The sequence below is a fragment of the Streptomyces sp. NPDC001315 genome (assembly GCF_042896175.1).
Lineage (GTDB): Bacteria > Actinomycetota > Actinomycetes > Streptomycetales > Streptomycetaceae > Streptomyces.
On the sequence record NZ_JBIAWZ010000016.1, the window covers coordinates 115,344 to 157,690 of the forward strand.

The 42,347-nt window shown below is 69.7% G+C and carries 18 protein-coding genes and 2 pseudogenes (1 of these 20 only partly in view); 9 read left to right on the forward strand and 11 right to left on the reverse strand.

Features of this window, described 5'->3' with window-relative positions; genetic code table 11:
* Window positions 1-568, forward strand: the 3' portion of a protein-coding gene (locus ACFY16_RS32340; RefSeq protein WP_390650761.1) for a DUF308 domain-containing protein. The gene continues 23 nt to the left of window position 1, outside the view; only the last 568 of its 591 coding nucleotides appear in the window; its start codon lies off the left edge, out of view; the stop codon is at window positions 566-568.
* 73 nt (window positions 569-641) lie between these two features.
* Here ACFY16_RS32340 and ACFY16_RS32345 read toward each other — a convergent pair.
* The 4 genes and pseudogenes from ACFY16_RS32345 to ACFY16_RS32360 all read right to left on the reverse strand — a co-directional run.
* A pseudogene (locus tag ACFY16_RS32345) lies at window positions 642-1,247 on the reverse strand (cytochrome P450); the annotation flags it as partial.
* Window positions 1,248-1,397: 150 nt separating this feature from the next.
* Window positions 1,398-2,252 (reverse strand): Bax inhibitor-1/YccA family protein, encoded by an 855-nt coding sequence (locus tag ACFY16_RS32350; RefSeq protein WP_390650762.1) that lies wholly within the window; start codon window positions 2,250-2,252, stop codon window positions 1,398-1,400.
* A 181-nt stretch (window positions 2,253-2,433) separates the two neighbouring features.
* Window positions 2,434-2,901, reverse strand: a complete 468-nt coding sequence (locus ACFY16_RS32355; protein ID WP_390650763.1) for an SsgA family sporulation/cell division regulator — start codon at window positions 2,899-2,901, stop codon at window positions 2,434-2,436.
* Window positions 2,902-3,320: 419 nt separating this feature from the next.
* Window positions 3,321-4,040, reverse strand: a complete 720-nt coding sequence (locus ACFY16_RS32360) for a pyrimidine reductase family protein (RefSeq protein WP_390650764.1) — start codon at window positions 4,038-4,040, stop codon at window positions 3,321-3,323.
* Between the two features lie 642 nt (window positions 4,041-4,682).
* On the opposite strand from ACFY16_RS32360, the gene ACFY16_RS32365 reads away from it, so the two are divergent.
* A complete protein-coding gene (locus tag ACFY16_RS32365; protein WP_390650765.1) occupies window positions 4,683-6,086 on the forward strand; it encodes a hypothetical protein in 1,404 nt (467 codons plus the stop codon).
* Window positions 6,083-10,723, forward strand: coding sequence for an FtsK/SpoIIIE domain-containing protein (locus tag ACFY16_RS32370; RefSeq protein WP_390650766.1), 4,641 nt, complete (start codon window positions 6,083-6,085; stop codon window positions 10,721-10,723). Before ACFY16_RS32365 ends, ACFY16_RS32370 begins: the two co-directional genes overlap by 4 nt.
* Window positions 10,724-10,803: 80 nt before the next feature.
* On the opposite strand, the gene ACFY16_RS32375 is transcribed toward ACFY16_RS32370, so the two are convergent.
* Both ACFY16_RS32375 and ACFY16_RS32380 read right to left on the reverse strand, forming a co-directional pair.
* A complete protein-coding gene (locus ACFY16_RS32375; protein ID WP_390650767.1) occupies window positions 10,804-11,118 on the reverse strand; it encodes a hypothetical protein in 315 nt (104 codons plus the stop codon).
* A gap of 80 nt (window positions 11,119-11,198) precedes the next feature.
* On the reverse strand, window positions 11,199-12,113 hold the full coding sequence (locus ACFY16_RS32380; RefSeq protein WP_390650768.1) for a hypothetical protein: 915 nt from the start codon (window positions 12,111-12,113) through the stop codon (window positions 11,199-11,201).
* A gap of 182 nt (window positions 12,114-12,295) precedes the next feature.
* On the opposite strand from ACFY16_RS32380, the gene ACFY16_RS32385 reads away from it, so the two are divergent.
* The 3 genes from ACFY16_RS32385 to ACFY16_RS32395 are packed head-to-tail and all read left to right on the forward strand — an operon-like array spanning window position 12,296 to window position 37,362.
* Window positions 12,296-33,523, forward strand: a complete 21,228-nt coding sequence (locus tag ACFY16_RS32385) for a hypothetical protein (RefSeq protein WP_390650769.1) — start codon at window positions 12,296-12,298, stop codon at window positions 33,521-33,523.
* Window positions 33,520-36,207 (forward strand): right-handed parallel beta-helix repeat-containing protein, encoded by a 2,688-nt coding sequence (locus ACFY16_RS32390; RefSeq protein ID WP_390650770.1) that lies wholly within the window; start codon window positions 33,520-33,522, stop codon window positions 36,205-36,207. Before ACFY16_RS32385 ends, ACFY16_RS32390 begins: the two co-directional genes overlap by 4 nt.
* 54 nt (window positions 36,208-36,261) lie before the next feature.
* Window positions 36,262-37,362 (forward strand): RICIN domain-containing protein, encoded by a 1,101-nt coding sequence (locus tag ACFY16_RS32395; protein WP_390650771.1) that lies wholly within the window; start codon window positions 36,262-36,264, stop codon window positions 37,360-37,362.
* A 115-nt stretch (window positions 37,363-37,477) separates the two neighbouring features.
* Here ACFY16_RS32395 and ACFY16_RS32400 read toward each other — a convergent pair whose 3' ends face one another.
* Window positions 37,478-37,729: a hypothetical protein gene (locus tag ACFY16_RS32400; RefSeq protein WP_390650772.1), complete on the reverse strand. Its 252-nt coding sequence runs from the start codon at window positions 37,727-37,729 to the stop codon at window positions 37,478-37,480.
* 127 nt (window positions 37,730-37,856) lie between these two features.
* Here ACFY16_RS32400 and ACFY16_RS32405 point away from each other — a divergent pair, with 127 nt between their 5' ends.
* The 3 genes from ACFY16_RS32405 (at window position 37,857) to ACFY16_RS32415 (ending at window position 40,659) form a co-directional block, all read left to right on the forward strand.
* Window positions 37,857-38,612 carry a dienelactone hydrolase family protein gene (locus ACFY16_RS32405; protein WP_390650773.1) on the forward strand — a complete coding sequence of 252 codons (756 nt, stop codon included), beginning with the start codon at window positions 37,857-37,859 and terminating at the stop codon, window positions 38,610-38,612.
* Between the two features lie 172 nt (window positions 38,613-38,784).
* Window positions 38,785-39,558, forward strand: coding sequence for a ferritin-like domain-containing protein (locus tag ACFY16_RS32410; RefSeq protein WP_390650774.1), 774 nt, complete (start codon window positions 38,785-38,787; stop codon window positions 39,556-39,558).
* A 360-nt stretch (window positions 39,559-39,918) separates the two neighbouring features.
* Entirely contained in the window at window positions 39,919-40,659 is a 741-nt protein-coding gene (locus ACFY16_RS32415; protein ID WP_390650775.1) for an alpha/beta hydrolase, read from the forward strand.
* Window positions 40,660-40,669: 10 nt separating this feature from the next.
* Here the strand turns inward: ACFY16_RS32415 and ACFY16_RS32420 are convergent, their stop codons facing one another.
* From ACFY16_RS32420 to ACFY16_RS32435, 4 genes and pseudogenes are all read right to left on the reverse strand, one after another.
* Window positions 40,670-40,822 (reverse strand): hypothetical protein, encoded by a 153-nt coding sequence (locus tag ACFY16_RS32420; RefSeq protein ID WP_390650776.1) that lies wholly within the window; start codon window positions 40,820-40,822, stop codon window positions 40,670-40,672.
* 99 nt (window positions 40,823-40,921) lie between these two features.
* Complete coding sequence (locus ACFY16_RS32425; RefSeq protein WP_390650777.1) at window positions 40,922-41,506, reverse strand: TetR/AcrR family transcriptional regulator; 585 nt, start codon at window positions 41,504-41,506, stop codon at window positions 40,922-40,924.
* 128 nt (window positions 41,507-41,634) lie between these two features.
* Window positions 41,635-42,048, reverse strand: a complete 414-nt coding sequence (locus ACFY16_RS32430; protein ID WP_390650778.1) for a DUF2255 family protein — start codon at window positions 42,046-42,048, stop codon at window positions 41,635-41,637.
* Window positions 42,045-42,347 (reverse strand): annotated as a pseudogene (locus ACFY16_RS32435) (transcriptional regulator); the annotation flags it as partial. The gene ACFY16_RS32430 and the pseudogene ACFY16_RS32435, both read right to left, overlap by 4 nt.

Sequence of the window (42,347 nt, forward strand, 5' to 3'; positions counted from 1 at the left end):
GACCGGCCGGGCGGCCACGGGCGAACGTTCCTCCCTGCTGAAGCTGTACCTGAGCCGCGGCATCCTCGCCGTGGTGTGGGCCCTGGTGTTCGCCGGAGCCCACGAGGACGTCGACGCGGTGGCGATCACGCTGCTGGTCGTCTACCCGCTGATCGACGCGGTGTCCTCGCTGCTCGACTACCGCGCCACCCCCGAGGGTTCCGAGCGCCGGGTCATCGCGTTCAACGGGGTGCTCAGCACGCTGGCCGCCATCGCGATCGGCATCGCCGGCGCCGGCGGCGAGGCACCGGTGCTCCATGTGTTCGGCGCCTGGGCCATCGTCTCCGGTGCTGCCCAGGTGGTCGTCGGGCTGCGGCGGCGCGGGCCCGAGCTGGGCAAGCAGTGGCCGACCCTGATCTCGGGCGGACTGTCCTTCCTCGTCGGCATCACCTACAACATCCAGGCCGCGGGCGACAACCCCTCGCTCGACGTGCTGTCGGTGTACGCCACGGGCGGCGGGGTGTGGTTCATCCTCCAGGCCCTGCTGCTGGGCTGGAAGACCCGTCAGCTGCGGACCCGGACCGTCTGACGGCCGTACCCCTTCCGAAACGTCCCGGCCCGCGCCTCCACGGCGCGGGCCGGGACGTTCGTCGTGCGGGGCGTCAGCCGACGCGGTAGCGCACCGGAAGGGACAGCCCGCCGCCGACGACGCCGGAGCCGATCCACTCCAACGAGTCGGCGGGGACGGCGAGTTCAAGCTCGGGGAGGCGGGCGAGCAGGGTGCGCGGGGCGCTGGTGCTCTCCACACGGACCGGCGGGGCGCCCAGGCAGTAGTGGATGCCGTGTCCGAAGGCAAGATGACGGGCGCCCGGCCGGGTCACGTCGAGTACGGCGGGGCCGTCGTCCTCGGCCTGCGGGGCGTCGCGGCCCGCCGCGCCGAGCGTGGCGACGATCACGCTGCCCCGGAGGATCGGCATCCCGTCCAGTTCGATGCCCTCGGCCGCGTGGCGACTGGTGGAGCGCTCGACGGAGGTGTCGTGGCGCAGGAACTCCTTCACTGCCCCGGGCATCAGCTCGGGCCGTCCGCGCAACAGCCGTAGCTGGTCAGGGTGTTGTAGGAGGGACAGCACGGCGTTTCCCAGCAGGTTGACCGTGCTTTTGTGACCGGCGACGACCAGCATCATGGCCGTGGCCACGACTTCCTCCTCGAAGAGCCGACCGTCCTCCTCGTCCTGTACGGCGACCAGGGCGGACAGCAGGTCGTTCCGGGCGCGTCTCTTCCATTTCCTGCCATCAGCTCGTCGTCATGAGAACGAGCCGGATGTCGTGGAAGATCAGGAGATGGGGCCGCGCACGGACACGCCGGAGGGGCACGCGCGGTACGCGTGCCCCTCCGGCATCGGAGAACTCGGGGGAACTCAGTTGTCGCTGTTGAAGATGGTCAGTACGCGCAGCACCTCCAGGTAGATCCACACCAGCGTCGTGGTGAGACCGAAGGCGGCGAGCCACGCCTCCTCGCGCGGGGCGCCGTAGGCGACGGCGTCCTCGACCTGCTTGAAGTCCAGGGCGAGGAAGGCCGCGCCGAGCAGGATGCCGATGACACCGAAGACGATGCCGAGGCCGCCGCTGTGGAAGCCGAGGCCGTTGCCCGCGCCGAAGAGGGAGAAGAGGGCGTCGGCGACCAGCAGCAGGAGGAAGCCGGTCGCGGCGGCCGCGACGAACCCGGTGAACCTCTGGTCGACCCGGATCCAGCGCATCCGGTAGGCGATGAGCACACCCGCGGCGACGGCGAAGGTGCCGAGCACCGCCTGTACGACCACGCCGGGGGAGAGGTACGTCGAGACCGTGCTGGAGAGCACGCCGAGGAACACACCCTCGAACGCCGCGTAGCCGAGGATCAGCGCCGGGGACGGGGTCCGCTTGAAGGCCTGGATCATCGACAGGACGAAGGCGACGAGGGCCGCGCCCACGGCGAGGCCGTAGGACTTGCCGAGGTTCGCCTCGTCGACCGGCAGCAGCAGCCAGGACAGCACGGCCGTCAGGGCCACGGTGCCGAGCGTCATGCCGGTGCGGACGAGGACGTCGTCCATCGTGACGGCGTTCCGGCCGGTCTGCGCGGACGTGTCGGCACCGGGGGCGTAGGGGTTGGCCAGGTAGTCGTCCGTCGGCCGGCCTCCTACCGAGGAGCCCACCGGCCGGCGCGCGTAGGTGTCGGCCCGGTCCGTGTCACGGGCGGCGCCCCAGCGGGAAAAGATCGGGTTGCTGGTCCTCACGTCATTCCTCCTCGTCCGCCGCACACGCGCGGCCTGCGGCAAAGCGTTGTCATCGGGCGCCCGGGGCGGCATACGTGTGGCGTTGACCACGCACCGGGCCGACGACGGCAACCCTGTTCGTCACCACTCTGACAGGTGACGAATCGAGAAGCAAGTCATCCGAGGGCGGACCCGGTGACGGTCACTCGGAGTGCGTTCCCGGGCCGTCGAGCAGCTCCATCAGGAAGTCGTCCCAGTCCAGACCGTCCATCTCCGCCTCGGACGAGGTGATTCGGTAGGTCGCGTCGAGCCACTCCGCGAGCTGCGCGGTGGGCACCTCGAACAGGGCCTCCACCTCCTGCGACTCGAGCAGCAGCCAGGACGAGGGCCGCTCGCCGGGCAGCGTCGGCCACATCCGGACGTCGCCGGATCCGCTCATCGCCGACAGGCCCAGATGGAGGAGCCCGCGGCCGATGCGCCAGTTGAGGCTCGGTCCCCGTTCGGCCAGGAACTCGACCGTGATCACGGCCGGCATGTCCGGGTCGAAGCTGAACTTCGCCCGCATCGGCAGCCGGGTGAACTCGTCGAGCATCTGGTCGAGATCAAGGAACAGCGAAGGCACAAGCTCGGGCGCCGAACGCGCCCGCAGGGGTGACTGATCACGGTGCATGACAGGAGTTCCCCTCCGTGGGACGAAGTCTGCGTCCACAACTCTTCGCCAGGCGGGGAGCCCGCACATCGGTCAGTTGACGGTCAAAGGCGGGGCCGGCTGCGGGCAGTTGACGGAACACCGGCGCCCATGCGTGACGCTATTGGCGCCCGCACCGGCGCCGAGGGGGTGCTGGGATGTCTCCCGCGGGCCACCGGCAGAGGTGACGTAAGTCAATTGTCTGCCGATGCCGGCACCGGGCACGGCGGGCGACAGGCGCCGGACGGCCGCGACCGATGTACATGTATCTTCAAGGGAAAACGTACTTCAATCGGCTGTGTGTCACACGTCACCGGGCAGGACAGGGGACTCCTCCCGCTCCCAGGTGGTGCCCTGACGCGGACCGCGTCCGGCGGGCACGGCGGCGCGGCCGGGCCGGCTCACCACGATCCGCCGTCACGAAGACGGTGGTACTTCACGAACAGGGACCCCTCGGCCTGCAGGACCGACTCCAGGGCCATGGGCCGTGACTTCGCGGCCAACGGGTGTGTGGCGATCCGTCCGTCGAGTCCGCCGACGACGACCGGCGCCACGGTGAGACACAGAGCGTCGATCAGGTCCTCGCTGATCAGCCCGCCGAACAAGGTCGGTCCCCCTTCGCAGTCGACCCTCCGTAGACCGCGTTCCGCGAGCGCGCCGAGCGCACCCCGCAGATCCACCGTGTCCTCTCCGACCGTCACCAGATCCACGCCCGCCGCGATCAGATCCCTCTTCGCCGCCCGCGGCGCGTTACGGCACGTGATCACGACAGGTGGTACGGGGCAGTCCGCGATCTGCGGCGAGTCGGGCCCGAGCGAGCATCGATTGGTGACCAGGGCGATGGGCGGCTGGGGACGCAGGCCACGCGCGGTGCGCCGGGCGGGGTCGACCCGGATCTTCTGGTACGCGCCGGAAACGGCGGTGGCGACACCCACCATGATGACGTCCGCGAGATCCCTGGCCAGCCCCAGGACGCTGCGATCGGCAGGCCCGGACAGGCACTCGGAGTCCCCGTCGACGGTGGCCGCCCCGTCCGCGCTGGCGACGAAGTTCGCCTGCACCCAAGCCCGGTCGAGATCAGCGGGGTAGTCGTACAACTTTTCCAGTTCGTGTCCGTTCACGGGCACCGCGGGCGCGGGAAACAGGCTTTGCACGTTCGATCGCTCACTTCCATGGACAACAGAGGGGCAAGAAGAGGGCGCACGTCCGGGGCCGATGTGAGCACCCTGCCGTGGTCGCATCTCACGACGCGGAGTGGGAGGGGAAGGTCTCTGCCCGGCGTGACATGTCTGCCCGTGGGCCTGGACGGCAACGACAGCATCCGTCGCACCGCACGGCACGGGAAGTGTCTGGCTGAAAGTTGCCGCTGAAGTGGCGTGGATTGCATGGAGTGTCTGGACGACCTCCGGAACAGGCGCTCGACGAGGTCCGCTCAGAGCTGTTCGTCTCCGGTCGGCACCTCGCGAGCCGGCGGCGTGGCACCCATGTGTGGGCAGTCGAACCAGGCCGGTGTGTTAGGAGGACACGTTTCCGTTTACACTCGGCTGCGACGGTGGCGGAAAGACGGCCGCGGTCACACCTGCGCGGCCGGGACGGTCACAGGTCCGAGGTGGACACCCACTTCGCACATGTGCCGAACTGTGTTCATCACGGCCTCGTCGGCCTGCCAGATGTGAGTCGGCGGCGAGAAACCCGGCCGTCCTCCGGTCGCGACATATCGAGGGTATCGAGGGGTTCTCGTGCAGATCCATCAGGTGGGTCCGGTGGAAAGCTGGATACCGGTGGCCCAAGCGGACAGTACGATCGCCCTCTCCTGGAACTCGGGTGCGAGCGCACTGATCCTGGCGCTGGCCGAACTCCTGCTGTTGGTGTGGCTGTTGCTGCGCTGGCTGGTGCGCAGGCAAGGAGGCCGGCGGCGGGCCTGGCGCCGGCTGACCCGCCAGGTGCGCCTGACCCGCCAGGCGTTCTCGGCGCCGGTGCGGGAGTTCCTGCGTTTCCGTGCGGCTGTACGGCAGCTGACCCGCTTGCTGGCCGCGGAGCACACCGCGGCCGTCGCCCACCACGCCCTCGACGGCGCCGACTCAGCTGTCCGCCCTGCCGCCGCCCAGGCCTTCGGCTTCGCGGTGACGGTCCGGCCCGCCACCCGGCGCGACGGCGGCGAGGTCGCCGTGCGCCTCGCGGGCCGGGACGTGCCGGCACCCGGGCATCCGTGGGAGACCGACGACGACCCGCTCGTCTGGTACGCCTCCGCCCTCGACGCCGAGGACCTCGCGGCGCCGGACGAGGACGGCGACGGGACGCCCAGGGTTCTGGTGCCGCTCGGCCTGAGCGACGAGGGCGTCGTCTTCCTCGACCTGCTGCGCGGACCCCGCATCCTGAGCACCTACGGCGAGCGCCGGGCGACCCGCGCGTTCGTCCAGGCGGTGGCGGCCTATCTCGACCTGCCGGGCGGGGCGGCGCAGGTGCTGGTGGCCCGCGGTGTGCACCCGCGCTTCGACGGTCCCGACCTGGACTCGCTGCTGGACACCCTGGCCGCTGCGGCGTCCGAGCGCAGCCGGCCGGTGGTCGTGGTGTGCGCGACCCCGGACGACGAACAGGCGGCGCGGCTGGCCGAGATGGCCGACGCCGGACTGCTGTGCGCCCTGGTCGTCGGCCCGATGTCAGTGCACCGCTGGGAGATCCGGGTCAACTCGCGCGGCCGTACCGAGACACCCGGCCTGGGCATCGAGACCGACGCCGCGCCGCTCGGTCCCGCCGTCGCCCGCACCGTCCGCAAGAGCCGCGCGCCCCGTTCTCAGCCGAAGGGCCGACCGGTGCGCCCGACCGGTCCGCGGCCGCCCGCCGGCCCGGACCCGCGCCACCTCGTGCCGGAGCCGTCCGCGTCCGGCCCCGGGCCGCGACCGTCCCCGGCTCCCACCCCCGTCGCCCACCAGGCCTCGAAAGCCGGACCACCGGCTCGCGGCACGGTCCTGGCGGGGCCGTTCGCGGCATCCGCCGCGCGAAGCACGGCCCCGGCCGGAGCATCGCCCGCACCGGCCCCGGAACCCCTGGCTCCAGCCGTTCGCGACCTGTTCGCCGAACCGGAGATCACCGGCGTCTCGGCCGCCGGACCCTTTGACGCCGAGTCCTACGAGAATCCCCGAGCCGAAAGGCGGAACGAGCCGTGAAGCTCCTCGTCACCACCGTCGACGAACAGCGGGAGCAGCGCGACGTACTCGTCAACGCGGCCGCCGCCACCCCCGTACGCAGGCTGACCCCGCAACTGCTGGCCGCGCACCGGGGCACCGCTCCCGAGGAACCGGACGCCGCCCAGGAGAGCGTGGACGTCCCGCTCTACCTCGGCGACCGGATGCTCGACCCCGACACCGTCCTGGCCTCCTCCGGGATCCGGGACGGCAGCACCCTTGGCCTCGGCCGGCCCGTGACCGGCACCGAATCGGTCTACGGTCCTGCCCGCGACGAGATGCCCACGCCCAAGGCACCGGGCTCCGCCCCCGTGGTCGAGATGCAGATGATCGGCGGCCCCAAGGCCGGTCAGGTGCATCACCTCGGCATCGGCACCCACCTGATCGGCCCCCGGGCAGGCAGCTCCGTACGCCTGGCGGGCAAGGGCGTTCCCGAGGAGGGAGTGCGCCTGACCGTGCGTCCGGACGGCACGGTCCTCACCGTGCTGCCCGAGGGCGACGGACAGGTCCGGCTGTCCCTCCCCGAGGCGCCGCCGCCACGCCCGCGCGTGGACGTGGCCGCACTGCCGCCGGAACCCGACCCGAACCCCGAGGAACACGAGCCCGACGGGCTTCCCCGCGGCTGGACACGGTGGGAACTGGACGGTGAACTCGTCATCGGCGAGCACCTGTTGCGCGTGGTCCGGCCCACCCGGGCCGACGCAGCGGTGGTCGCGTCGCCGAAGGCCAGTCTGGACTTCAACCGGCCGCCCCGGCTGCTGCCCCCGCTCCAGCCGGAGACCTTCCGGCTGCCCGGCCCGCCCGGACCCCCCAAGCGCCGGCCCCTCCCCTTCCTGGTGATCATCGCGCCGATGTTCATGGGCGTGGCCATGGTCTGGCTCTTCCACTCCATCATCTACCTGGCGTTCATGGTGCTCAGCCCGGTCCTGGGCATCGGCAACTGGATCAGCGGACGGCGCGGCGGTCGCAAGGAGTACCTGGAGGGCGTCGCCAACTACCGGCTGCGCCGCGCCTCCCTGGAGGCGGACGTACGGGCCAAGGTCGACCACGAGCGGCGCGTACGGATCGCCTCCGCCCCGGACCCGGCGGTCGTCGGACTGATGGCCGTCGGCCCCGGCGCCCGCCTGTGGGAACGCCGCCCGTCCGACCCCGACAACCTCGTCCTGCGCATCGGCACCACCCAGCAGCAGTCGCTGCTCCAGATCGACGACGGCGCCCGCGAGGACAACCACCGCACCGTCTGCTGGCAGATCCCCGACATGCCCATCGGCGTGGACCTCGCCGGCAGCAGGGTCGTCGGCGTCGCCGGCCCCGAGGAACCCGCCCGCGCGCTCGCCCGCTGGGCGGTGGCCCAGGCCGCCGTGCTGCACAGCCCGCGCGACCTGAAGATCTGTGTGCTCACCGACAACAAGACCGCCGACGCGTGGGAATGGGCCCGCTGGCTGCCGCACGCCCGGTCCGGGCTGTCCGCCTCCCAGGACAACGCACCCGTCATCCTGCTCGGCAACGACCCCGAGACCGTCGCCAACCGGGTCACCGAACTGATCAACGTCATCCGCAACCGCAACCAGGCGCAGCAGGCCACGCTGCGCGGCGCGCTGCTCAGCGAGCCCGACGTCCTGGTCGTCCTGGACGGAGCGCGCGAACTGCGCGACGTCCCCGGCATGGTCCAGGTCCTCAAGGAGGGTCCGCTGCGCGGCATCCACCTGCTGTGCCTGGACCGCGAGGAGCGGATGCTCCCCGAAGAGGCCAGCGCGGTCGTGTCCATCGCCAAGGACACCTTGACGCTGCGGCGCACCGGACTGCCCGACATCACCGGCATCCGCCCGGACTACGTCACCTCCGAGTGGGCCGAACGCCTGGCCCGCGGCATCGCCCCGGTACACGACGTCACCCCGGACGCCGGCGGCGGACTGCCCGACAACGTCTCCCTGCTGGACCTCCTGAACCTGGAACCCCCCACCGCCGAGGAGGTGGTCCAGCGCTGGAACCGCCGTCCGGCCTCCACGTCCGCGCTGGTCGGCCAGGGCTTCGACCGTCCGGTCGCCTTCGACCTGGTCAAGGACGGCCCGCACGCGCTGATCGCGGGCACCACCGGCTCCGGCAAGTCCGAGCTGCTGCAGACCTTCGTCGCCTCGCTGGCCGCGGTCAACCGCCCCGACGAACTGACCTTCGTGCTGGTCGACTACAAGGGCGGCAGCGCCTTCAAGGACTGTGTGCGGCTGCCGCACACCCTGGGCATGGTCACCGACCTCGACAGCCACCTCGTCCAGCGCGCGCTGACCTCGCTGACGGCTGAACTGATGCGCCGCGAGCACATGCTCGCCGCGGCGGGTGCGAAGGACCACCCCGAGTACCGGGCGCTGCGCCGCCGCGACCCGAGCCTGCCGCCGATGCCACGCCTGCTGCTGGTCATCGACGAGTTCGCCACCCTCGCCCGGGAGATCCCCGATTTCATCCCCGGCCTGGTCGGCATCGCCCAGCGCGGTCGCTCCCTCGGCCTGCACATGGTGCTGGCCACCCAGCGGCCCGCCGGTGTGGTCACCAGCGACATCCGGGCCAACACCAACCTGCGGATCTCGCTGCGCGTCACCGACGCCAACGAGAGCACCGACGTGCTGGACGTACCGGACGCGGCGAGCATCTCCGCGGCCACCCCGGGGCGTGCCCTCGTGCGGCTCGGGCACCGTTCGGCGATGAGCTTCCAGACCGCCTACGTGGGCGCCCCGCGCCCGCAGAGCGAGACCGCGCCCGCCGCCGGCTCGCCGGAAGGATCCGGTCAGGACCCGGCCGAGCAGACCGGGCCGCAGCCCGAATTCTCCGACGAGGACACGGGACTGTGGATGACCCCGCTGTCCTGGCAGGGCCTCGGCCGCCATGTGGAGGCACCCGAGGAAGCCGAGGACGAGTTCGCCTTCCTCGAGGACGAGGAGGGGCCGACCGACCTGATGGCCCTGGTCGACGCGCTCCTGGAGGCGGCGCAGGCGTCCGGTCACCAGCCGCAGCCCAGCCCCTGGCTGCCGCCGCTGGCCGACAGCCTCACCCTGTCCGACCTGCCGGAGCCGGCGGCCCCCACCGGCGACGGACGGCTCGTCCCGGCCGCCTGGGCCCGCGAGGACCTGCCGCAACTCCAGGCGCAGCCACCGGTGTTCCTCGACCTGGACACCTTCTCGCACCTGTTCGTCCTGGGCATGCCGCGCTCGGGCCGGTCGCAGACGCTGCGCACCATGGCCAGCGCGCTCGCCCGCGCCAACTCCTGTGCGGACTTGCACTTCTACGCGATCGACGCGGGCGGCGGCGCGCTGACGGCGCTCTCCGCGCTGCCGCACACCGGCGCCGTGGTGCCACGGGCCGACCTGGAACGCACGGGCCGGCTCCTCAACCGGCTCACCGCCGAACTCGTACGCCGGCAGGAGCTGATGACCGCGCACTCGGCCGGCAACATCACCGAGCTGCGTGCGGCGCTGCCCCCGAACCAGCGGCCGGCGCACCTCATGCTGTTCATCGACGGCTGGGACACGCTGAGCGCACTGGTCGGCGACATCGAGGAAGGCCGCATGATCAGCCAGGTCGGGATGCTGCTCCGGGAGGGCGCGGCGGTCGGCGTGCACGTCGTCGCCACCTCCGAACGGGCCCTGATGGCCGGACGGACCGCGGCGCTGAACGACAACAAGCTGCTGCTGCGGATGAACGACGTCAGCGACTACACCATGAGCGGCATCCCGCGCGAACAGGTCCCCTCCGTGATCCCGGCCGGCCGCGGCTTCCGCACCGACACCGGCAGCGAACTGCAGATCGCCGTACTGCCCGGCGGTCTCAGCGGCCCGGAACAGGCCGAGGCGCTGCAGCGGATCGGCAAGGAGGCGGCCGCCCGGGACCTGGGCGTGCCGGACTCGGCGCGGCCCTTCCGCATCGAGACACTGCCGATGACGATCAGCTTCAAGGAGGCGTACGAGCGCGTCGGCACGACGCCACGCGGCCCGCTGACCGCGATGCTGGGACTCGGCGGCGACGACGTGGCCCCTGTGTGGGTGGACTTCGCCGGTGTCGCCTCGACGTACACGATCGTCGGCCCGCCCGGATCCGGCCGCAGCACCGCGCTGTTGTCCCTGGCGGCGTCCCTGCTGCGCTCCGGGACCGGCGTGGTGGCCATCACCCCCCGGGAGTCGCCGCTGCGCGGGCTGGAGGGCCACCCCAAGGCGGTCGTGCTGTCCTCGCCCGCCCCGAGCGAGCAGGACCTGCAGGCGGCACTGGAGAAGGTCGGCGGCGTCGGTGTCGTCATGGTGGACGACGCCGACCTGCTGTCCATGTCACCCGTGGACACCATGCTGCGGGACATCGCCTCCTCCGGCCGCGACCGGTCCCTCGGCCTGGCCATCGCCGGTCCCGCCGAGGCGCTGGTGTCACCGCTCAGCACCTGGATCGGCCAGGTGCGGCGCTCGCGCAAGGGCCTGCTGCTGTCGCCGCAGACCATCGGCGAGGGAGACGTCCTGGGGCTGCGGCTGCCGCACAACGTGGTCCGGGTGAACAGGGTCCCGGGGCGTGCCTTCACGGTCGACGACGCGGGGTCCCTGATGACCGTTCTGGTGCCGGAGACCGAGGGCGCCGACGCGCGCTGAGGCGCGGTGAGAACGCACGAAAGGAAGGGGCGCCGCGTCGAGCGGCGCCCCTTCCGTGTGCCCCGGCGGGCGATACGGTGCTACTTGTTGCCGTCGCCCTTGATCTGCGCGGCCATCGTCCGGTCCATGTCGTCGATCTGGGTCTTGATCGACGTGAACTGCTTGGCGAAGTCCTCGATCTTGCTGACGATCGACGTCAGCTGGGCGGTGAACTGCTCGTAGGCGTGCTGCATGGCCGGGCTGGTCTGCTGCAGGAAGAGACCGTCGTTGAGGAGGACAATCACCGAGTTCTTCAACCCCATCAGCTGCGGGTTGATGGCCACCACGGCGTGGTTCAGCTCCGTGGCGACCTTGTCGATCTGGGCGTACTCGAGCTGCACGTTGTTGTTGGGCATGAGGGCTCCTTGGATGTTGTCGCCGGCCAGGGCGGCTGACGGGTGTGCTGTAGGTGTGATGTGAATGTGCTGCGGGTGTGTCAGAACGTGCTGCCGACGCCGGTGTTCGAGTTCTGGGTGCCACCGGAGTCGTCGTCCTCGCCGCCCCCGTCGTTGTCCTCGGCGTTCGGGTCGTTGTTCGTCCACTTGGCGCCGTCGTAGGAGTTGAGGCCGGAACCGGTGTAGCTGGACACGTCGACGGTCTTGCCGTCCTTGTCGGTGTTGGTCACGATCTTGCTGCCGTTGCCGTTCCCGTCGCCGTGCACCTCGATGACCGTCTTCGACCCGTCGGTGTGGGTGATCGTCGTCGTGTAGTTGTTGTCGTCCCAGTGGTCGGTGTGCTCGTGGTACGACAGGCCACCGCCCATGTCGTCGATCGTGGTGTCGCTCGACTTCACCTTGCCGTCGGAGTCAAAGGTCGCCTGCGTCGAGTTGTGGACCTTGTTGGTGCCGTCGCCGTCGTGGTAGTACTCATAGCCGCCGGGTTCGAGCCCCGGAGGCTTCGGGGCGTTCGGGTCATTGGGATCGGCCAGCATCTGCTGCTTTGTGTATTCGTGGCCGTTCTTGTCCCAGGCGTGGACGGTGATGCTGTGTTCCGTCAGCCACTTCCAGCTGTCGTAGGCCTTCTTGTTCATGTCCCACGCGCTGTGATACCAGGCCGCGGCCTGGACGTTGGCCTGGGTGGCGAAGCTCGCGTCCAGTTCGAACCACTTCTGGGACGCGACCTTGTAGGTGCCGCTCAGGCTCTCCAGCAGCTCCCTGGCATTCTCCCAGGGGCCCGACCAGTGCAAGAGGAAGAGGTTGACGTGGCCGAACGCCCCGCCGAGTTCGCGCTTGCTGTAGAAGGATTCATGGCCCATCAGCCGGGAATCCGCTAGCTGGTCCTTGAGCCGTTCCGTGTCAGCGGCGAGCTGCCTCAGCAACTCGTAGTCGATCGCTACGTCGAAGTCCGGCATGTCCTCTCCCTCCGGTCGCCTCACCGACACCTGGCCGTCGATTGACACGTGTGTTGACGGCGTAGGTTTCCTGTCCCCCGCGAAAGCGCGGCGGTCTCCACATTACGATGGAGTGATACGTGTGAACCAACCACCCCTGCGCACCCTGCGTCACGGGTAGTTCGACTGTACGGAGGGTACACATGCCACGGCCGGAGGACTGGAGTGCGCTGGGGATGCACGGCGACCCCACACCTGGCGATCCGGACGCCCTGGCGGGCCTCCAGTCAGCTCTGCACGACACCGAGGAGCTGGGCAACGAGCTCACCAGTGGTCTGAACCGCGTCCTCGACAAGACGGGCTCGGGCAACGGGTTCGTCGGCAAGGCCGCGGAGGCGCTGCGCGAGAAGATCGACGGGCACCTCAAGCAGTTCATCGACGCCATCGGCCAGTCCTTCGGTCACGCGGCGGACGCGACCTCGGTCTACAAGTCCGCGGTCGCGGAGGCCCAGGCGAAGACGGAACACGCGCTGAACGCCGCTCAGGGACTGTCGAAGGACGACCCGCAGCTGGCCGGCCTCAAGGACCAGGCACATGCCGCCCAGGACGACTACAACGACGCCGTCAGGACGTACCAGCACAGACTCACGGAAGCCGAGCACATGATCCGCCAGCCGATCAGCGGCTGGCAGCTGTTCCTCAAGGCCATAGGCATCCTGGAGATCATCCTGGCCATCGTGGGCGCGATCTTCGGTGGCTGGATCGGCCTGCTCGCCTTCGGCCTCGGCATGGTCGTGTTCATCGGCACGCTGGTCGAGTTCGCCGAGGGCAAGGCGGGCATCCTGGACGTGGTGCTCGCCTTCGTCGGCATCCTCTTTCCCTCCACCAAGGGCATCAACATCGGCGCGCTGGCCAAGGGCGTGTTCAACGCGCTGAAGAACCTGCCCAAGTCGCTCTCCGCAGGTGTGACCAAGCTGGGCGGCACCCTGGGCCACTTCCTCACCAGCGGCATCACCATCAAGAGCATCTACAGCGGGGTGACGGCGCTGCCCGGGCTGGTCCTGCGCGGACTGAGCGGCATCGCCAACCTGGCCATGAAGGGCGTCAAGATCACCGCCGCCGGTCTGAAGATGCTCGCCAACACCTTCCGTACCGACTTCCAGGTCGCCACCGCCGGCATCAGCACCACGCTCGGAAAGGTGGCCGTCTACCCCATCAGCTTCGGCGGACGCTTCCTGCTCGGCGCCGTGCTGCCGGTGGACTTCTTCGAACTCGGTGTCGGCTTCAAGGGCGCCTTCAAGATGGGCTTCGGCACCCGCCTGGTGACCCCGACCGCCCACCTCTCGCAGTCGGTCCTCAGCGGCGGCCTGCACGTCGGCGCGCTGACCGGCGGACACGGCGGCCTCACCGGGCTGCCGACCGGCGCCTCCTTCAACGGCCTCGGCAACGGCGGCCTGCAGGGCCTCAACCCCGGTGGGCTCCACGGCCTCAACACCGGGATCGATGCCCAGCTGGGCGGCCTGCACGGCCTCAACCTCGGGACCGACATCGGCGGCATGAACAGCGGCCTCACGTCCCTGCACTCGCTGAACGGGGGCACCCAACTCGACTCCGTGGGCACCGTGATGGCGAACGCCGGCGGTCTGGACGCCATCGACCACCTGGCCGCCTTCGACCACGCCACCGGCTTCCAGCGCACCGCCGCCGGACTGCTGGAGCCGCTGCCCACCCACCTGAGCGGGACGAACCTCGCCGGGGGCGGCCTCTCGGAGTTCGGCTCCAGCGGTCTGCACGCCCTGCGAGGCGACCTGACGCCCGCCGGCACCGGCCTGTCCGCGTCGTTCAGCGACGCCATGTCCTCGGTGCGTGTCGCCACCGGCCACGTCGAGGACTTCCACACGCTGGGCATCCCCGAGCTGCGCAGCATCGTGGACGGCGACATCTCCGCCATCAAGATGACGCATGACGGCATCAGCCTGCAGATCGGCGCCCAGGAGGGCACTCCGACCACGCTGCACATGGACTACCGCGGCTCGGGCCTCACCAACGGCGAGGGCAAGCAGGTCATCGTCGCCCCCGAGGTGCACGAGGCCCTCGGCACGGCCGACATCATGGCGGCCCACGGCGCCGGCAACGGCCTCCAGACGCCCCCTCCCGCGGCCACAGCCGGCCACGTCACGACGGACGTCAAGACGGGGGCGGCCGCAACGACCCCTGCCACGGCCGACGTCAAGGCGGGGTCGGTGGGCACGGCGTCCGTGACCGCGGACGTCAAGACCGGCGCGCTCGGGGCCCATTCCCCGGCGACGGACATCAAGGCGGCGGCGGTCGACGTCAAGACGGGTGCGGCCGGTACGGCTCCGGTCACCGTCGAGGCCAAGGCGGGTGCGGCGGTCGCGTCGCCCGCCGTCGAGGTCAAGACGGGTTCCGTCGGTACGTCTTCGGTCACCACTGACGTGAAGACGGGTTCCGTGGGTACGTCTTCGGTCACCACGGACGTGAAGACGGGTTCCGTCGGTACGTCTTCGGTCACCACTGACGTGAAGACAGGTTCCGCGGGCATGTCCTCGGTCACCGCCGACGTCAAGACCGGCTCGGCGGGCGCCGGGTCCACCGGTGGGGTCAAGACCGGCAGCACGACCGGGCAGTCCGTCGGCGGCGGCATCAAGAAGGCCGTGCGCGACCTCGACGACCTCTCCGGTGGTACCAGGAGTCTGAACTCCCCGGAGCGGCTGGCCGAAGGACCCGATACCTCCTCGGTCACCGCGCAGGGTGACCACCTCGGTGTGTCGGCCCGCGAGGACCTCGACCTCCTCGGCCGGCGCGAGGGCACCGGCGACACCGCCGGCGCCGCTGCCACGACGCACGTCAAGACGGGGCCCGACGCACACCTGACCGGTGTCGAACGCGCGCTGGACGACGGCTCGGGCGCGGTCATGCTCGGCGAGCACGTCGCCCTCCGCCCGACCCCGACCCCGGTCCCGAAGCCGCGCCCGAACGCGGCCGGTGGCAAGCCTGGGCCGCTGAGCAGGTTCGAGGCGGTCAGCGGTGGCGTCACCGGCAAGACCGGCAAGGAGCGACTGGCCGCCTGGGACGAATACGAGGTGGCGAGCGCCAAGCTCGCCGGCGCCAGGCGCGAACTCGACCTCACGGGCGGGCAGCTCGGCCGGCCGTCCGAGAACGTCGACCAGGCCGCCGCGAAGCTCGACGTACAGCAGGCCGAGGTCGCCCTGGACATCGCCGAGGGCAAGATGTCACGGCTCGGTATGGACGCCAAGACCATCGAGGGCCACCTCGACGCCCTGGGCATCCCCGGACCGCGGCCGAGCCGGGCCCTGGACGCGCCCAGCACGCACGGCTCCGGATCGGTCGCCAAGGCCGGCGACGACGTCCGGCCGGCGCATGTCGCCGAGACGTCGTCGCACAACCTGACGTCGCAGGGTGTGAAGGAACACTCCGTGACGCCCGACACCGCCGGGCACGGCACGGGCCCGAAGTCGCACGAGCCGCCGTCGGTGGGGCGTGCCGTCGAGGCGCTGGACGACGAGTTCGAGGTTCCGGCGTCGGTGGGTGTGGACCTGGGGTCGCACACGTCGTGGAAGGCGGCGCGGGACGGCGCTGTCGCGAGGCCGGTGTGGGGCCGGGACTGGCCGGATCCGGTGTCGCATCCCGGTCGTGCGGAGCCGTTCTCGGGTCCGATCCGCAGCAACGCGCACGCACCGCGGTATGTGGTCCGGGCCGGGTTCGACGTGCGGACGTTCCGTGTGGACGGGCATGCGGTGTCGGATCTCACGGTGCGGGTGAATCTGTCGGCTGCCGGCAGGCCCGCGGCCGAGGTGGACAAGCTGTGGGAGCGCGCCTTGTCGGGCGTGGGGGATGTGTTCAACCGTCCGGGTTATCTGCTTCCGGACGGGAGCGTGCTGCATGTGACCTTGGAGCGCGTCGATGGTGTGGCGGGCGCTCATCTGACGGTCAAGGCCGGTGAGATGGGGTCCGGGGCGAATCAGTACCTGTGGCCGCTGGACGCGTCGGAGACGGACCTGGCGCATGAGATCGGCCATCAGCTGGGACTGAAGGACGAGTACCGGGCTGCGGACGCCGGCCACCGCCCGGACAAGGTGGGCACCCTGATGGGTGACTACCTCGACGGTCTCACCGGTGGCGGTATGCGCGGGGTGTATCTCCACACCATCCAGGGGCATCTGAGCGACCTTGCCGCTGCCGAGCACGCGTTCACCACGCATGTCTCCCTGAAGCCCTTCGACGGGGTTGCGCCCCCTGGGCCTGGGGCCAAGAACAAGAAGGCCAAGGCCGGCAAGGTCCCGCAGCCGCTCACGGGCGCCGAGCTGACGACCAAGCTCACGGATCCCGACAGGTTCGGTGCCGGCGGCGATTTCAAGAACGTTCACGACCACTACGAGTTCAAGCCGGTGGCCCAGTACAACGGCGCGGGGAAGGGGGCGCTGAAGCCGGGTGAGGACATCCGGTTCGTCGCCACCGTTCCCGCGGGGCTCAGCGACAAGAAGAACTTCTTGCTCGATCTGGCCAAGAAGTACGGCGAGTCGCTCGGCGCCAAGTCGGGCTGGGACGAGCGTCTCGGTCTCGTCATCGGTCTGAACGGGCGGGCGGGGTCGGAGGGGAAGATCCTCGCCAAGATCGAGGAGTTCGCCGAGAAGTGGGAGACCGAGGGGACGTTCTCCGTCTCCGTCACGGGCTTCACCTGGCGCCAGCCCGATCCGAAGAAGATCACTCCTGGTTCCGGCGAGCAGAAGGAAGTGCCGTACGGGGCGATCCGTGAGGCGATCATCCGTGACGACCTCACCCGGGACATGATCAGCAAGCTCAAGCCGGTCGAGGGAACCGGCGGGCAGCTCTACCTGCACATCGGGGACGCCGACGTGCAGCAGTTGGTCGTGGACGGCAAGCCCCTCTTCGAGCGGGCCGCCGGCGTCATCGACGATCTGAAGTTCACGCACGACAACGCCGTTCACTATCCCGAGGCTGTCAGCGGCGGATACAAGTTGCCCGCCGGAAAGACAGACAAGAGCCTGGCCGGGATGAAGGCCGCTGATCTCGACCTCGCAGTGCGTGACGGCATGGGAAAGATCGACGCCAAAGCCGTCTATTTCCCCGAGCCCAACACGTTCGTCCGTCTCGAAACCAGTGAATTCAAAGGGCTCGAGGACGCCATTCACTTCGGCGCGATCGAAAAGAGCAAGGCGGGCGGAAAGAACCACAACGCCTTCAAGTTCGAGGCGCAGGAGGGCCAGCACCTCCTGGACAACCTCATCGGTCAGCGGAAGGTGGCGAAAGCGGATGTGTGGAGCGCCCATCCCACCAAGATCGTCCATTTCGATTCGAAGCTGGCCCTGGTCACTGACGGTGGCCGCATCGCGGACAAGGTGACGACCGATGTGAAGACCTTCACATCCGGGCTCACTCAGAGTCATGCGCACCCGAATACCTGGACCAAGCAGATCGAGCACTACCTGGCGGTACACCATTCCCATCTGGACGATCCCAGGGGAATGCTGGACATGTTGTCCAAGGTGGCGTTCCACGACATCACCATGGATGGTTCCCTGCTCAAGAAGATCGGCGGGAACCAACTGCTCAAGGCGCTCCTGTCCCCTGACGAGATCAAGGTGCTGCAGGGGAACAAGCAGTTGGCCGGGCTCGCGATCAACACGCGCAATGCGTTGGTCGACGAGATCAACAAGATCAATGGGCATGTTACGGGCGGTGTCGCTCCGGCGGCTCCCACCGGAGCGTTGCACGGAGCGGATGCGTCGGCTCATGTCCAGGGGGTGGCGCCCAACGCACCGGGTCGTGGGGCCCGCCGTGCGAATGCGGCGGTGCCGGCTCCGCAGCCGGTGGTGGTGCACGGCGAGCTGACGGAGTTGAAGGACGTCACGCGTTTCACGCCGGAGTTCCGTTCGTATGCGCAGCATTACGAGTTGAAGCCGGTGGCGCAGTACGACGGTGCGGTGAAGGGGTCGTTGAAGCCGGGTGAGGAGATCCGGTTCATCGCCACGGTCGCCGCGTCCGTCGACGAGGTCAAGAACGTCACGAAGACCTCTGTCGGCCGGGCAGCCGAGAACAAGTTGTTCGATCTGGCGAAGAAGTACGAGCAGGCGTTGGGTGCCGATTCCGGTCGGGGAGAGCGGCTGGGGCTCGTCATCGGTGTGAACGGTCGTCCGGGTACCGAGGGTGACATTCTCAAGGCGATCCGGGAGTTCCGCCAGAAGTGGGACCAGGAGGGCACGTTCTCGGTGTCCGTGACGGGGTTCACGTGGCATCAGCCTGATCCGGCGCTGCGTGCGGCGGGTACGCAGAAGGAGATTCCGTACGGGGCGATCCGTGAGGCGATCGTCCGTGACGATCTGACGCGCGACATGATCGGGAAGGTCGCCGGTTCCGACGGCGCGGTGTATGTGCACCTGGGTGACTTCGACGTCCAGAGGATGACGGTCGGCGACAAGCCGCTCTTCGACAATGCCACCAAGGTCATCCACGACATGGCGGTGACCAAGGTGTCGCGGACCGGGCAGGAGCGCGTGCTGCTTCCCGAGGTCGTCAGCGGTGGTTACAAGCTTGAGGACAGCGCCGCGGCGACGAAGGCAGCCGACCTCGACCTGGCCGTGCGCGACGCGATGAGCGGGGTGGACTCCCGCGCCGTGTACTTCCCTGAGCCCAACACGTTCGTCCGGATCGACGCCACGGACTGGGGGCGGCTCGAGGACCATGTCCACTTCGGCCTCAAGCAGGGGGACAAGTGGCAGTTCGAGGCCCAGGAGGGCAAGCACCTCCTCAAGAACGTCATCGACGCGCGCAAGGACGGGTGGGGCACGGACGTGTCCAAGATGGTCCGGTTCTCGTCCGATCTCGCGCTGGTCACGCACGGCGGACGTATCGCCAGGGACCTGAAGGGCGATCTCAAGTCGCTCATGGGAGGCCTGACCCAGAGTCACGCGGACAAGAAGGTCTGGACCGATCAGGTCACGGATTACCTGAACACGTATCACAAGGGCCTGCTCGCGACGAATCCGGATGCCGCACGGCAGTTGGCCGACCTCGCTTTTCACGACATCCACCCGACCGACCATTCGAAGCTCGTCTCCATGAAGGTGACGGAACTCGGCGAGAAGAACGCGAAGCAGTGGAAGGGGCTACGCAAGGGGATCCCCGACGACGACACATTCCGTGATCTGGTCAAGATGGCTTTCCATACCCGTGAATCTCTGGTCACCGAGATCAACAAGATCAACGGACATGTCGCGGTCGACGTCACCACGGACGCTTCCTCCGCGGTGTCGCACGGAGCGGGTTCGTCGGCCCACGGGATGCCGACGCGGGGCCATGCGGTGGCGCCCAACGCACCGAGTCGTGGGGCCGGCCATGCGAATGCGGCGGTGCCGGCTCCGCAGCCGGTGGTGGTGCACGGCGAGCTGACGGAGTTGAAGGACGTCACGCGTTTCACGCCGGAGTTCCGTTCGTATGCGGAGCACTACTCGTTCAAGCCGGTGGCGCAGTACGACGGTGCGGTGAAGGGGTCGTTGAAGCCGGGTGAGGAGATCCGGTTCATCGCCACGGTCCCTGCCACGCCCGGTGGCAAGGACAAGTTGTTCAACCTGGCGAAGAAGTACGAGCAGGCGTTCGGCGCCGATTCCGGTCGTTCGGAGCGGCTGGGGCTCGTCATCGGTGTGAACGGTCGTCCGGGTACCGAGGGTGACATCCTGAAGGCGATCCGGGAGTTCCGCCAGAAGTGGGACCAGGAGGGCACATTCTCGGTGTCCGTGACGGGGTTCACGTGGCATCAGCCTGATCCGGCGTTGCGTGCGGCGGGTACGCAGAAGGAGATTCCGTACGGGGCGATCCGTGAGGCGATCGTCCGTGACGATCTGACGCGCGAGATGGTCGAGAAGGTCGCGGGGTCGGACGGGCAGGTCTACCTGCACCTCGGTGACGACGACGTCAAGAACATGATGGTCGGTGGCAGGCCGCTTTTCGACAGTGCCACCACGGCCATCCATGAAATGAGGGTCACGTCGGACGCGGCTGGGGGGCAGACCCTGTTCCCCGAGGTCGTCAGTGGCGGTTACAAGCTTCAGGACAGTGTCGCGGCGACGAAGGCAGCCGACCTGGACCTCGCGGTGCGGGACGCAATGAGCAAGATCGACTCCCGTGCTGTCTATTTCCCCGAACCCAACACGTTCCTCCGCCTCGACACCGAGATCTACGAAGGACTTGAGGACCAGATCCACTTCGGCCTCAAGCAGGGGAACAAGTGGCAGTTCGAGGCCCAGGAGGGGAAGCATCTCCTCGGCAACGTCATGGACGCGCGTAAGGACGTGTGGGACACGGATGTGTCCAAGATGGTCCGGTTCAGGTCCGATCTCGCCCTGGTCACCGACGGTGGGCGCATTGCCAAGGACCTGAAGAGCGATCTCAAGTCGCTCATGGGGGGTCTGACCCAGAGTCACGCGGACAAGAAGGTCTGGAGGGACCAGGTCGAGCAGTACCTCCAACTGCACCATGGGGACATCCTCCGCAGGAACCCGCAGACCGCGCACCAGTTGGCGGACATCGCTTTCCACAAAATCCAGACCGACGGTGCAAAGCTCGAATCCATGTCGGTGAAGGACATCATCGGCAAGGACCTGGCCAAGTGGAATGAACTGCGTGACGGAGTGGGCTCCAAGGAGACATTCCGTGATCTGGTCAACATGGCCCTCGGTACCCGCGAGGTCTTGGTCACCGAGATCAACAAGATCAACAAGTTCGCCGAGGAGGCCCTCGCTCCGCCGGCTCCCACCGCCGTGTCGAAGGTGACGGTGGAAGAGCAGCAACTCGATGTTCTGGCCACGACGGGTGTGGATCTGGGCTCGCACGTGTCGTGGAAGGCGGCGCGGGACGGTGCCGTGCCGAAGACGCTGAAGGGCCGGGACTGGGTGGACCTGGTGTCGCACCCGGGCCAGGCGAACCCGTTTTCCGGTCCGATCCGCAGCCATGCGGACATCCCGCGTTATGTGGTCCAGGCGGGATTCGACGTGCGGACGTTCCGCGTCGACGGGCATGCGGTGTCGGATCTGACGGTGCGGGTGCATCTGTCTGCCGGCGGCAGGCCGACGGCAGAGGTGGACGCGCTGTGGGAACGGGCGTTGTCCGGTGTGGGGGATGTCTTCAACCGCCCGGGTTACGTGCTTCCGGACGGGAGCGTGCTCCATGTGACGTTGGAGCGCACGGGCGTTTCGCAGAGCGCGCATCTGAAGGTCACGGTCGGTGAGCTGGGGGCCGGAGCCAATCAGCGTCTGTGGCCGTTGGACGCGTCACAGACGGATCTGGCGCATGAGATCGGTCATCAGCTGGGATTGCGGGACGAGTATCGGGCCGCTGACGCGGGCCATCGTCCGGACAACACGGGCAGCCTGATGGGTGACTACACCGACGGTCTCACCGGCGGTGGTATGCGCGATCGGTATCTGCGTCTCTTCCAGCAGCACCTGGACAGCCTTGTCGACGTCGACCACGCGCTCGCCACGTATGTTCCTCTGAAGGCATTCGACGGGGTGGCGCCCCCTGGGCCGCCCAAGAACAAGAACAAGAACAAGGCTCCGGTACCGCAACCGGATCCCTGGACCACGCATGGCGATCCCGGGCGTTTCGGCACCAACTCCGATTTCAAGCAGGCCTACGAGTATTACGACTTCAAGCCGGTGGCTCAGTACGACGGCACCGCGAAGGGGGCTCTGAAGCCGGGTGAGGACATCCGGTTCGTCGCCACCGTTCCCGCGGGGCTCAGCGACAAGAAGAACTTCTTGCTCGATCTGGCCAAGAAGTACGGCGAGTCATTCGGGGCCAAGTCGGGCTGGGACGAGCGTCTGGGTCTCGTCATCGGTCTGAACGGGCGGGCGGGGACGGAGAGCAAGATCCTCGCCAAGATCCAGGAGTTCGCCGAGAAGTGGGAGACAGAGGGGACGTTCTCCGTCTCGGTGACCGGCTTCACCTGGCACCAGCCCGATCCCAAGAAGGTCACCGTGGGACAGGGCGAGCAGAAGGAGGTGCCGTACGGGGCGATCCGTGAGGCGATCATCCGTGACGACCTCACCCGGGACATGATCGGCAAGCTCAAGCCGGTCGAGGAAGCGCACGGGCAGCTGTATCTGCACATCGGGGACGCGGATGTCCAGGACTTCGTCGTGCACGGCAAGCCGCTCTTCGATCGGGCGGTCACGTCCATCGAGGGGGCGAAGTTCGAGCTCAAGAGCGATGGTTCGGTCCATTACCCGGAAGCGGTCAGCGGTGGCTACAAGCTGCCCGCCGGAAAGACAGAGAAGAGCCTGGCCGGGATGAAGGCCGCGGATCTCGATCTGTCGGTGCGCAAGGCCATGGCCACAGTCGATTCCCGGGCCATCTATTTCCCCGAGCCGAACACGTTCATCCGCGTCGACACAGCTGCATTCGACACCCTTGACGACGGAATCCACTTCGGCGCGGTCGACAAGATCAAGGTCGGCGGCAAGAACCACAACGCCTTCTCCTTCGAGGCACAGGAGGGCCAGCACCTCCTGGACAATCTCATCAAGTCCCGGCAGACGTCGAGCAAGGCGTGGACCGAGAATCCGTCCAAGATGGTCAGGTTCGACCCCGGACTGGCGCTGGTCACCGACGGCGGGCGGATCGCCGACAAGATGTCCGCCGATCCGAAGACGCTGATGTCCGGCCTCACGCAGAGCCATGCGCACCCGGGCACCTGGAAGAAGCAGATGGAGCACTACCTGACAGTGCACCACCCGGGCGTGGCGGACCAGAACGGAATGCTGGACATCCTGTCGAAGATGGCGTTCCACCAGATCGTCTCCGACGGCACCCAGCTGACCAGGATGAACGCTGCCGAGCTGGTGAACAAGGCGCTGTCCTCGGCCGAGGTCAAACTGCTGAAGCCCCATCCGGAACTGGGCCGGTTCGCGGTCCGCACCCGCACCGCCCTGGTCGACCACCTCAACGCACTGAACGGCTTCGGCCACGGGGTCGCCCCGTCCGCTCCCACCGCCGCCCCGAAGGCCGGCGCGCACCTGTCGGACTCCGCCCCGGCGGCCGGGCACGAGCCCAGGCCGCATGCCGGCGACGAGTCCGCCGGGTCACTGCCCGATGACGCCGCCCACGGTCCGGGTCAGGGGCCGCGCGACGAGGCGCACGAGCTGTCCCCGGTCGACACCGGTGCGCCGAAGCCGGCCGGCCCGTCTCGTTCGGCCGACACGGTGACCGTCTCGCTCGACGTGGATGCCGCCCGGGTCACGCGGAGCGAGAGCGCCCACGGAGCTGTGAACGACCCCTCGGCCGTTCACGGCGGAAATTCGCAGGCGGGTGACGGCGGTAAGTCGCTGAAGGGGAAGAAGGCGCCGAAGGAGAAGAAGGCGCCGAAGGACAGTCTGTCGAAGGAGCAGCGGGGCGCGCAGTTCGCTCCGAAGAGTGCTCCCGACCCGCGGTTGCGGCAGTTGCTCACTCAGAACGGGTATGCGACTGGGGACCAGTTCGGTGTGGCGGCCGCTCTGCACAACGATCCGAAGCTCCATGTGCTGTTGATCCGCAATGCCCGGGACAACCGCGATCGCAGCACGGACATCCGCGATTTCTATCTGGCCAGTGGTATCGATCCGAGCCGGGTTCTGGTCAAGGACTTGGTGGAGGGGCAGCAGACCAAGGACCTGAAGATGGAGCAGTGGCAGGAGATCAATGCCGATGTGCTGCCGACGGTCGATGCCGACAAGATGCCCCGTAGGAAGGACTTCGACAACCATCTGATTCTTCCGGTGGGTGCCGCGACGACGTTCGTCGGAAAGCACTTCAGTCCTGAACTGCGCGAGACTCTGCGTGCCGCGTGGAAACTCGATGACGGTCATTTCACGCCCGAGTTGCAGCAGGCGGTCGGCTCCTGGCTGAACGAGCGGGGCGTGCCCGACGTGGCCGGACGCGACGTAGTCGTCCTGTGGACCCGGTTCAGCGGCAAGCGCGGAGAGATCCACGTCGAGCACGACACCAGCCACACCGGCGTGGCGCAGATACTGGACGCCCTGCACCAGCGCACCACGGACCGTCCGCAGCGCCCCCTCGTCATCCTGGCCGGAGACGCCTCCGCCTACTCCGGCCGCCCGGGCAAGTTCCCCGCCATGGCGAAGCAGTTCCGGGACGCGGGCCTTGAGGTGCATGACCTCACCGCGTTCTGGAAGCAGCCCAAGGGGCTCGACAGGTGGGGCGGCAACACCCGCATCGGCCAGATGAGGCTGTTCGAGTACCTGAACCGGGCGAGCGACGGTCATCTCAGGCATCTCGGCTTCCGCAGCGGCAATCTCGAAGCGATGGCTCTCTCCGGTCACCAGGTTCGTTACCTGGAGGAAGCCGGCAGCAACGGCGGCGAGCGCATGGCCAAATGGCACGCGGTCAACGGGTCCACACGGACCGCCGCCGACGGACTCGCCCCCGGCTACGAGCGCATCATCATCGAGCGCCCGCCCACTCGTTCCGGCCAGATGGTCCTCGAAGTGAAGGCCGAGAAACTCAAGAAGGAGGAGCTGTACAAGGGGAAGCAGATTCCCGACGACGTCAAGGCGGACATCAAGGACCTCACCGACAAGTTCGAGCACCCGAGCTGGGTGCCCGGCGGCGACCGCCCGTATGTCAGGAACATCAAGGAAGTCAAAGACCATCACATCAAGGGCTTCGACCTGCGAGACGTGACCAAGGTCGTCGACTACCTCACCGCACCTCACTCCGTGGAGGTCCCGGGAACCGGACACCACGTCCCGTCCTCGGGTCACACGGACGCACCGGCGGCGGACCACTCGGTCGCGCCGGAGTCGTCCGGTCCGGAGCACGGCAGCCTTTCCGACGACGCCGTCCGCGAGGTGCCCGACGTCCCGGACCCGCTGCCCGCCGCGAGCGCGCAGCCGTCCGGCGTCGGAGGTAAGGCCCCGGACACCCCTCCCTCGCCGCAACCGGCCGCCGAGTCGGCGCCGCAGGCTCCTGTCCGCATGACGGCCAACGGACAGATCGGCGGAGCCGACCGCGTCCTGCCCTCCCAGGAGACCACCACCACCGTCACACGGGACCTCGTCGCGCACTTCGAGGGTGTCCTCACCCCGGACCAGCGCGACACGCTCCGCGCCGACCTGCAGACACAGCTCAGCAGGGAGGTCTGGCCGTCGCTGTCGGCCATGACCCGCGGTGAACCGCGCACCCTCACGATGGACGTGGCCGGCTTCAGCGGTGACATCACCGTCCGGGCCAAAGTGACGAAGGCGGAGACGGACGGTGCCTTCAAGAGCCTGGAGTTCGAGGACGGCAGCGAGTCCCTGGTCCGTGACGGCTTCCAGCGCGAGACGCGTTCCGTCGTCACCGCCGGTGTGCTCGTGAAGGGCAAGGCCGCCGCATACACCGACCTGACGGGATACCTGTCCTCGAACTGGTCCCGCTCCGAAGCGCACCGCATGGTCTCCAGCGGCCGGTTGTTCAGCCGTACCAAGACCCCCGAGCCGGCGCTGAAGCTCGACGTCGAGGTCCGGTTGGAGTTCGACTTCTCCGCGGTCCGCGGCACCTTCGGCAAGCACCTGCCCCTGGGCACCGTCGACGGCGGACGCGTGAGCCGGGTCGAGGTGCCGGCGAAGGTGCCCGTGGCCTCCGCCGAGGCAGACGTCCGCCCGCCGTCCGGGATGCAGCACTACCTGCCGCCGGCCCGCATCGAGCAGACCCTCGCGCTGGGCGGCATGGACACCGTCCGTGACCTGTTCCTCGTCAACGCCGACGGCGAACGGGTCTCCGGCACCCTGCACAAGGCCCTCCTCGGCAGCCTCGACGACCCCGACTCGCTGGAGTCCTACGGCAAGCGCGCCTTCGGCGACGGCTGGCCCAGAGTCCGGGAACTGGTCCTCGACCGCCTCGGCTCCCTGGACTCCCTGCAGTACCGGCTCAAGGGCATGACGGCCGGCCAGACGCTGGAGATCGACCTGGGCCCGGACGCGGGAAGCCTGCTGGTGAACGCCGAGATCTCGTCGATGAAGCACCTGCGCAACACCGAGAAGACGGAGTTCAACACCGGCTCGGACGTCACCCGGGTCTACACCCACACGAAGAGCTCCGAGCACGGTGTCCGGGCGACGATGAACGTGCAGAGCGCCGACCTGCACGCCGGACCTACCACGGTCACCGGCGTCGGCCAGGGCGAGTTCGAACGCGAGGGCGCCGTGATCGGACAGCAGGCGGTCCGGACCGGTACCGCGGTCAAGATGAAGGTCCCCGGCGCCGTCTTCGACGGCGTGACCACGCTCTCCTTCGTCCACCGCGCCGATCCCCTCGGCGCCGCGACAGCGCCGGTCCCGGGCGCACAGGTGGCGGCGCACAGTGCCGTACTGGACGCCGCCCGGGACGCCACGTCGGCGGCGCACGACGCCACACCCACCACAGGCCACGGCACGACAGTGGTGGCGGGTGCCGACAGCGCGCATGTGGCCACGACGACCCCGCACGGCGCCTCGCCGGACGCGCCGGGCGGGACGGTCCGCCCCGTACGCGGCGGACGGGCCCAACTCGGCTTCCAGGTCCTGGTGGACGCCGCGGACGCCCGTCCGGTCTCCGAGCCGGGCTCCTTCTCCGCGGCCACCCGGCCCCAGGGACCGCGCCGGACCGAGGCCCCCGCCCTGCGGGAGGGCGACCACGCCTGGCAGCCCTCGGCCGCGGTCTGGCACGACGGACTGCCGTCCCGCACGGTCGTCATCGACGTCCTCGCCGGTGAGGAACGCGCCGTAGGCGCACCGCAGCTGCCCCGGCTGAACGATCTCGTGGACGGCATCGGTCGCGACTACTTCGGCCCCGACTGGGCCGACGCACGCCCGGCCGCGCAGGACATGGCCACCCGTGAGCAACTCGCGGCGACGCTGCCCCAGATGACCCGGGGCACCACCGCCCGCAGCGCCCCGCTACCCATGCCGCTGCGCTCCAATGCCCAGTTCGCCCTGAACGGGCGACTGGAGTCGCTGGAGTTCGTGCGGACCCTGGACGCAGCCGAGATCAACCTGCTCAGTGACGTCGCGGACGAGCTCGGCGGCCGACTGGGATCGGGCTTCGGGCACGGACAGCTGGCGCAGGGCGGCATACAGCCAGAGCTCGCCGGCGACTTCACGCTCGCCTTGCACGCTCCCGGTGGCGGCACAGCGCACCGGTACCGCAGCGGCAACGGCGTGTCGGGCGGCCAGAGCAGCGTGGCCGGCGCCAAGTACCCCGAGCCGATGGCGCTGTACATCGCCACGGCCGGCATCGACGCCCACGTCGGACGCGTCGGGGAGACGGCGGCGCACGGCGGAAGCACCGACGTCCGCTTCGTCGTCGCGATCCCCAAGAGCCACACCCAGCGCTACGAGGTCACGAAGGAGGCCGCGGGCACGCAGACCTTCCACCGCCCGGCCTCCGTCACGGAACCCGCGCCGACGCCCGCCACGACCGCCGCCCGGACGGACCTCACCGTCCAGCCTCCGCTGCGGGTGACCGGTTCCGGACGGATCGGCAACGGCGACGTCGTGGTCGAACTGCCCGGCGACGTCGTGGTCAAGGAGCTGAAGCAGCAGCTCTCCGGCACCTTCGGAGAGCGCTGGGACCAGGTCGAGGGCGAGGTGAGCCGGTTCTTCGACTCGATCGCCCTGCAGCCCAGGACCGCCGGACTCACCGGCGGCGACACCTGGGGCGGCACCTTCCGCGCCGGTCCGGTGACCGCGGACATCCACATCACCGCGGCCGACGCCAAGATGACCGAGCACGTGAGGGTCGAGGAGAACTTCGAGTTCGAACAGGGCACGGAGTCCGTCACCGCGGCCGCCGTACAGAAGGACACGCACGTCCGGCGCACCCTGTGGGAGCGTGCCGGGTTCAAGACCCCGCACGTCTCCTTCACTCTCGGCCACGTGCACCACAAGGAGTCCGTCGACGGGCACAGCGTCGACGTCCGCGGTGGCGTCGTGTCCAAGAACAAGACCGTCGAACCGGCCGCCCTGTTCAAGGGCCAGGTGACCTACACCGTTCAGGTCAAGGTCTCCCACGCGCTGCCGGGCCGCGGCGGCGAGCGGACGTTCACCGTCACCGGTGACGGACAGTTCGCCTTCCCGGTCCGTGATCTGCCCGCCGACCCCGCGACCGGCGCGGCCCACCAGGTCGACCAGCACTACCGGGTGCCCGAACGCATCGCCCGGTCGCTGCGCCTGGGCGCCGAGGACATCGTGCTCGACACCCGCCCCGCGCGTGCGGACGCGGCCGGTGGCGCGCCTGCCGCCGACCTGGTGGAGGACGTCCTGCGCCAGCTGGACCCGAGCGGGCCGAAGGTGTTCGGCTCCGTCGCCGACTGGCAGGTGGCGCGGGCGAAGCTGATGGAGCGTCTGCCCGCGTCCGAGTTCCAGCGCCGGCTGAGGTCGATGATGTCCGGCCAGCCCTGGGTGATCCGGGTCAACGGCCGAGAGCTGGCCATCAGCGCGAGCGTCAAGGAGATGAACCACACCGCCAACACCAAGGCGACCGAGTTCAACTCGGCGACTGTGGACATCGCGGGAGGCAGCCGTACGGAACCAGGCCTTTCGGGTCCGCAGATCACCTCCGACGGAACCAACGTGACCGTCGTCGGCACCTCCGACCCGATCGGCGCCTCGCCTGCCGAGGTGTTCGGCGGCGGCACCCTCGCCCACACCGTCCAGGTCGAGCACCTCGCCGACTCCTCCTCCGGCATCCGCTCCGCCGTCGGGACCAAGACCAAGGTCCCCGGCAGCGTCTTCGAAGGCGTGGCCCGGCTGCACTTCGAGTTCCGCGACCGCTGGCGGCCGTTCGGACGGGCGGTCGACACCCGTGTGTCGAAGGACGCCGTCAAGGCGCAGACCGTCTTCGACGAACTGCGCGACAAGATCGCCGACCTCGACCAGCAGGTCAAGGCACTGGAGACCGTCCGGCCCGGAGACGTCCCCGAGACGTCCGGTGCGGGCGTCGCGACGCGCGACCCGCAGGCCGGCGCCGGTGACGAGGTCCGCGCGGGCGACCCGGCGGCCGGTCCGGCGGGCGGTTCGACAGGCGTTCCGAAGAGCGAAGTCGACATGCTGAAGGACGAGCTCGCGGCGGCGAAGGCCGACTTCGAGGCGCACCTCGTCAAGCAGAGCGCGGACATCAAGACGGCGCTCGACACCCGGCGCACCGGCCGCGGCCCGCTCGCCTTCTCCTCGATGACCAAGCGGACCTTCGGCGTGCGGGTGCGCCGTGTCGGCGAGGCCGAGATCGGCTTCCAGGCCCTGCTGCCGAGCGCCGACGCGGTCAAGGTCTCCCGTGCCGAGGACGCACTCTTCAAAGCGCCCGAGCCGGGCGTCGGACGACCGCAGCCACCGAAGCACCCCGGCCAGGAGCCCCAGAGGGTCGAGATGCCCAAGCCGCCGGAGTCGCTGCTGACCGACGGCATGTCGGGCGGGCATCTCGTCCGCGACCTGCCCGACGTCCAGTCGCTGCGCGGCCTGCTCGACAGCGAGGGCGGCAGGGCGTTCGGCAGCGCCTGGTCGGACGCGACCCGGGCCGGGACGCCGCGGAGCGAACGGGTCATGGGCGAGTTCACCAAGGACCGTCTGATGGCCGAGCTTCCGCAACTGACCCGCGGCGGCGAGCTGAAGAGCGAGACGTTCCGGGTGAACGGCCGTGAGGCGTGGGTGTCGGCCAAGGCGGAGATCGTCGGCCTGACGCACGTGCGCCCCGAACCCAAGGCCGAAGTGGCCCTGGCGGGCGAGAGGTTCTCCCTGTTCACCCGACGAGGCCAGCACTCGCGGCAGTTCTTCCTGCTGGGCCAGGTCGGCGCGGTCACCAGTGCCCTGGAGAACAAGCTGGGAGCGGCCCTGACATTCGGCGGCGGCTTGCGACGACGGACCCGCGGCGACCAGGTCACGGGCGGTCGTACCTTCACCAACGCCAAGATCCCGACGCCGCTCGAACACTACGACGGCCACGTCAAGTTCACCTTTACGTTCCACCACGGCGGCACGGACACCGAGGTCTCGGGCGTCGTCCTGGCCGGCGTATCGGTGCCCTCGTCGGAGATCACCGAACACGTCGTGGTCAAGCAGGGCCATGTCTTCACCAGGCCGGAGATCCCCGACCACGAGCCCACCACCACCCCGGGCACCGGCCAGGCGGTCGACCCGGCGGATGCCACCCCGGACGTGCCCGAGCGGCTCGGGTCCGAGGGCCCCGTACCGAGCGCGTCGACGGGACCGGACCGGTCCTTGCCGGAGGCGTCCGCCAACGGCGTGCGGCTGTCGACGCTTCTCGAGGTACCGGAGCCGGCCGAGGAGACCGTCACACACGGCGTACCGCACATGTCGTCGACGGACCTGACGACGCCGAAGGGCACCTCCGCCCACCAGAATCCGCCCGCGGAGACGTCCGCCCACACGTCCGTACGCGAGGAGGCGTCCGCCCACACGTCCGTACGCGAGGAGGCGTCCGTACCCACGTCCCTGCACGAGGGCTCGTCCGTACAAACGTCCTCGCACGAGGAAGCGCCCGCACCCGCGCCCGCCCACGAGGAAGCGCTCACACCCCCGCCCGCCCACGAGGACGCACCCGCGCACGCCGAGCCGTCCCCGCACCCCGGCGCCCATGCCGCCGACGCCCACACCTCCGCCGGCACACCTCACACCGACGCCCCCCGCGCCGACAAGGGCAAGGGCCGTGCCGAGGCCGCGGTGGACGAGGACGAGGCGATCGAGGCCGGGGCGGCGCTCACCGAGGCGCGGCGTCTGCGGGCGGAGGCCGAGCGCGTCCGGAGCCTGATGGACGGTCGGCGGACCGGGGGCGTCGGCGGTGCCGCCGACGGCGACGGTACCCGGCTCGCCCACGCCGACGAGCAGCTCGAAGCGGCGAGAGCCGCCGAGACCCTGGCCGAGGCCCACTGGTCCGAGGTGACGCACGGCAGGCCGCTTCCGTTCGCGGTCAAGCGCGAGGGACCAATACCCGGCCTCGGCGGCGGTGCGCCGCACTGGTCGCGGCCGTCGAAGAGCGGCCGGGGCAGCGCCTCCGCGAGTGCCGCGCCGCCCGCCCCCGAGGGCACCGTGGTCTCCGTGGACCACATTCCGTCGGCCAGCCACGTCGTCTTCGACACCGAGGACGGGGAGGGCTACGCGCTGGTCCCCAGCGGCCCGGACCTGATGGTGGCGCGCTGGGTGAGTGACCCGGCATCCGCCCACGGCCGGCCCGCGGACCCGGCCACCGGCCAGAAGGCGTACGAGGGGGACATCGCCGTACAGCAGGAGCTGTTGGCCAAAGCGCTGACGGCCGCCGAGGACACGCCCCAGTTGAAGAAGGTGCTCCAGCGGCAGCTGATGTCCTTCGAGGAGGACGTCCGGCTGTTGCGGATCCTGGAGGACCGCAAGGCGCTGCGGAATCTGGAGCCCGCACAACTGGTGGCGGTGGTGCTCGCCGAACGGCGGGCTCTGCGCACGCTGTCGGCGGACCGGGACAGGCTGACCGCCAACCTGCTCGGGGGCAAGCGCGACTGGCGCTGGGCCCGCGCCTATCCGTTCGACGAGCAGAACGTCGACCGGTTCATCCAGCGAGTGCAGCGGCATCTGCTGGAGGACCTCTCGCTGACGGTCAACGTGGACCTCGGCGCACGGGTGGGCGACGGAACGCTGCTGGACTCGATGACCAGGGACGAGCGGCTGCTGCGCAACGTGTGGGAGGTCGTCCCCGGCTACACGCGCTACTTCGAGCGACGTGGCGCCGCCGAGGAGACGATGGGCTACCCCGCGAGCGTCAAGCGGACCACGCACGCCTCCGGGATCTATCGCCCCGAGCCCGGTCCGGACGCATGGGACGAGTCGTTCGCACCGACCCCCGCGGACCGGGCGGACCTGCCGAACTACGCGGCGCTCACCTCGACGTACCGGCCGCGTGGCCTGGAAGGCTACGGAAAGGCGGTCTTCCACCTCAGACACGACCTGATGCAGCGGGCCACGTTCACACCCTTGGACAGTTTCTTCCCGGGGCGCCAGGGCGCCCGGAGCATCACCGGCTCGGGCAACATGCTGCCGCTGCTGAACCACGGCTCCCAACCCCTGGTCCGGCTCGCCTTCGCCGAGGCGACCGACTTCCGGTACGACGAGGAGCTGCGGCTGCTGCGGGACGCCGGGGATCTGGAGAGCCAACTCGTCGGGTTCTTCGAGGCCCAGCTCCATGGCGGGGTGAGCTGGAAGGACGTGGAGCGGGTCGTGCTCGTACAGGAGGGCGGTACGCCGGCGCACCAGCAGAAGCTCCAGCTCGAACGGTTCGCCCACGCCGAGGGACTCGGGTTCACCGTGGAGATACTCGAACCCGGGGCGGTCAGGACGGCCGCCCTGCCGTCCGGGGCACCCGTGGGGGATGACACACTTGTGTCAGCGCACACCGGCGGGACCGAGCCGGTCGACGTGTTCGCGGCACACACCTCACCGGCGGAGTCGACGGCTGTCCGGGGTATGGTCGAGGACGGAACACATGTGACTGTCGAGGAGGGGACCGTGCCGGTCAGGACACCTGAGCCGCCCGAGCTGACCCACCCGACCCCTGCCGAGGCATTCGATGCCGTCCGACAGCGGTTCCCGGACCCCCTCGTCCGCACCGGACGCTGGACGATGTGGGGCCACGACGGGGACACACCTCACACGTCCGCCTACGCGATCGAGAACGGCGCGCTCGGCCTGCGGGGTGTCTTCGTGCCCCCTGCCGCGGACGGGCACCTCGGAGCCTGGCACTGGCATCTGCCCGGTGAGACCCGGCCGGTGGCCGTCACGCCCCTGACGCTGCCGACGTCGTCGACGCCGAACGGCGCCACCGCGACGCCTTGGCGGATCGCCGCCGACTCGGCCGACCACATCGCCTCGGCACTGGAGGGCACGCCCTGGAGCGCCGGTCTGCACTGGCGCGCCGACGACGAGGAGTTGTACGTCTTCGGCCCCGCGGGACCGGAGCGTCCCGCCGCGGTCTTCGCCGACGGCCTGCGCCCCGGGGGCGCCACGCTGGTCCACGTGGCGGCACACGTGAGCGACGACGGTGTCCCCGACAGCGTCTGGCTGACCGCCACCCGGAAGATCGGCTGGCTGCGTGAGCGGGCCGCCGCCGGGAACGCGGCCGCGATCGACCTGCTGGACCACTACGGCTGGCGGTACGACGTCGCCGCCCCTGGCGGAGTCGACGTCAACGACACACTCGACCTCGCCGGCCCGCACCCCGAGCGCGCCGAGGTGCTCTACCCGGGCGGAGTGGACAGCCGGTACATCCGCGGCGCACAGCGCCTGGAAGGAGGCCGCCCGGTCGGCCCCTACCTGACCAACCCCGGGTTCGTCGAGCCCGGCGCCGACCGCACACCCACAGAGGGAACCGAGAAATGAGCCCCGCCATCCATCACGTACGGCCGAACGCGCGCCGCGGCGCGTTCCGTACCATCGCCGACGCGGTGCGAGCGGCGGACAACGAGGACGAGATCCGGATCGCGGCCGGCGAGTACCGCGAGCGGCTGCTGATCGACCGGGCGGTGACCCTCGTCGCCGAGGAGGGACCCGGCACGGTACGGCTCACAGCTGTCGCCCCGGGTCTGCCGGCGCTGGAGGTGTCCGCCTCCGCGACGCTCAACGGCGTCACCGTGTCGGGCGCGGACCCGTCCCGGCCGCTGGTGCTGGTGACGGCGGGCACCACCGAGCTCCTGGACTGCGACATCGCCGGGGGCCGGGTGGAGGCCGTGCGGTCGGCCTCGCTGCGCGTCACCCGCAGCGTGATCCGGGAGGCCGCGCTGGCCGGCGTGCACGCCGACACCACCGGCACGGTGTGGCTGACCGGAGCGCTCGTCACGAACGTCGAGGGCACCGGCGTCGTCGTGTCCGGCGCGGCGACCGCGCACCTCACGGACTCGACGGTGCGCTCGGTCAGCGGCTCCGGCGTCCGGGTCCGCGGCGAGGCCACGGCCGTGATCCAGCGCTGCGCCGTCGACGGACCGGGCCGCAACGGCCTGCTCGTGGAGGAGCGGGCGGCCGTGGTGCTGGACGAGTGCCGGCTCAAGGACGCCGCCGCCGAGGCCGTACGGGTGCTGGGCTCCTCCCCGCGCGCGGAGGACGACGAGAGCGGCGGCGTGCGCATCACCGGTGGCGAGGTGACAGGCGCCGGTGCCGCCGGGATCCTCGCCGCCGGCACGGGGGACGTCCTGGTGTCGACGTGTTCCGTCCGCGACAGCGGCGCTGCCGGCGTATCGGTCGACGGCAGCGCGCGGCTGGAACTGGTCGACTGCCGGATCAACGACTCGCACGCCTCCGGAGTGGTCGTGCGCGGCTCCGCCACGGCGGTCGTCACCGACACCACCGTGCGCGGCGCGGAGGGCAACGGCATCCTGGTCGCAGAACGGGCCGAGGTCCGTGTCACCGACACCACCGTGCGGGAATCGGCCTACAGCGCCGTCCATGTGGCCGGTGAGGCGAAGGCCCGGCTCATCTCCGTACGGGTGGAGGACACTCCGGAGCACGGTATCGGCGTCACCGACCGTGCCCAACTGACGTCGGAGGACTGTCGGGTGACCGGCTGCGGGCTTTCGGGGCTGCATCTGGACGGGTATGCGGCGGCCACGGTGGACGGCATGACCGTGCGGCGCAGCCGTAACGGCGTCACCGCCCAGTCGCGGGGCGAGACCAGGGTTCAGGGCGTCCGGATCGTCGCCGTCGAGCGCGCGGGAATCACCTGCGGCCCCGACACGTCCGCGGAGTTCACCGACTGCCGGATCAGCGGCGCGGGCACGGCCGGTGTCGTCGTGGCAGAGAAAGCGACGCCGACACTGCGCGACTGCGCGGTGTCCGACACCGCGGGCTCGGGGCTGGTGGTGGCCCGGGAGGGCGATCCCACGGTGGTGCGCAGCACCGTCAAGGGCACCGGGAAGAACGGCCTGTTCGTCGGCGAGGGCGGCAAAGGCCGGTACGAGGACTGCGTCCTGTCGGCCACCGAGTACCCGGCCGTCCACGTCGCCGGCGAGGCGCGGCCGGTGCTGCGCAACCTGCTGGTGACGGAGACCGACGAAGATCTCAGCGTGGACGAGGGCGCCGAGCCCGACGTGGAGGGCTGCGCCTCACGGGACGTCAAGAACGCGGTGTGGCCCGCCCCCGGTACGTCCACGTCCGCGTCCCCCGTCGCCGCGCAGACCGCGGTCGCGGGCCCGCAGCGGGCGGCCGACACCACGGCGAAGGGAGACGCCGAGTCCGGCGACGGCGAGGAGGAGGTGCCCCAGGAAAGCCTGGAGGACCTGCTCGCGGAACTGGGCCTCCTCGTCGGGCTGGAGCGGGTCAAGCACGACGTCTCCTCGCTGGTGAAGCTCATGCAGATGGTGCGGCGCCGTGAGGAGGCGGGACTGGCGGCGCCCCCGCTCAGCCGGCACCTGGTCTTCGCCGGCAACCCCGGCACCGGCAAGACGACGGTGGCCCGGCTCTACGGCCGTATCCTCGCGGCCGTCGGCCTGCTCGCCCGCGGACACCTCGTCGAGGCGGACCGCTCCGCGCTGGTCGGCGAGTACGTCGGCCACACCGGGCCGAAGACCCAGCGGGTCTTCGAGGAGGCCATGGGCGGCGTGCTGTTCATCGACGAGGCCTACTCGCTGACCCCGGCCGCCGGCTCCAACGACTTCGGCCACGAGGCCATCGCCACCCTGGTGAAGCTGATGGAGGACCACCGTGACTCGGTGGTGGTCATCGTCGCCGGCTACCCGGACGAGATGGAGCACTTCATCGACTCCAACCCCGGCCTGGCCTCCCGCTTCAGCCGCACCCTGCTCTTCGAGGACTACGACACCCCGGAGCTGGTGAACATCGTCGAGCACCACGCCGAGCGCCACCAGTACCGGTTGACGGACCCCGCCCGCGAGGCGCTCACCGCGTACTTCGAGGCGACGCCCCGCGGCGAGCGGTTCGGCAACGGCCGTACCGCCCGTCAGACCTTCCAGGCCATGACCGAACGCCAGGCGTACCGGGTGGCGGAGATGGCGGCTCCGTGCGAGACCGACCTGATCACTCTGCGCCCGCAGGACCTTCCCGAATGGCCCTGATACGCCGGCTCCGTCCCTGCCCGCCCATGACTCCTGGCATCCGGAGAGAGTTATATGACGACATCCTCCCCATTCGACGGGCCGAGGCCCACGAAGCCGCCGTCGCCCACGGCCGACGAGGAACCGCTGCCGCCGACCGGTGACGGCGGCGACCGCGCGGCTTCGGCCGAGAGCGAGGCGTCGCGGGCCGGTACGGCCCGAAGCGACGACGAGACGCCGCTGGTCCGCCTGTCCGCCGAGCTTTCCGCGGCGGACGGCAAGTCCTTCGCGGCCGGCTTCGCCCGGCGCCATTACTTTGCCGGTGCGCGCCTCCTCAAGCCCGGCCGCCGGGTGGCGATCGCGGTGGCCGGTGTGACGGGCCTCGCGGTCATGGGCGTCGGCGTGGCCGCCGGGATCTCGCGGCTCGGCGGCGACGACATCGCGCAGGCCGCGACCACGGTCCAGGCCACCGCGCCCGCGTCCGCCCCGTCGACACAAGGCCCGTCCTCGGGCCCGGGGCGGGCCTCACACCGGCCTTCCGAGGCCCCGAAGACGCACTCCTCGCACAAGGGGGGTGAATCGTCGGCGCAGGACGTCGTCTCCGGGCTGCCCGGTACGGTCGCGGCGGCGCCGGGCTCCGGGACCGCGAACAACAGCGGTGGTGGCAAGACCACCGCACAGGGGACCGGCACCGGGAGTGGTACCGGGAGCGGTGCGACGGGCACCACTCAGCAGTCGACCCCACAGACGTCGAAGACGACCGACAAGTCCGACGTCTTCACCGGCACGCTCCTGTTCAACTTCGCATCCAGCCGTTGCCTGGCCACCCAGAGCGGTTCACGGGCGGCCGGCACCCAGACGGTGCTCGCCGACTGTGACAGCGGTGAACCGGCACAGGGCTGGACGTTCCCGTCCGACGGCACCGCCCGCAACTTCGGCGGCACCATGTGTCTGGACGTCTCCGGCTCGGGGAACGGCGCGCTGGTGCGTCTGGCGAAGTGCTCCTCGTCCCGCGCCGCGAACCAGAGGTTCGTCCTCAACAACTCCTACGACCTCGTACTCGCCGTCAACCCGGGCCAGTGCGTGGACGCCAAGGACAAGAACACCGCCGTCGGCACCGTCCTTCAACTGTGGAGCTGCGCCGGCACCGCCAATCAGAAGTGGCGTAAGGCCTGAGGGACTCCACCTGACACCTCCGCCCGCCGAAGCCGCTCTGCGCGGTCCGGCGGGCGGAGGTGTTGTAGTACCTGGGAAGTCCCCAGCCGGGTGAGGAGCCGGCGCGCTCCGGTCATCAGGTCACGGGCGGGAGACCGGGCCCGGCGGTGCCCAGCTGCTCGGTCGACACCACCTGCGGCACCGGCCAGGTGACACCCTGCGGCGGCCAGCTCTGCCCGGTCGCCTTCAGGAAGTCGGCCGGCGGCTCGTACAGCGGCGGCTGGTTGCCGTCCGGGATCATCGACGCCCACTCGATGCCCTCGGTGCGGTCCTGGAACTCCTGCTTCATCGTGTCCAGTTGGTCCGGCTGCTCGATCAGATGACACACGTATCTGAATACTCATGGCCAAGTGGGAATCACGGGACGAACCGAGGTGTTCTCGCATGTGAGCGGCGGGCCGTCGTGACGTGCCCCCGTTTCCCCGTCTTCCCTCACCGAGAGGCACACCCACTCCATGACCACCGTGACAGGAACACTCGTGGACATCGCCACCGCGGACGGCACCGCCGACGCCTATCTCGCCCACCCGGACGACGGCAGAGCGCACCCGGGTGTGCTCCTGTACCAGGACGCGTTCGGGGTGCGCCCGCATCTGAAGGCGATGGCCGACCGGCTGGCGGCCGCCGGATACACGGTGCTCGTCCCGAACGTCTTCTACCGGCACGGGCGCACCCCGGTCGTGGAGCTGCCCGAGTTCATCGACATGGAGGCCCGCCCGGACATCGTGGAGAAGGTCGTACCACTGATGGAGTCGCTCACCCCCGAGCTGACGGAGCGCGACGCCGATGCCTACCTGGGGTGGTTCGCGGACTCGCCGCTGGCCGTGGACGGGCCGGTGGGCATCACCGGGTACTGCATGGGAGCCAGGCTGGCCCTCTACACGGCCGGTACCCACCCGGACCGGGTCGCCGCCGCGGCCGGCTTCCACGGCGGCTGGCTCGCGAGCGAGGCGCCCAACAGTCCGCACCTGCTGGCCGACCGGATCACCGCCGAGCTCTACTTCGCGCACGCCGACCAGGACGACTCGATGCCCGAGGACCAGGTCCGCCGCCTGGAGCAGGCGCTCACCGACGCGGGCGTCAAGCACCGATGCGAGGTCTACGAGGGCGCCCACCACGGCTACACCCAGTCCGACACCGCCACCTACAACCCCGCGGCGGCCGAGCGGCACTGGACGGAGCTGCTCGCTCTGTTCGCCCGCGCTCTCTGAGACAGGCAGCGGCGTCCCCCGCGTGACCTGAGGCCTCCGTGGCCGAGCCGGCAGACTCCAGCAGTCGACACTCAGATGTGCGCGGCGGCGGGCAACAAGGGAACGGTTCGGTGTCCGTTGGCGTCGTCCCTCTCCGGGGCATGGTGGCTGTGCTCCGGAGAGGGGAGACCTGGTGCATACGGGCGGCTTCGCCAAGTGGACAAGGCGGTTCGAGGACGAGCGCGAGCGCAGGCGCGCCCAGGGTGACCCGGACTGGCGGCGGAGCGCGACGCTGCATCCGGCGGTGTGGGCCAGCATTCAGCGCTTCCAGGTCGGTGAGGACGGTGACGGTGCCAACCTCGTCGGCAAAGCGGATGAGGCCGGCGACGGCGATTACGCGCAGGCGGTCCGGCTCTTCGTGGCCGAGGAACAGAACCACGCCCGTCTGCTCGCTCGACTGCTGGCTGCCGGCGGCATACCGACGTTGGCCGGCCACTGGAGCGACACCGTCTTCGTACGGCTGCGGCGTCTCATGGGCCTGCGCATGGAACTTCTGGTGCTGATGATCGCGGAAGTGGTGGCACTGCGCTATTACCGGGCCCTGCGTGATGGCACCGACGACTCGCTCACTTCGGATGTGGCGGGCCGGATCCTGCGTGACGAGCAGCGCCATGTCCCGTTCCACTGCGAGCGGCTGCACGCCTCCCTGGCGGAGCTGCCCCGCGCAATGCGCCGCCCGGTGATGGCCCTGTGGCAACTTCTTCTGCTCGCGGTCTCCCTCGTCGTTGCCGTCGACCACGGTTCGGCGCTGCGCCGACTCGCCATCGGACGCCTGCGATTCGTTGCCGATGTCGTCGGCTCGTCCGGCGCTGTCGTCTCCGCGGTGCTGGTGCCCCGCCCGGATGCATGGACGAGCGCGCCGGGTCACGGTTGCCGACCGGTGGTGCACGGGGCCCGGCCTCGGTGAATCAACTCTGGACTTGACAGTCCATTCAAGCGGAAGCATGCTGGTTGGATCATGCGGTCCAGTTATCGCGGCCGTCGAGGTTCTGCACCCCGCGGCCGGCGCCGACGAGGAGTGACACCACCGGCGGCGACATCTCTCCCGGCGCGGAGACGCCCGAGGAGCGCGTCGAGATCTTCAAGGCCGGTGGCGGTCAGTGACGAGGGGCGACCACTGCTATATTTCCGGAGGCCGTGCGAAGGATCGAGGAGGTGGTACCCGTGAACGCAGTATCGACATGGGTGCTCCCCTCCGGGGTCACGGTCGGGCGATAGACAGGTCGTCCGGGAGCGCCGTTCCAGTGCACTCCCGAAAGGCACGACCATGCATTTCACTTCCGAGCAGCGCCTCGACGACGGCGTCCTCGAACGCGAATTCACCCTCGGTGAGATCCCCGGCATCCTGTGGACACCCGCATCCGCACCCGCATCCGCACCGGCGCCGCTGATCCTGCTCGGCCACCCTCCCCTCGGGCTGCGCACGATGTACCCCCGACTGGTGGCCCGGGCCCGGCACTCCGCGGCGGACGGCTTCGCCACGGCCACCATCGAGCTCCCCGGAAGCGGCGACCGGCCCCGTTGGCCCGCCGTCGAGCAGGCCCGCGCCGACCTGCGCCGGGCGCTGGAGGCCGGCGAGCCGGTCAGCGACGAGATCGTCGACGCCCTCATCCTCCCGCTGGTCGACAAGGCGGTCCCGGAATGGCAGGCCGCCCTGGACGCCCTCCTTTCGCTGCCCGAGATCGGCGGCCCGGTCGGGTACTCGGGGGGAGTGATCTCCATCGGCATCCGGCTGGCGGTGGTCGAGCCGCGCATCGTGGCCGCCGGTTTCTTCGCCGGGAGTTTCGTGCCGCGCGCCATGTTCGAGGAGGCCCGGCAGGTCACTATTCCACTGCACGTCCTGCTGCAGTGGGACGACGAAGGGAACGACCGGCAGGCGGCCCTGGACCTGTTCGACGCCTTCAGCTCCAAGGAGAAGTCCCTGCACGCCAACATGGGCGGGCACACCGGCGTCCCGCAGTTCGCGGGAGACGCCGCGGCCCAGTTCTTCACCCGACATCTGAAGTGAGGCCGGGCCGTCAGACCGGCAGCAGGCGGTAGCTGATATCGGCCGGCATGCCGCTCATCGAGGACAGGTCCCGGCTCATCGAGGACAGGTCCCGGCCCTCCACAGCTCTCCACACCGTGGCGCCTGCTGAACTCTCGGCAGGGGCCCGTGCTGCTGAAGTCATGAACTGTTCGATTTCTGCAGAGCTTCGAGTGCTGCCCAAACTCGTGCACAGGCGCTGTCGGTCGGTTCTCGTGGACAAAGCAACCCGTACCTCGGGTTCTCAGGCCGCGATCGGCCGCAGCGGCTCGATCGCCGTGGCCACCGCGGCCCGGAGGTAATCCGTGTCACCGGTGGTCTGGAGCAGCACCACACCGCCCTGCACGGCGGCCAGGATGCTCCGGCCCCGGTCGACGGCGGAGTCGCCCTCGTGCCCCAGCGCCGCCGCGCCCCGGACCAGTGCCGCCTCCCACGTCTCGAACAGTGCGGAGACCACCGCCCGCGCCTCGGACGATGACTTGCCCAGCTCGGACGTGAGACTGCCGAGCGGGCAGCGCTGCCCCAGCTCGGTGTAGTGGTCCAGCACCGCCCGGCTCCACTTCTGCCAGGCGTCCCAGGTCGTCAGGTCGTCCAGGAAGGGGCGCTGCGCCTCCAGGACCTGGTCCGCCTCGTGCTGGGCCACGGCCACGAGCAGGTCGGTGCGGCCGTTCGGGAAGTAGTGGAAGAGCTGGCTCTTGCTGGTCGACGTCACGGCTCGCACGTCGTCGAGTGTGGTGTCCGCCGCGCCCTTCTCCCTGATCAGGAGGGCCGTGGAGGCCACGATCCGCTGGCGTGTCGCCAGTCCCTTGGCCGTCATACCCCGGTTCATGAGTCCATCCTCCCACATGGTGGACTTTTTGGTCCATTCTTCATGGGCGCTTCGGTTCGAACCCGAAGAAGGGATCGGTGCCGTCGGCGGGCCCGGACTCTGGTGACACGTGTGGGGCGGCCGGCTCTTCAGTCGGCGAGACCTCTCTCGCTCTCACTCTCGTTGTCGGTGCCGGACTCCGGCGCGGGCGCCGGGTCGATCCGGATCGTCGCGGCTCGGGCCTCGGGACTGGCGACAAGGGCGTCGGCCACCGCTCCGTACTTGCCGTGGAAGGCGGCGTCGAGGCCGGCGGGCGGTTCGAGGTCGCGGGTCGCGAGGAGGACGTCGCGGGTCACGGTGCCCACCTGGATCCGGCCGTGTCCGTGTTCCCGCGCCGCCCGGTACCAGCGGGAGCGGACGCCCCGGTAGGCGCGGACGTACAGCTCGCCGTCGGCGACCGCCATGCCGATCTCCACACCGTCCCGACTGTCGTCCCCGGCGGTCAGGACGAGGGAGTAGGTCTCGGCGAGCAGGGTGAGGTCGTCGGGTGTCCAGGTGCTCATCGGTTCAGGTCCTCTGTCCGTTCGGTGCTCGGTTCCTGCGCGGTCCAGGAGGTGAGGATGCGCAGGGCGTCGTGGGAGGGGCTGCCGGTCTCGGCGGTCAGGACCATCAGACGCTGTCCGGAGTCGTCGGGGCCGGACCAGGTGTCGCAGTCCAGGGTGAGGTCGCCGACCAGGTGGTGGCGGTACTGCTTGGTGCCGTATCCGGCGCTGTTGACGCGGTGTTCGGCCCACCAGGTGCGGAAGTCCGTGTCCCGCACGGACAGATCACCGACGAGACGGGCGAGCTCCGGGTCGTCGGG

Excerpts from the sequence above, each read along its gene's own strand:
- ACFY16_RS32355 (WP_390650763.1), bottom strand. The coding sequence starts at position 2,901 with ATGCACCGTGATCAGTCACCCCTGCGGGCGCGTTCGGCGCCCGAGCTT.
- ACFY16_RS32375 (WP_390650767.1), bottom strand. The coding sequence starts at position 11,118 with ATGCCCAACAACAACGTGCAGCTCGAGTACGCCCAGATCGACAAGGTC.
- ACFY16_RS32380 (WP_390650768.1), bottom strand. The coding sequence starts at position 12,113 with ATGCCGGACTTCGACGTAGCGATCGACTACGAGTTGCTGAGGCAGCTC.
- ACFY16_RS32385 (WP_390650769.1), top strand. The coding sequence starts at position 12,296 with ATGCCACGGCCGGAGGACTGGAGTGCGCTGGGGATGCACGGCGACCCC.
- ACFY16_RS32390 (WP_390650770.1), top strand. The coding sequence starts at position 33,520 with ATGAGCCCCGCCATCCATCACGTACGGCCGAACGCGCGCCGCGGCGCG.
- ACFY16_RS32395 (WP_390650771.1), top strand. The coding sequence starts at position 36,262 with ATGACGACATCCTCCCCATTCGACGGGCCGAGGCCCACGAAGCCGCCG.
- ACFY16_RS32405 (WP_390650773.1), top strand. The coding sequence starts at position 37,857 with ATGACCACCGTGACAGGAACACTCGTGGACATCGCCACCGCGGACGGC.
- ACFY16_RS32415 (WP_390650775.1), top strand. The coding sequence starts at position 39,919 with ATGCATTTCACTTCCGAGCAGCGCCTCGACGACGGCGTCCTCGAACGC.
- ACFY16_RS32420 (WP_390650776.1), bottom strand. The coding sequence starts at position 40,822 with ATGACTTCAGCAGCACGGGCCCCTGCCGAGAGTTCAGCAGGCGCCACG.
- ACFY16_RS32425 (WP_390650777.1), bottom strand. The coding sequence starts at position 41,506 with ATGAACCGGGGTATGACGGCCAAGGGACTGGCGACACGCCAGCGGATC.
- ACFY16_RS32430 (WP_390650778.1), bottom strand. The coding sequence starts at position 42,048 with ATGAGCACCTGGACACCCGACGACCTCACCCTGCTCGCCGAGACCTAC.